General features: G+C 65.4%; 46 protein-coding genes, 3 tRNA genes and 2 pseudogenes (2 of these 51 cut by a window edge). 24 read left to right on the forward strand and 27 right to left on the reverse strand.

All coding sequences use genetic code 11. The features are described 5' to 3' along the window. Together A5686_RS22695 and A5686_RS22700 are read left to right on the forward strand one after the other, a co-directional pair. Nucleotides 1–355: the end of a glycoside hydrolase family 13 protein gene (locus A5686_RS22695; protein WP_067938899.1), read on the forward strand. 1,211 nt of this gene lie to the left of the window's left edge; 355 of the gene's 1,566 nt are visible here — the last part of the coding sequence; its start codon lies off the left edge, out of view; it ends in the stop codon at nt 353–355. A gap of 84 nt (nt 356–439) precedes the next feature. After that, nucleotides 440–1,456, forward strand: a complete 1,017-nt coding sequence (locus A5686_RS22700) for a pyridine nucleotide-disulfide oxidoreductase (RefSeq protein WP_082947760.1) — start codon at nt 440–442, stop codon at nt 1,454–1,456. 78 nt (nt 1,457–1,534) lie between these two features. On the opposite strand, the gene A5686_RS22705 is transcribed toward A5686_RS22700, so the two are convergent. From A5686_RS22705 to A5686_RS22750, 10 genes are all read right to left on the reverse strand, one after another. After that, nucleotides 1,535–2,206 (reverse strand): hypothetical protein, encoded by a 672-nt coding sequence (locus A5686_RS22705; RefSeq protein ID WP_067938901.1) that lies wholly within the window; start codon nt 2,204–2,206, stop codon nt 1,535–1,537. Next, nucleotides 2,194–2,607: a thioesterase family protein gene (locus tag A5686_RS22710; protein WP_067938904.1), complete on the reverse strand. Its 414-nt coding sequence runs from the start codon at nt 2,605–2,607 to the stop codon at nt 2,194–2,196. Before A5686_RS22710 ends, A5686_RS22705 begins: the two co-directional genes overlap by 13 nt. Then, nucleotides 2,604–7,454, reverse strand: a complete 4,851-nt coding sequence (locus A5686_RS22715; RefSeq protein WP_067938906.1) for an NAD-glutamate dehydrogenase — start codon at nt 7,452–7,454, stop codon at nt 2,604–2,606. The genes A5686_RS22710 and A5686_RS22715 overlap by 4 nt, the downstream gene beginning before the upstream one ends. 78 nt (nt 7,455–7,532) lie before the next feature. After that, complete coding sequence (ettA, locus tag A5686_RS22720) at nt 7,533–9,209, reverse strand: energy-dependent translational throttle protein EttA (RefSeq protein WP_067939056.1); 1,677 nt, start codon at nt 9,207–9,209, stop codon at nt 7,533–7,535. Nucleotides 9,210–9,299: 90 nt separating this feature from the next. After that, complete coding sequence (locus tag A5686_RS22725) at nt 9,300–9,803, reverse strand: single-stranded DNA-binding protein (RefSeq protein ID WP_067938909.1); 504 nt, start codon at nt 9,801–9,803, stop codon at nt 9,300–9,302. 131 nt (nt 9,804–9,934) lie between these two features. Further along, nucleotides 9,935–12,001: a cytochrome c oxidase assembly protein gene (locus A5686_RS22730; protein WP_067938911.1), complete on the reverse strand. Its 2,067-nt coding sequence runs from the start codon at nt 11,999–12,001 to the stop codon at nt 9,935–9,937. Nucleotides 12,002–12,029: 28 nt separating this feature from the next. Then, entirely contained in the window at nt 12,030–14,384 is a 2,355-nt protein-coding gene (locus tag A5686_RS22735) for a glycerol-3-phosphate 1-O-acyltransferase (protein WP_067938913.1), read from the reverse strand. Further along, nucleotides 14,381–16,186, reverse strand: a complete 1,806-nt coding sequence (locus tag A5686_RS22740; protein WP_067938915.1) for an HAD-IB family hydrolase — start codon at nt 16,184–16,186, stop codon at nt 14,381–14,383. The genes A5686_RS22735 and A5686_RS22740 overlap by 4 nt, the downstream gene beginning before the upstream one ends. Further along, entirely contained in the window at nt 16,183–17,652 is a 1,470-nt protein-coding gene (locus tag A5686_RS22745; RefSeq protein ID WP_156750203.1) for a wax ester/triacylglycerol synthase family O-acyltransferase, read from the reverse strand. The genes A5686_RS22740 and A5686_RS22745 overlap by 4 nt, the downstream gene beginning before the upstream one ends. 136 nt (nt 17,653–17,788) lie before the next feature. Continuing rightward, nucleotides 17,789–19,036, reverse strand: coding sequence for an alpha/beta hydrolase (locus tag A5686_RS22750; protein ID WP_067938919.1), 1,248 nt, complete (start codon nt 19,034–19,036; stop codon nt 17,789–17,791). Between the two features lie 185 nt (nt 19,037–19,221). On the opposite strand from A5686_RS22750, the gene A5686_RS22755 reads away from it, so the two are divergent. The 4 genes from A5686_RS22755 to A5686_RS22770 all read left to right on the forward strand — a co-directional run bounded on the left by A5686_RS22755 (nt 19,222) and on the right by A5686_RS22770 (nt 22,275). Next, a tRNA-Arg gene (locus A5686_RS22755) sits at nt 19,222–19,295 on the forward strand. 77 nt (nt 19,296–19,372) lie between these two features. Next, nucleotides 19,373–20,056 (forward strand): cutinase family protein, encoded by a 684-nt coding sequence (locus tag A5686_RS22760; RefSeq protein WP_197520671.1) that lies wholly within the window; start codon nt 19,373–19,375, stop codon nt 20,054–20,056. Between the two features lie 593 nt (nt 20,057–20,649). After that, nucleotides 20,650–21,060 carry a hypothetical protein gene (locus A5686_RS22765; RefSeq protein ID WP_067938922.1) on the forward strand — a complete coding sequence of 137 codons (411 nt, stop codon included), beginning with the start codon at nt 20,650–20,652 and terminating at the stop codon, nt 21,058–21,060. Between the two features lie 444 nt (nt 21,061–21,504). After that, on the forward strand, nt 21,505–22,275 hold the full coding sequence (locus tag A5686_RS22770; RefSeq protein WP_067938924.1) for an enoyl-CoA hydratase: 771 nt from the start codon (nt 21,505–21,507) through the stop codon (nt 22,273–22,275). Between the two features lie 38 nt (nt 22,276–22,313). On the opposite strand, the gene A5686_RS22775 is transcribed toward A5686_RS22770, so the two are convergent. The 8 genes from A5686_RS22775 to A5686_RS22810 all read right to left on the reverse strand — a co-directional run bounded on the left by A5686_RS22775 (nt 22,314) and on the right by A5686_RS22810 (nt 32,016). Continuing rightward, a complete protein-coding gene (locus tag A5686_RS22775) occupies nt 22,314–23,480 on the reverse strand; it encodes a dihydrolipoamide acetyltransferase family protein (RefSeq protein ID WP_067938927.1) in 1,167 nt (388 codons plus the stop codon). Beyond that, nucleotides 23,477–24,532, reverse strand: coding sequence for a 3-methyl-2-oxobutanoate dehydrogenase subunit beta (gene bkdB, locus A5686_RS22780; protein WP_067938929.1), 1,056 nt, complete (start codon nt 24,530–24,532; stop codon nt 23,477–23,479). The genes A5686_RS22775 and bkdB overlap by 4 nt, the downstream gene beginning before the upstream one ends. Nucleotides 24,533–24,541: 9 nt before the next feature. Beyond that, on the reverse strand, nt 24,542–25,624 hold the full coding sequence (gene pdhA / locus A5686_RS22785) for a pyruvate dehydrogenase (acetyl-transferring) E1 component subunit alpha (protein WP_231986462.1): 1,083 nt from the start codon (nt 25,622–25,624) through the stop codon (nt 24,542–24,544). Nucleotides 25,625–25,871: 247 nt separating this feature from the next. Next, nucleotides 25,872–26,693, reverse strand: a complete 822-nt coding sequence (locus A5686_RS22790; protein WP_067938932.1) for a CoA ester lyase — start codon at nt 26,691–26,693, stop codon at nt 25,872–25,874. Then, the gene (locus tag A5686_RS22795) at nt 26,690–27,187 is read right to left on the reverse strand and encodes a MaoC family dehydratase (protein ID WP_067938935.1); all 498 of its coding nucleotides are present in this window, start codon (nt 27,185–27,187) and stop codon (nt 26,690–26,692) included. Before A5686_RS22795 ends, A5686_RS22790 begins: the two co-directional genes overlap by 4 nt. Nucleotides 27,188–27,233: 46 nt before the next feature. Continuing rightward, the gene (locus A5686_RS22800) at nt 27,234–28,400 is read right to left on the reverse strand and encodes an acyl-CoA dehydrogenase family protein (RefSeq protein ID WP_067938938.1); all 1,167 of its coding nucleotides are present in this window, start codon (nt 28,398–28,400) and stop codon (nt 27,234–27,236) included. Beyond that, a complete protein-coding gene (locus A5686_RS22805) occupies nt 28,397–30,412 on the reverse strand; it encodes an acetyl/propionyl/methylcrotonyl-CoA carboxylase subunit alpha (RefSeq protein WP_067939060.1) in 2,016 nt (671 codons plus the stop codon). The genes A5686_RS22800 and A5686_RS22805 overlap by 4 nt, the downstream gene beginning before the upstream one ends. Nucleotides 30,413–30,417: 5 nt before the next feature. After that, the gene (locus A5686_RS22810) at nt 30,418–32,016 is read right to left on the reverse strand and encodes a carboxyl transferase domain-containing protein (protein ID WP_067938941.1); all 1,599 of its coding nucleotides are present in this window, start codon (nt 32,014–32,016) and stop codon (nt 30,418–30,420) included. A gap of 181 nt (nt 32,017–32,197) precedes the next feature. On the opposite strand from A5686_RS22810, the gene A5686_RS22815 reads away from it, so the two are divergent. Then, complete coding sequence (locus tag A5686_RS22815) at nt 32,198–32,854, forward strand: TetR/AcrR family transcriptional regulator (protein WP_067938944.1); 657 nt, start codon at nt 32,198–32,200, stop codon at nt 32,852–32,854. A 63-nt stretch (nt 32,855–32,917) separates the two neighbouring features. Beyond that, complete coding sequence (locus tag A5686_RS22820) at nt 32,918–33,694, forward strand: MmpS family transport accessory protein (protein WP_082947757.1); 777 nt, start codon at nt 32,918–32,920, stop codon at nt 33,692–33,694. A 16-nt stretch (nt 33,695–33,710) separates the two neighbouring features. On the opposite strand, the gene A5686_RS22825 is transcribed toward A5686_RS22820, so the two are convergent. Beyond that, nucleotides 33,711–35,063, reverse strand: a complete 1,353-nt coding sequence (locus A5686_RS22825) for an MFS transporter (protein WP_067938950.1) — start codon at nt 35,061–35,063, stop codon at nt 33,711–33,713. 68 nt (nt 35,064–35,131) lie between these two features. Here A5686_RS22825 and cmrA point away from each other — a divergent pair, with 68 nt between their 5' ends. Continuing rightward, on the forward strand, nt 35,132–35,938 hold the full coding sequence (gene cmrA, locus A5686_RS22830) for a mycolate reductase (RefSeq protein WP_067938955.1): 807 nt from the start codon (nt 35,132–35,134) through the stop codon (nt 35,936–35,938). Between the two features lie 3 nt (nt 35,939–35,941). Here cmrA and A5686_RS22835 read toward each other — a convergent pair whose 3' ends face one another. After that, nucleotides 35,942–37,522: a helicase HerA-like domain-containing protein gene (locus A5686_RS22835; protein WP_067938957.1), complete on the reverse strand. Its 1,581-nt coding sequence runs from the start codon at nt 37,520–37,522 to the stop codon at nt 35,942–35,944. Between the two features lie 120 nt (nt 37,523–37,642). Here A5686_RS22835 and orn point away from each other — a divergent pair, with 120 nt between their 5' ends. From orn to A5686_RS22850, 3 genes are all read left to right on the forward strand, one after another. Beyond that, nucleotides 37,643–38,290, forward strand: coding sequence for an oligoribonuclease (gene orn, locus A5686_RS22840; RefSeq protein WP_067938960.1), 648 nt, complete (start codon nt 37,643–37,645; stop codon nt 38,288–38,290). A 55-nt stretch (nt 38,291–38,345) separates the two neighbouring features. After that, nucleotides 38,346–38,421: transfer RNA gene (locus A5686_RS22845), tRNA-His, on the forward strand. Nucleotides 38,422–38,867: 446 nt separating this feature from the next. Beyond that, entirely contained in the window at nt 38,868–39,167 is a 300-nt protein-coding gene (locus A5686_RS22850; protein WP_067938962.1) for a hypothetical protein, read from the forward strand. Between the two features lie 202 nt (nt 39,168–39,369). Here the strand turns inward: A5686_RS22850 and A5686_RS22855 are convergent, their stop codons facing one another. The 3 genes from A5686_RS22855 to A5686_RS22865 all read right to left on the reverse strand — a co-directional run bounded on the left by A5686_RS22855 (nt 39,370) and on the right by A5686_RS22865 (nt 44,078). After that, the gene (locus A5686_RS22855) at nt 39,370–40,566 is read right to left on the reverse strand and encodes an Ig-like domain-containing protein (RefSeq protein WP_067938965.1); all 1,197 of its coding nucleotides are present in this window, start codon (nt 40,564–40,566) and stop codon (nt 39,370–39,372) included. A gap of 176 nt (nt 40,567–40,742) precedes the next feature. After that, nucleotides 40,743–41,645 carry a DMT family transporter gene (locus A5686_RS22860; protein ID WP_067939061.1) on the reverse strand — a complete coding sequence of 301 codons (903 nt, stop codon included), beginning with the start codon at nt 41,643–41,645 and terminating at the stop codon, nt 40,743–40,745. A 75-nt stretch (nt 41,646–41,720) separates the two neighbouring features. After that, nucleotides 41,721–44,078 (reverse strand): MMPL family transporter, encoded by a 2,358-nt coding sequence (locus A5686_RS22865; protein WP_067939062.1) that lies wholly within the window; start codon nt 44,076–44,078, stop codon nt 41,721–41,723. A 208-nt stretch (nt 44,079–44,286) separates the two neighbouring features. On the opposite strand from A5686_RS22865, the gene A5686_RS22870 reads away from it, so the two are divergent. Then, nucleotides 44,287–45,534 carry a GNAT family N-acetyltransferase gene (locus A5686_RS22870; protein WP_067938967.1) on the forward strand — a complete coding sequence of 416 codons (1,248 nt, stop codon included), beginning with the start codon at nt 44,287–44,289 and terminating at the stop codon, nt 45,532–45,534. Between the two features lie 211 nt (nt 45,535–45,745). Beyond that, nucleotides 45,746–45,818: transfer RNA gene (locus tag A5686_RS22875), tRNA-Lys, on the forward strand. 109 nt (nt 45,819–45,927) lie between these two features. Here the strand turns inward: A5686_RS22875 and A5686_RS22880 are convergent. Together A5686_RS22880 and A5686_RS22885 are read right to left on the reverse strand one after the other, a co-directional pair. Next, nucleotides 45,928–46,465: pseudogene (locus A5686_RS22880) on the reverse strand (hypothetical protein); the annotation flags it as partial. 604 nt (nt 46,466–47,069) lie between these two features. Then, nucleotides 47,070–47,459 (reverse strand): heme-binding protein, encoded by a 390-nt coding sequence (locus tag A5686_RS22885; RefSeq protein WP_067939065.1) that lies wholly within the window; start codon nt 47,457–47,459, stop codon nt 47,070–47,072. A 200-nt stretch (nt 47,460–47,659) separates the two neighbouring features. Here A5686_RS22885 and A5686_RS22890 point away from each other — a divergent pair, with 200 nt between their 5' ends. The 7 genes from A5686_RS22890 to A5686_RS22920 all read left to right on the forward strand — a co-directional run bounded on the left by A5686_RS22890 (nt 47,660) and on the right by A5686_RS22920 (nt 55,104). After that, the gene (locus tag A5686_RS22890) at nt 47,660–48,220 is read left to right on the forward strand and encodes a hypothetical protein (protein WP_067938976.1); all 561 of its coding nucleotides are present in this window, start codon (nt 47,660–47,662) and stop codon (nt 48,218–48,220) included. A gap of 20 nt (nt 48,221–48,240) precedes the next feature. Beyond that, on the forward strand, nt 48,241–49,557 hold the full coding sequence (locus A5686_RS22895) for a peroxidase (protein WP_067938984.1): 1,317 nt from the start codon (nt 48,241–48,243) through the stop codon (nt 49,555–49,557). A gap of 16 nt (nt 49,558–49,573) precedes the next feature. Then, nucleotides 49,574–50,587: a hypothetical protein gene (locus A5686_RS22900; protein ID WP_067938987.1), complete on the forward strand. Its 1,014-nt coding sequence runs from the start codon at nt 49,574–49,576 to the stop codon at nt 50,585–50,587. 225 nt (nt 50,588–50,812) lie between these two features. After that, nucleotides 50,813–51,640: a cation:proton antiporter gene (locus tag A5686_RS22905; protein WP_067938990.1), complete on the forward strand. Its 828-nt coding sequence runs from the start codon at nt 50,813–50,815 to the stop codon at nt 51,638–51,640. Then, a complete protein-coding gene (locus A5686_RS28515; RefSeq protein ID WP_197520672.1) occupies nt 51,577–52,038 on the forward strand; it encodes a hypothetical protein in 462 nt (153 codons plus the stop codon). Before A5686_RS22905 ends, A5686_RS28515 begins: the two co-directional genes overlap by 64 nt. Nucleotides 52,039–52,942: 904 nt before the next feature. Further along, nucleotides 52,943–53,209 (forward strand): hypothetical protein, encoded by a 267-nt coding sequence (locus A5686_RS22915; RefSeq protein WP_067939007.1) that lies wholly within the window; start codon nt 52,943–52,945, stop codon nt 53,207–53,209. A gap of 155 nt (nt 53,210–53,364) precedes the next feature. Further along, nucleotides 53,365–55,104 (forward strand): DUF3556 domain-containing protein, encoded by a 1,740-nt coding sequence (locus A5686_RS22920; protein WP_067939015.1) that lies wholly within the window; start codon nt 53,365–53,367, stop codon nt 55,102–55,104. Here the strand turns inward: A5686_RS22920 and A5686_RS22925 are convergent. After that, complete coding sequence (locus A5686_RS22925; RefSeq protein ID WP_067939067.1) at nt 55,091–55,318, reverse strand: DUF3618 domain-containing protein; 228 nt, start codon at nt 55,316–55,318, stop codon at nt 55,091–55,093. The genes A5686_RS22920 and A5686_RS22925 overlap by 14 nt on opposite strands. A 104-nt stretch (nt 55,319–55,422) precedes the next feature. On the opposite strand from A5686_RS22925, the gene bcp reads away from it, so the two are divergent. From bcp to A5686_RS27460, 3 genes and pseudogenes are all read left to right on the forward strand, one after another. Next, nucleotides 55,423–55,899 (forward strand): thioredoxin-dependent thiol peroxidase, encoded by a 477-nt coding sequence (gene bcp, locus A5686_RS22930; RefSeq protein WP_067939017.1) that lies wholly within the window; start codon nt 55,423–55,425, stop codon nt 55,897–55,899. Between the two features lie 149 nt (nt 55,900–56,048). Next, complete coding sequence (locus tag A5686_RS22935) at nt 56,049–56,561, forward strand: cupin domain-containing protein (protein WP_067939069.1); 513 nt, start codon at nt 56,049–56,051, stop codon at nt 56,559–56,561. 96 nt (nt 56,562–56,657) lie between these two features. Next, nucleotides 56,658–56,729 (forward strand): annotated as a pseudogene (locus A5686_RS27460) (peroxiredoxin); the annotation flags it as partial. 112 nt (nt 56,730–56,841) lie between these two features. Here the strand turns inward: A5686_RS27460 and A5686_RS22940 are convergent. Further along, nucleotides 56,842–57,671: the 3' portion of a cytochrome P450 gene (locus A5686_RS22940; RefSeq protein WP_067939023.1), read on the reverse strand. Its footprint extends 547 nt past the window's final position; 830 of the gene's 1,377 nt are visible here — the last part of the coding sequence; its start codon lies beyond the right edge, outside the window; it ends in the stop codon at nt 56,842–56,844.

The raw sequence follows: 57,671 nt of genomic DNA on the forward strand, positions 1-57,671 counted from the left end.
GTCCGGCGAGCAGCCCCCGTTCGGGTTCTCGTCGTCGTCGCAGACGTGGCTGCCGATGCCGGAAAGCTGGGCGGCGTTGACCGTCGAGAAGCAGAGCGGCGATCCCGACTCCACCTTGTCGTTCTTCCAGCGGGCGCTCGAATTGCGAAAGCGCCGCGTGGAATTCGATGGCGAGCGCATCGAGTGGCTGGATGCGTCCGGCGATACGGTGATCTTCCGGCGCCCCGGTGGGCTGATCTGCGCGCTGAACAGCGGTGAATCGCCGACGACCCTGCCCCCCGGCGAGTTGATCCTGGCCAGCGCGCCGCTGCTGGAAGGCAAACTGCCACCGGACTCCGCGGCCTGGCTGGCGTAGCCGGCTGGGTCGGGCCGCGAAGCCCGGTGAGCATTTCGCGACGGACTGCTCTATATGTTGTGGATGGCTTGCTACGAATGGACAGTGATCGGTGCCGGGGCGGCGGGCATCGCCGCGGTGGGAAGGCTGCTGGATCACGGAATCGCGGGCGAACGGATCGCCTGGATTGATCCGGCCTTCGCCGGCGGCGACATCGGCCAACGGTGGCGGTCTGTTTCCAGCAACACCCATGTGGCGCTCTTTCTCGAATACTTCAACGGCTCCAAGGCATTTCGGTTCTCCGATGCACCGCCAATGCCGCTCAAGGAGATCGATCCGCAGGAGACCTGTGCGCTCGGTCTCGTCGCCGAACCCCTGGTGTGGATCACCGAGCAGCTACGCGGGCAGGTCGACAGCATCGCGACGACCGCCACCGCGCTGTTCTTGGAGAACAGGCAATGGCGGATCGAGACGCAACAAAGCGACGTCTCCGCCAAGAATGTGATCCTGGCCGTCGGCGCGGATCCGAAAAAACTTTGCCACCCCGACCTCCAGGAGATCCCCGTCCAGGTCGCACTGGATCCCGGCAAGCTGGCCGAAGAACAACTCGAGGGCGCGACGGTCGCCGTGTTCGGCTCGTCGCACTCGTCGATGATCGTGCTGCCGAACCTCCTGCGCCATCCCGTCAAGCGCATCGTTAATTTCTATCGGAGCCCACTGAAATACGCTGTCTATTTTGAGGATTGGATCCTGTTCGACGACACCGGGCTGAAGGGCCAGGCCGCCGTCTGGGCTCGTGAGAACATTGACGGGGCGCTTCCCGACCGGCTCGAGCGGTGCTGGGTATCGAGCCCGGAATTCGACGAGAAACTGGCGCAGTGCGATCGCGTCGTCTACACCGTCGGTTTCCAGCGCAGGAAGCTACCCGAGACCCCGCAGTGGGGGCAGCTGGACCACAACCGCACCAACGGAATACTGGCCCCCGGCCTGTTCGGGGTGGGCATCGCCTTCCCGCAGTACGCCGAAGACCCGTACGGATACGGGCAGTTTCGGGTGGGCCTGAAGAAATTCATGGACCATCTCGACGCCGTCCTGCCGCTGTGGCTGCTCTACGGCCCCTGAGCATCGCGAGCGATCCCGGTCCGCAATCGCTTTAAACTCAGCGTGATCCGTTTGCAAAATCGACCAGGGCCGGTCGCGTCAGCCGAGCAACAGCGCGGGATCGCCGCGGCGGCGATACACCGAACCGAACCGGGCGTCCAGACGCAACCACGTCGGCAGTATCCGGACCCGGATGAACTCGTCGGCGGCGACCGCATCGGGCACCTGCGGCAGAAACCCCATCGCGGTCAACGCGAACACGCAGCGCATGGGCAGTCCCACCTGCACGTCGGCCGAGCTGACCTGAATGACCACCTGATCGAGCAGCGAGGAAGGCGGGCCATGAGAACTGCCGTGCTGCTTGGCAAGTTCGGCGCCGCGTTGCGCCAAGTCCAGCACCACCCGGGCCGGTATGTCTTCGAGATGGGTGAAGCCGGATTCCGGCGGCAACGCACCCCGCCACGCGGAATCCATCGCGAAGCCGGGATCGACGTAACCCGAGGCACCCATCGCGGAAAGGCCGCGCGCCAGCGCATCCGCGGCCACCGAGAGATCGCCCGGCCGCACCTCGCCGACCACTACCCGGCTGGCCAGCACATCGAAACCCGTTGCGACCCAGGCGGTCAGCAACCCCGGGGATCGGGTTCGAAATCGGATGATCGCGGCTTCATCGAGTCGCAGCGCGCGGTCGACGAAGGCGGCGAGATCCGTGCGGTGGGCGTCCCTGGCGTCGGCACCCAGCCATAGACCCCGGTCGGCTACCTGATCCACCGCTGCAGATACTCCCGGTGTTGTGGCGAGAGGCGCACCAGTCGCTGCTCCTCGATGTGCACGGCGGCCAATTGCGACTCGGCGATGACGGCGGGCTTCGACTCGGTAGCCGCGGCGACCGAGCGCACCTCGTAGCCCAGCGTAAAGTCGACCGCCCGCAACCGCTTGGTCCACATGGTGACCTGCAGCGGCGAATCCACCAGGCGCAGCTGGTCTTTGTATGTCACCTTGACTTCGGCGATGAGCAACCCGATGGTTCTGATGTCGACCTCGAACGCTTCGCGCAGGAATTGGACACGCGCCTCCTCCAGGATCGTGACCATGGTGGCGTGGTTGATGTGCTGATACATGTCGATGTCCGACCAGCGCACTGGCACGGGCGCGACAAAGCCGACGCTCAACTCGATGATCCTCTTCCACTGGTGCGGGTCATGCGACGGATTTGTCGCGCGGCGACTGACAGCGTGGCGAGATCCTTGTTCCCGCTTTCCTGGATCTCGATGAGCGTGCGGCGGGCCCGCTCGACCCTGGAGGCACTCAGGTGTTCCCACTCGGCGATCTTCTCTTCACCACTTTCGTCCGGCTCCCCTACGGCGAGCACATCGAAGCACAGCGATCGCAACGACGCATAAATGTCGTCGCGAATCGCCAAGCGCGCCAACGAGTGCCACCGGTCCTGGCGGGGCAGTTCGGATACCGCGGTCAAGAGGCCATCGGTGCCGAGCCGGTCCATGAGCGCGAAATAGGTGTCGGCGACCTCGGCGGCATCGATGTCACTGATGTCGCCGATGTCGATGATGTCGAGCAGGCTGAAGCGGTAGAGCCCGGCGGCCACCGAATAGGCGAGGTCCTCGGGCGCACCCTGGGAGGTGAATTCCGCGGCTTCCTTTTCGACGATGGCCTTGTCGTCGCCGCGCAGCCACTCCGACATGCGGGGCGTCAGCGCCTGGACCTTGGCGGCGAACCGGTTGATCTCGGCGCCGACCGCCAGCGGCTGCGGGCGGTAGTTGAGCAGCCAGCGTCCGGCACGGTCGATCAGCCGCCGGGTGTCCAGCGTGAGCCGATCCGACAGTGCGACGGGTAGATTCGCAGCGCGGATGTGCCGCCATGTCGCTCCTACCCCGAAGATCGCGTCGGTGGCGACGTAGGTGCGCACCGCGTCGACCGATCCGACGCCGACGTCTTCGACGATCCGGAAGGCGTAGCTGATGCCGGCGGAGTCCACCAGGTCGTTGATCAGCATGGTGGTGACGATCTCGCGCCGCAGCTGATGCGCGCGGATCTCCGGAGTGAACCGCTCCCGCAAGGGTTTCGGGAAGTACAGGGGCAGTCGCGAGGCGAACACATCCTGCTCGGTCAGCTCGGTCTCGAGCATCTCCTCCTTGAGCCCCAGCTTGACGTGCGCCATCAAGGTGCACATCTCCGGTGAGGTGAGCCCGATGCCTGCCTCGGCCCGCCGGGCGATCTCTTTCTCCGACGGCAGAGCTTCCAGGTCGCGGTGGATGCCGCGCTGGTCCACCAGATACTGAATCATCCTGGCGTGCACCGGCAGCAGGCTCGCAGCGTTCGCCCGGCTGGTGCCGATCAAATCGTTCTGGTCGGCATTGTCGGCGAGCACCAGCTGAGCGACCTCGTCGGTCATCGATTCCAGCAGCGGTTTGCGCTCTTCGGGCTTGACCTTGCCGGCGGTCACCAGGGAGTCGATCAAGATCTTGATGTTGACCTCGTGGTCCGAACAGTCCACACCGGCCGAGTTGTCCACGGCGTCGGTATTGATCCGGCCACCCGCCAAATCGAACTCGACGCGACCCAGCGCGGTCACGCCGAGGTTGCCGCCTTCGCCGATCACCTTGGCGCGCACTAGACTTCCGTTGACCCGCACCGGATCGTTGGCGCGGTCGCCGACATCGGAGTCGGATTCGGATTCCGCCTTGATGTAGGTGCCGATGCCGCCGTTGAACAGCAGATCCACCGGCGCCTGCAAAATCGCCTTGATCAGATTCGGCGGGGTCATCTCGATAACCCCCTCGTCCGACCCCTCGATGCCTAACGCGTCGCGGACCTGCGGGCTGACCGGGATCGCCTTGTGCTCACGGCTGTACACGCCGCCGCCGTCGCTGATCAGCGACGTGTCGTAATCTTCCCAGCTGGACCGCGGCAGGTCGAACATCCGCTTGCGTTCTTCCCACGAACCCGCGGGGTCGGGGTCGGGGTCTAGGAAGATGTGCCGGTGGTCGAAGGCGGCGAGCAGTTTGATGTGCTTGCTCAGCAGCATGCCGTTGCCGAAGACGTCGCCGCTCATATCGCCGATCCCGACCACGGTGAAGTCCTCGGTCTGCGTGTCGACATCCATCTCCCGGAAGTGCCGTTTGACGGCCTCCCAGGCCCCCCGGGCGGTGATACCCATGGCCTTGTGGTCGTAGCCGACCGACCCGCCGGACGCGAACGCGTCGCCGAGCCAGAAGCCGTAGGACTTCGCGACATCATTGGCGATGTCGGAGAAGGTGGCGGTGCCTTTGTCCGCCGCCACCACCAGGTAGGCGTCGTCGCCATCGCGCCGGACGACGTCCCTTGGCGGGCTGACCTTTCCGGTCGCATGGTCGACGTTGTCGGTGACGTCGAGCAGTCCGGAGATGAACAGCTGATAGCAGGCGACGCCCTCGGCGCGGCTGGCGTCGCGATCGGCGGCGGCGTCGCCGGTGGGCAGCGGCGGCCGCTTGAGGACGAATCCCCCCTTGGCGCCTACCGGCACGATGACGGCGTTCTTGACCGCTTGCGCCTTGACCAGGCCCAGGATCTCGGTGCGGAAGTCGTCTCGACGGTCCGACCAGCGCAGGCCACCGCGGGCCACCGGTCCGAACCGCAGGTGCACGCCTTCGACGCGCGGTGAGTAGACGAAGATCTCGTATTTGGGGCGCGGCAGTGGTAGTTCGTCGACCAGCTGGGCGTCCAGCTTGATCGCCAGCACATTGCGCGCCCTTGCCGAATCCTCGCTCCTGACAAAGTAATTGGTGCGCAAGGTAGCCTGTACAAGCGATGCGAAGGCACGCAGAATGCGGTCGGTGTCCAGCCCCACCAGTGCGTCGACGTCGGCGGCGACCGCCGCGGCGGCGGCCTGCGCATCGCGGTTCGCCGAGGAATCGGGGCTGGGGTCGAACAGCGCCTCGAAGAGCGCGACCAGCGACCGTGCGGTCGAGGGGTGTTCGTTGAGCACCGACTCTATGTGGGACTGGCTGTAGGGAAAGTTCGCCTGTCGCAGATACTTTGCGTAGGCCCGCAGCAGCACGACCTGTTGCCATCGAAGGCCCGCGCGCATCACCAGCTCGTTGAACCGGTCGATCTCGAGGCGGCCCTGCCAGATCGCGGTGACCGCGTCCGCGAACAACTCGGCCATCGCGTCGCGCTCGGCTTGCGTCGAGGCCAGCTGGATGGTCGGGTGCGGTGAGATCTTGAACTGATAGATCCACACCGGCAGCCCGTCGGGTCGGTTGACCGTAAAGGGGCGCTCCTCGAGCACTACCACACCCATGCTCTGCAGCATCGGCAGCAGCTCGCTCAGCGAGGCGGTGCGTCCGCCCAGGAACCAGGTCAGCTGCGCGGTCCCGTCATCGCTTTCGACGAACACCAGCTTGACCGAGTTGTCCTGCAGCTCATTGATGATGGCGATGTGGTCGATCGCATCGGCCGGGGTGACCGCCTGCTTGTAGACCTCGGGGAAGGCGGCCGCGTAGTACTCGGCGTCAGCGTGCCCCGCCGAGCCTTCCGAGGCCGCCGCGACCAGTCGGTCGGTCCAGGTACGGGCGGCTTCACTGAGCAACGCCTGAATGCGGATCCGGTTGTCTTCGGAAACGTCGACCGGTGCGGCGCTGGGCCCATCGGAAGGCAGGCGAACCATGAAATGCATTAGCGCCCAGGGTGATTCACTGACCCGAGCAGTGAATTCCAGTCGGGTGCCGCCGAATTCGCGCACCAGGATGTCCTCGATCTGCAGCCGCACCGCGGTGGTGTAGCGGTCCCGGGGCAGATACACCAGGCAGGAAACGAAATACTGCAGGCGGTCGGCGCGCAGAAACAGCAACGCGTTTCGTTGCGGTCCCAGATCCACTACCGCCTTGGCCATCGCCAGCAGTCGTTCGGCACCGAGGGTGAACAGCTCCGAGCGGGGAACGGTCTGAATGACGTCGAGCAGCAGCTGCCCCGGATGAATCGGGTCACTGTCGGCCATCGCCAGCGCATCACGCACGCGGCGCGAAATCATCGGAATCTCAAGGACATCGGCGTTCATCGCGGCCACCGTGAACAGGCCGACGAAACGGTGCTCGATCACGGCACCGTCTACGTATTCACGAACCGCGATCGCATACGGGTAGGCGCCGTAGCGCAGATAGCTGCCCACCACGGACTGCGCCAACACCAGCAGTCTGCCGTCGTCGGTCAGCCGGGGGCGCGAGCCGGTGCGGGTGCGCAGGACGCCGAGGCCGGGTGTCCCGTCGCCGGAGACCTGTCCGTCGTGCACGTGGCAGCGCTGATAGCCGAGCAGTAGGAAGTTGCCGTTGCCCAGCCAGCGCAGCAGCGCCGCGACGTCGTCGCGGTCCGGTGCCGAGAAGTGGTCCTCGGCGTTGGCCTCGACTTGCGCGGCCAGATCGTTGAGCGCGGCGATCAGGCTCGCCGCGTCGCTGGCGACCTGTTGAACGTCGGCCAGCACCCTGGGTAACAGCCGTTCGACCTCGGTGAGGCCCTTGCTGTCGACCGACGGCAGCAGCTGCACATGTATCCACGCCTCGCCGGCGTATTGCGATGCGCCTTCCGCTTTGGCTTCGACCCGCAGCAGGTCGCCCTCGGGGCTGCGCTTCACCTCGAACACCGGCGTCATGATCGCCGTGTATGGGACGCCGAGCCGGTGCAACAGCACGGTGACGGAGTCCATCAGCATGCCGCCGTGATCGGTGACGACTTGCAGGGCAGGCCCGAAGCCAGCTGGGTCTTCCGCCGAGTACACCGCGACGCGACTCTCTCCGTCGGGGCGGTGCAGGCCAAGGCGATAGTGCGCGCTCAGCATGGCCGGGGTCACGATCGCCGCCGGCACAGTCAGGTCGATGGGTCTGGTTTCCGCGCCCCCCGACTCGTCGCTATGCGGACCCCGATAGCTCTCGACGTAGGCTTTCGAGATCCACTCAGGAATGTCCTGCTGCCGGGTGAAGCTGGTCCACGGCTCGAGACCTTGTCTGGCTCCGGGATCGATCGTCATGCCGATAGCTCCCAACTGGCGACGGTTGTCAGGGCGCTCCGTCGCCCCGTTCCGTGGCAATGCGGGGCAGAGCCGACACTAGTCGCGCGTCAGCTTGCGGTGGGTCACTCTGTGCGGCCGCGCCGCTTCGGCACCGAGCCGCTCGACCTTGTTCTCCTCGTATGCACCGAAGTTGCCCTCGAACCAGAACCATTTGGCCTCGTTGTCGTCGTCACCCTCCCAGGCCAAGATGTGCGTGCAGGTGCGGTCCAGGAACCATCGGTCGTGCGAAATCACCACCGCGCAACCGGGAAATTGCTCCAGGGCGTTCTCCAGCGAACTCAGCGTTTCGACGTCGAGGTCGTTGGTGGGCTCGTCGAGCAGGATGAGGTTTCCGCCTTGCTTGAGCGTCAGCGCGAGGTTGAGCCTGTTGCGCTCGCCACCGGAGAGCACGCCGGCCGGCTTCTGCTGATCTGGTCCCTTGAACCCGAACGCCGACACGTAGGCCCGCGACGGCACCTCGGTCTGCCCGACGACGATGTGATCCAGCCCGTCCGAGACGACTTCCCACACGTTCTTGTTGGGATCGATGCCGGCGCGGGTCTGGTCGACGTAGCTGAGCTTGACGGTCTCGCCGACCTTAACCGTGCCGCTGTCCGGCTGCTCGAGACCGACGATGGTTTTGAACAAGGTGGTCTTGCCGACCCCGTTGGGGCCGATGACACCGACGATGCCGTTGCGCGGCAGGGTGAAGGACAGGTCCTTGATGAGGGTGCGGCCGTCGTAGCCCTTGTCGAGGTGCTCCACCTCGACCACCACGTTGCCCAGTCGCGGACCGACGGGGATCTGGATCTCCTCGAAGTCGAGCTTGCGCGTCTTCTCGGCCTCGGCGGCCATCTCCTCGTAGCGCTGCAGCCGCGCCTTGCTCTTGGCCTGACGCGCCTTGGCCCCGGAGCGCACCCACGCCAACTCCTCGGTCAGCCGCTTCTGCAGCTTGGCGTCCTTGCGTCCCTGCACCGCCAGCCGCTCGGCCTTCTTCTCCAGATACGTGGAGTAGTTGCCCTCGTACGGGTACGCGCGGCCACGGTCCAGTTCCAGAATCCATTCGGCGACGTTGTCCAGGAAGTACCGGTCGTGGGTGACCGCCAAGATCGCGCCGGCATAGGAGGCGAGATGCTGCTCTAGCCACTGCACGCTCTCGGCGTCCAGGTGGTTGGTGGGCTCGTCGAGGAGCAGCAGGTCGGGTTTGGACAGCAGCAGCTTGCACAGCGCAACGCGGCGACGCTCACCACCGGACAGATTGGTCACCGGCTCGTCGGGCGGGGGGCAGCGCAGCGCGTCCATGGCCTGCTCCAGCTGCGAATCGAGGTCCCACGCGTCGGCGTGGTCGAGCTCCTCCTGCAGCCGGCCCATCTCCTCCATCAGCTCATCGGAGTAGTCGGTGGCCATCAGCTCGGCGACCTCGTTGAAGCGGTCGAGCTTGACCTTGATCTCGCCCAGGCCTTCTTCGACGTTGCCGCGAACGGTCTTCTCCTCGTTCAGCGGGGGTTCCTGCAGCAGGATGCCGACGGTCGCGTCGTTGGCCAAGAAGGCATCACCGTTGTTCGGCTTGTCCAGGCCCGCCATGATCCGCAAGACGCTCGACTTGCCGGCGCCGTTGGGGCCAACGACACCGATCTTGGCGCCTGGATAGAAGCTCAACGTGACGTCGTCCAGGATCACCTTGTCGCCGTGCGCCTTGCGGACCTTTTTCATCGTGTAGATGAACTCAGCCATGCCGCGGTTATGCCTTTCTGATTTGCGAGTGATCTCGCGGACCATCCTAGGCATCGCCCGGTAGCCCCAGCCCCGCGCCCGAGCCGAGGCTCAGGCGGGAACGGAAAGCGGGGCCTCCTCGGTGGCGTCACTTGTGCCGGCCGGATCGTCACCGGCCAGCTCGTCCTCGCCGCTAACGTCCACGGCATCGGCGGGAGTTCCCGGCGCCTTGCTTTCCTGCCCGGAAGACGGACCGGTATAGCCGGGCTTTTCGATGCGCACGATGACGCGGGACAGGTCCGGCCCGACCGCGGTTGCCCGCATCTCCACCGACGAGCGGCGGTTGCCGTCGCGGTCCTCGTATTCGCTGGTGTACACGTGACCCACCACGATCACCGGTGCCCCCTTGCCCAACGCGGCACCCACCCCGGTGACCAGCTTTCCCCAGCAATTGACCGTGACGAACAGCGAGTGCCCGTGCTCCCAGCCGCCGTCACCGGTGCGCCGGCGCGAGTTGCTGGCCACCCGGAATTTGAGGACCTCTTGGTCGCCGACCTTGCGGCGGGCGGGGTCGTTGACGATGTGACCGACGACCGTAAGCGGGGTTTCAAACATGAGCTGATCCCTTCTCGATTGCAGTTGGCTATGGCTGCCAGTAAGCACCGCGCTACCGACGACGCCGCGGGCAACGGGGGCCGAAAACCCGACGGGCCGGGCGTCGCTGGGGAAGAAATCGGGACTGTGGATCAGTCCGGATCAGCGGGGGTCTGGCCGGATCGGTTGGGCTTGTCGCCCCGCGCCAACTGCGCCAGCATCGCGTTGTAGGCCACCAGGTCAGCGTCATCGTCGCGTTCGGCGGCCCGGTCCAACCGCGTGGCGGTGCGCCGATCGCTGCGCGCCCACTGGATGAGGAGCGCGAGCATGACGATCACCAGCGGGAATTCCCCCGCCGCCCATGCGATCCCCCCGCCCAGGCGCTGGTCACCCAGCAGATCGGTGTGCCAACCCAGGCCGAGCGAGCGGTAATAGTCTGCGGCGAGCACCTTCTTGGTGCCCATCAGCACCACCCCGAAGAAGGCGTGCAGGGGCAGTGATGCGAACACCACGGCCACCTTCGCCAGCGGCGGGAGCGGCCTCGGCGTCGGATCCACCCCGATCACCACCCAATAGAACAGGTAGCCGCTCAGCAAAAAGTGGGCGTTCATGGCTAGATGCCCGGCGTGGCTGCTCGCGGTGATGTCGAAGAGGTTCGACAGGTACAGCCCGTAGAACCCGGCGACGAACAGCACGGTGGCCACCACTGGGTTGGTGAGAAATCGGGACAAGCGGCTGTGCAGCGCGGCCAACAGCCACTCCCGCATGCCCGGCGGATCGTCACGGCCGGCCGCGGGCAGCGCCCGCAAGGCCAGCGTGACCGGGGCGCCGAGCACCAGCAGGATCGGGATCAGCATCGACAGGCACATGTGGACCACCATGTGCATGCTGAACATCGCCGGCATGTAGCGCCCCACGCCCGACGACGTGGCGAACAGCAACACCAAGCAGCCGAGCAACCAGGAAAAGGTCCGCCCCGGCGGCCACTTGTCACCGCGGCGGACCAGCCGCACCAGCGCCGCCACATACAGGGCGGCGAAAACGAGGGCGGCGGAACCGAAGATCAGGTCGAACCGCCAGTCGAACAGGATGCGCGCCACGGTGGGCGGCCCGTCGAAGTCGTAACCGATCTCGGCTTCGGGAATCGACGGCAGCCGAGACGGCGGTGGCGGCGGCGGGGTGCGGCCCAGCCCGACGGCGATGCCGAACGTCAGGCCGAAGACGGCGGCCTCGATCAGCGTCAGTCGAAGCAACGCACCACGTGCTCGCGCCGGGCTCGGATCCGCTTGCAGCGCAGCCACACTGACACGCCGCTGGCGCCAGCCGAGCGCGCCCAAAAGGCACAGCGCGACGAATTTGGCGGTCACCAGCCGCCCATAGTCGGTGCTGAACAGGTCGGACGGCGGCACCCGGACCAGGGCGTTGACCAGTCCACTGAATGCCATCGCGACCCAACACCACAGCGCGATCATCGAGAAACGCCGGGCGGCCAGCCCGAGGTGACCACCGCGGCGCAGGGCGTTGGCAAGCACGGCGAGCAGACCACCGGCCCACAGGCTGGCGGCGACCAAGTGGATCAGCAGGGCGTTGGTGGCCAGGTCGTGTGAACCGCCGGCCGACGAGTGACCGGTCAGCCCCAGCGGAATCAACGTCATCACCGACGCGGCGAGCAGCACCGGCGCCCACGACCAGCGCAGCACCGACAGGCTCGCCAGCGTGATCACCGCGGCGAGGATCGCGGTCCAGCGCCAGGCCGAGGCGTTGGTGATCAGACCCGCCAACGACCACATCCGCATCGCACTGATGTCGGCGACGGGATGACCGGACACGTCAGAGATGGTCAGCGGGACAAGGAGTGCGGCACACACCGCCCACACCCCCGATGCCACCGTCCCGAGCCGAAGGGCCCGATAGCCGCCGGCGTCGAGCACACCGCTGCGCTGCGGCGGCACCAGAAACGCGGCGAACAGAAACGACCCGACCGCCAGCACCGCGGCGATCTCGCCCACCGCCCGGACGAACGGTAGGCCTAGCGTGGTCACCTGGCCCGGATCGGGTAGGCCCGTCACGGTCAGCGCGCTGGCCAGCGAGAGCGTCCCGATGCCGGCGGCAGTGCAGCCCGCCAGCATGGCCACCCCGACCAGGACCGGCCACACCAGCGCGCGGCGCTGGGTTGAGCGCTCGGTCGAGGCCTTGCCGGCTGGCGGGGCGACGGTCATAGGTCCAGGGTATGGGCGGGCCCGCCGGCTAGTGGGCCTGGCTGTCCAGAAGGTCCCGACGGGCCCTGTCCTCCCGGGCCACGAACTGATCGCGCGCGATCTGCCCCACATAGTTGAAGTCGTGCAGGATGTCGCGCAGCTCTTGCAGGAAGGCGCCTCGCCTTTCCGCCAGGTCCGGCGCGGCCGCGATCAAGTTCTGGTCCTCGACAACCTGCCGTGCGGTGGCGAACAACAACGTCGACACCGATTCGCTGCTGCGGATCCTGGTCTGCGCCACATACTGCCGGCCCACGCCCAACGCCAAGGCGGTCAGTTCCTTGTGTCCGATGTCGGCCGGTGCGTCGCGCAGGACGTCGGCGACGATCTCATAAGCCTCGAAGAACACCCGCAACATCGCTTCCGCCATCAGCGGACGCTTGGCGAACAACAGCGAGCGGATTTCGTCGCCTCCGGCGGCGACATGGGCTTCCCAATTGGCGTGCCACGCCATCTCTTCGGCGATGTTGTCCCGGAACGTCGCCGAGTCCGCGAAGTAGAAGTCGAACTTCAGCAGATCGCGCAGTCGCATCGTCTGGGTCCAGAAGGCCTCCATGCGGTCGCCGTCGGCGTGGCGGGCGTGTGCCAGTGCGAGTTCGACGATCGACGTCTCCAAAAAGGCGTGGATCACCGAGTTGCGGTAGAACGCTGCGGCGTGCTGTTCGTCGGGCGCGATGCGCCACACCGGTTCCCGGCCGCCGTCGACCCTGGTGATGGGGTGTCCGTGGGACAACGCATCGACCGCCGCGCGCACCCCGTCGTGGGTGCGCAGCCGCAAGGCGCTGGTGGACATCGGGTCTTGTTTGCGTTCCAGGTAATCCAACGAGTCCTGCAGGGTGTGGTGCAGCTGACCGAGCGTCAACGCCGCGCCACGGGTGGTCAACAACAACGCGCAGACCAGTCCCGTCGCCGTCACCGGGGTCGCCTGCAGGATCCGCCAGGCGACCTCGAACGACATCTTCTGCAGCGCAAGCCGTTTGGCGTCCGGATCGTGGGTCAGCGGGCCGTGCGGTGCGCCCAGGTACTGCCGCATCGACACGGCTTCGGGGAATCGGACGTAGATCTTGCCGTAGTTGCGTTCACCCTGCGCGCGGATGAAGTTGTACAACCAGCCCACGCCTTCGGGCGTCTTCTCGCCGCCGCGGGCGTAGGCGGCGTATTCGGCGGTTTCGTGCAGCTGGTCAAAGCTGATCGAGACCGGTTGCAGCAGAATATCTTCGCTGCGGCCATCCAGATATGCGTCGGCGACGTAGGCCAGCAGGCCGAGCTTGGGTGGCAGCATTTTTCCGGTGCGCGAGCGGGTGCCCTCGATGGACCAGCTCAGATTGAACCGCTTCTCGACGATGTAACCGACGTATTCGCGCAGCACGTACTTGTAGAGCTGGTCGTTGCCGATGTTGCGACGGATGAAGATGACACCGGATCGCCGTAGCAACGGCCCCATCACGCCGAACGACAAGTTGATGCCGGCGAACACGTGCACCGGCGGTAACCGGTTCTCCTGCATGGCGACCGGCACCACGGCGCCGTCGATGTAGGACCGGTGGGAGAACAACAGCACCGCCGGGTGAGCTTCCAGGCCGGCCCGCATTGCCGCAACCTGATACTCGTCGTAGTCGATCTCCGGATCGAACCCGCGGCTGAGCATCCTGCCGAGGACCCCGACGAGGTCGACCGACGCCCTGCTCCAGCCGGTGGCGAGTTCGTCGAGCATCTTCCCGGCTTCGTCGACGGTGGCGCCGGGAATCTTGGCCAGGCCGACGCGAAACCGGTTGGAGGCCAGAATCTCCGGCTTCACCAGCCGAGGCGACTTGTACTGCGGTCCGAGGATCCGATATTCAACCCGTTCCATCGCCAATATGGCGCGGCGGATCACGAATTGGGCGAAGTCGTTCTTGTCTTCTCCGACGGTGGTGTCGCGCCATTGCCGGCGAAGTTCGGACACCGTGGCCGCCTCGCCGGCTACCACCCGGGCACGCTGGGGAGCGGTCCGCACGATCTGTTCTTGCTGACGGTGGTTGGGGTGGTAGGGATCACGGCCGGGGAGCAGCCCGACCAGCTTGGCAAATCGGCCACGATCCGGTTCCGGCAGCCAGAACACTCGCACCGGCACGATCGAACGGTCTTCCCCGGATTCGAGCTGCTCGGCCAGGGCCGTCATCGCGTCCGGCGGCGCATCGAGCGCCGGCAGTTTCACCAAGCCGAAATTCGCTCCCGGATGGTCGCCGCGCTGGCGATCCAGCCACGCCGTCACCAGTTCCATCTCGACCGGTGAGGCCATCGACGCCAATACCAGCGAGTCTCGTGCGGTAAGGACCGCGCTGCTATCTGCAGCCGGTTCGGTCACGGACGCCCTCGGGGCGGCGATTCCGGCGCCTCGGCGCTCACGGTCGCCCCCTCGGGCGCGGGTCGTTGCGCCTCGCCGTCTTTCAGGGCGGCCTGGGATTCATGGGGGTTTACCTTGGGCGCCTTCGCTTTCGGCGCGGCCTTCTTGGCCGGCGTCTTCTTCGGCGCGGCCTTCTTACCCGGCGTCTTCTTCGCCGGCGTCTTCTTGGCGGGCGTCTTCTTGGCCGGCGTCTTCTTGGCGGGTGCCTTGGCGGTCCGGCTCTGGGCGTTGTCTGCCGCCTTCTTCTCGGCGTACAGGTCGACCTCAGGAAGCTCGTCGACGGGCCAGTTGGCGAGCGTGTCCAGGTACAGCTGGCGAACCTCGGCGATCCGCTCCGGCAGCGTCTCAAGCGTCCAGTCCTGCACCGAGATCGGCGGAAAGACCGCGACATCGACGGTGCCCGGGTTGATCACCGTCGAGTTGCGGGCGGCGACCAGCTCGGCGTTGCGGATCACGATCGGGACGATCGGGATGCCGGCGGCCATCGCAATCCGGAACGGCCCCTTCTTGAATGGACCTACCTCGGTCGTGTCGACTCGGGTGCCCTCCGGGGCGATCACGATCGAAAGCCCCCTGCGGGCACGGTCTTCGACTTCGTGCAGCATCTCCACCGCGGCAGTCTGGTCATCGCGGTCGATGAACACGCCGTCCACCAGCCTGCCGACGGTGCCCATGATCGGGTCTTTCTGCAGTTCCTTCTTGCCCACACCCACCCAGTTGTCGCGCACCAGCGCACCGGTGATGACCGGGTCAACCTGGTTGCGGTGGTTGAAGATAAAGACCGCCGGGCGTTGCGCGGTGAGATTCTCTCTGCCGATGACGTTGAGATGCACGCCGGCAATCGCCAGCGACAGCTGGGAGAAGTTGGAGGTAAAGAAGTTGACGCCGCGGCGCCGGTTGCGGGTCAGCACACCGATGCCGACCGCGCCTGCGGCGACAGGGAACATCGAGCCGAAGCCGGCGAGAGTCCGCAACTGCCGGCGCAGGCCCACCGGGCCGCGGCTGCTGAATCGCAGGATCGGCCATCCGCGGCGCTTGGCCACCGCGGCCATCTTGCCTTCGGGATTCGTCGGCCGCGGGTTGCCGACAAGATACATCAGGGCGACGTCTTCGTCACCGTCGGCGTAGAAGTAGCTGTCTTTGAGATCGATGTCGTGCTCGGCCGCAAAACGTTGTACCGCAGCGGCTTTGCCAGGTCCCCACAGGATCGGCTTCTGGACGCCACCGGTGAGCATGCCGTCGTCGGTGGTCTCGAACTTGTTGGTGAGCATGTTCGGAATTCCGAGGAACCGCGCGACCGGGTTTACCTGAATGGTCAGCGCCGACGAGCTGAGCACGACGGTGTGGCCACGAGCCATGTGCGCCCGCACCAGCTCGCGCATCTCCGGGTAGATCCGCGACTCGATCCGCTGGACGAACATGCGCTCCCCGATCTCTTCCAGGTCGTCGAGCAGTCGACCGGTCAGCGCGGCGGCGGCCTTACCGATGAGGTCCTCGAATTCGATACGGCCGAGGGTGTGACTCAGGCCGGCCTGCACCATGCCGAGCAGCTCCCCCACGCCCATGTCGCGGCGCAGCAGCCGCTCCTGGGTCAGGATGAGCGCGGTGAACCCGGCGACCAGTGTGCCGTCCAGGTCGAAGAAGGCGCCGATCTTGGGGCCCGTGGGGCTGGCCATGATCTCGGCCACCGAGCCGGGCAACCGCATTTCCTGCCCGGTGTTTTGGGTTCCGCGGTCGTCGGGCTGCTCGGTCGACGCGCTCATGAGCCGGCCACCGATCGCGAGGACACGGCCGGCTCGGTGAACGAGGCGGGCACCGCCCGCGGTGGTGGGTCACCGGCCAGCGCCAGGATCTCGTCGAAGCCTTCGAGCAGGCATTGGGCGAACAGCGCCTCGTTTCGCACCGAGGCCCTGTCGTAGCGCACGGTGATGGTGCACCATCCGCCGCGCGAAATCAGCACCACCATCATCGCTACTCCAGGCAGCGGCCCAATACCGTACTGCCGCAGCACTTTAGCACCGGCGATGTAAGTGTCGCCCGGAAAGACCGGTACGTTGCTGGCCTGCACATCGGATCCGATCACCGAGCCGGTGATCCCTTCGAGCACCGCGGTCGGCAAGACGCTGAGCACCGGAGCGATCGAACCGATGATGTTCATCGCGGGCTCGTCGCGCCGCTGCGTCATCTGAGCGCGGATCTTTTTCATCCGGGAGACGGGGTCGGCCGTACCTATCGGCGCCGCTAGATTGACGCCGGTGAATCTGTTGCCGCCGGCCGTATCCGCTTCGGCCCGCAGGTTGACCGGCACCGCCATCGGCAGCGTGCTGATCGGCACGCCGAACGCCTGGTGGTAACGGCGCAAGGCGCCGCACACCCCCGCAAGGTAGGCGTCGTTGATTGAGCCGCCACCGGCCTTTGCGGCTTTGTGCAGGTCGGAAAGCGAGATGTCGATGGCCTCGCTACGGGTTGCGAGGCTGCGCCGTCGTAGCAGGGGCGACGGCTCTGCAGCCCGGTTGAGCACCCGCATGCCCGACACGGCGTACCTGACGATCCCCGAAACCGTCGCCGTCGGCTCCAAGACCGCCCGCCCTGCCGCCGCTACCGCGCCGGACAGTGCGCTCATGGCGCCGCCGACAACGGCGAACGGCAGGTGGTTAATGCCCTGGCGCATCAGGTCATTGGACGTCAGATCCTGCGGTACGGGCAGCGGCAGCGTCGGCTTGGCCGGCGGATTGCGCTCGAGGTCATAGATTTCGGCGAACATTTGGACCCCGCCGACTCCGTCGGTGACAGCATGGCTGACGTGCAGCAGCGCCGCGGCCTTGCCGTCGGCCAGACCGTCGACCAGGGTGGCCGTCCACAGCGGCCGCGAAATGTCCATCGGCGACTGCAGGATGAGCTCGGCGAGGTCGAATACTTCACGCAGCGTGCCGGGCTCGGACACCCGCACCCGGCGCACGTGGAAGTCCAGGTTGAAATCGGGATCGACCACCCAGCGCGGCGCCGCGGTCGGCAGAGAGGGCACGACCACCTTTTGCCGTAGCCGCAGCACCCGTCGCGATGCGTTCTCGAATCGGGTTCGAAACTGTCCCCAGTCCGGTGTGGTGTCCAGTAGCTCGAGAGCCATGATCCCCGACCGGGTGCGGGGGTTCGCCTCTCCCCTGTGCAGTAGGTAGTCGACCGGCCCGAGCTCGTCGGACAGCTTCATCGCCTCGACGGACTCAGTCATTGTCATCAGTTCGACGCGCCAACCTTGTCACCGTCGATCAAGCCTCCTGCCTTGGACCCACCAACTCCACTGGTCTACCCAACGCTAGTCGGGTTACCGCGCTGGTGAAAGGAGCGGCGAGTGCCGGGACGCGAGCTCAGCTGGCCGAAGTGGCCGTCAGGGGCAGCAAATCCAGGAGCGCGCTGACGCGCCGCGCATAGACGACGCCGAGGAAATCCGCGACCGCGTCAGCTGCCAGCCGAGATCGGACCGTCGGCGTGATGTCGAAAGCGTGATGGGCATTGGCGAGTTCGGCGTGGGCCACGGTGGCCGCGCCGGCCGCGCGTAGCGCCGCGCAGAACACGCGAGCCTGTCCGCTGGGCACCACTTCGTCCTTCTCACCGTGCAGCACGAAGAACGGCGGGGCGTCGCCGTGCACGTAGGAAATCGGCGACGCCGCCGCAAAGCGCTCCGGCTCGTCGGCGTAGCGGGCCTTCAGCACGAATTGCTCCAGGAACGGGAGCATCAGTTCGTGCATGTTCTCGAAGTCGGTGAAGTCGTAGACACCGTAATACGGCGCCACCGCCTGCACGGTGGTGTTGGCGTCTTCGAATCCGGGCTGGAAGGCGGGGTTGTTCGGGGTGAGCGCCGCCAGGGAGGCAAGGTGACCGCCCGCCGAACCGCCGGTGATGGCGATGAAGTCGGGGTCACCGCCGTAATCGGCGATGTTCTCCCGCACCCATGCGATTGCCCTTTTGACGTCGATGAGGTGCGCGGGGAACGTCGCTCGCGGGCTCTTGCTGTAGTCGATCGAGACGCAGATCCAGCCGAGTTGGACCAGTCGGCTCATCAACGTGTAGGCCTGCGGACGGCGGCCGTTGATCGCCCAAGCTCCGCCCGGCACCTGAATCAGCACCGGCGCCCGGCAACCGGGCGCCAAATCGTCGCGCCGCCAGACGTCGAGCAGGTTGTCGCGGGGACTCGGCCCGTAGGAGATGTCGGAAGTCTGCGCCGCATAACGGTGGTGGGGTCCGGGCCTGCTTATCAGTCGACCGCGCGGGGCGCACACGGCCCCGACGGCGGCGGGGTGGCATATCTGCTCACGAAATTCGGGGCCGAAGGACTCCTCGAGCGCGGCCGTGAGGGTTTGGTCCGCCCGCTGGGCGGCCAACGCCGTACCGACGCGGCCAACAGACGGATGAGAAACCCGCGACAGCGCGTGTCCGGTTACCACGTGCGGAGGAAACTCGGTGAAAAGCCACCCGGCGAAACAGCCCAGCGCGAACGGCCCGCCGCGCAGCACCAGATTGCCCAGCTGATAGATAGCGCGGGCCTCTGCCGCCAGGCGTGCCGCCCGGGCGTGCGCCCACGAGCAGTGCGAAGTCAAATTGCCGGCCACGCTCATTGCAACGCCACCCCTCGACGCTATGCACACGCCTCGTTGCGTTAACGGCCGATGGCCGGCCGATGTAATACGTGTGTCGAGGGTGCCTACCCTAACCGATAAATGGGGCGCCGTAACGGTTTTCGTGCGCGTGGCGCCGCGAAATCGGGTCCGTGGCTGCGGTTGGATAGACTGACCTGCACATTGCCTCCGTAGCTCAGGTGGATAGAGCAAGGGCCTTCTAATCCCTAGGTCGCACGTTCGAGTCGTGCCGGGGGCACCCACCGAGCCCCCAAGTGCGCCTGCGTGTCCAGGGTGCGCTCCTTATTCGACAATTTGTCAACTAGCATCTGGAGCGTGGACGCACGCCGGCTAGGGCGTTTGCTGGGTGTCGCAGTGGTGACAACTTGGGCGACGCTGCTGTGCCCACCGATTTCCACGTCCGCGGCGTCCTGCCCGGACGTCGAGGTGACGTTCGCCCGCGGCACCGCTGAGCCCCCCGGCGTCGGCGGGGTCGGAAGGGCTTTCATTGACTCCTTGCGCTCTCAGATCGGGAGCCGCTCCCTCGGGGTGTATGCGGTCAACTACCCCGCCGACGAGGATTTCGCCCCGTCCGCGTCCGCGGGCGCCAACGACGCTCATGCTCACGTCCAATCCATGGTGGCAACCTGCCCGAATACCAAGCTGGTGCTCGGCGGATACGCCCAGGGCGCGATGGTGATCGATCTGATCACCATCGCCCAGGCACCGATCGGGGGCCTGATCCCGCAGATACTGACTGCGGACGAGGCCGACCATGTTGCCGCGCTCGCTCTGTTCGGGAATCCGTCGGACCGGTATCTGGGTGCACCGGTGAGCGAGGTCAGCCCGTGGTATGGCGCGAAGGCCATTGACTTGTGTGCACCTGGCGATTCGGTGTGCACTCCGGGCGGCCCCTTGGCGCCGCCGTCGCACGACGAGATGTTCTCGGCGGCGCATCTGTCTTACCAGGGGTCCGGAATGCCCGGTCAGGCCGCCGCTTTCGTGGCCGGCCGTCTCTGAGTCGACTAATTGAGTTCTTTCGCCGATTCGCCGGGTGGTGGCGCCATGCGTTGTTGCCGAACCGCATGTCCCGGCCTTCGGCACGACCGAAACACGATTCGATCGAGGCTGGACCCTTGGTTACGAGCTCACCGCCAAAGCCGATGGCGCGGCGGGCCTCGTCGCTTGTCGAGCTCCGACGGCTAACCCACCGCAACGCGGCAATGACCACCCTCACACTGAATGCGCTATCGAATTCGAAAAGTCACCTCCTGGTGACCGCGAGGCCCCGATCGGCGGATGTGCGGCGAATCGACGGTGGTGATCGCCCGCGGTCAGGCCGGCGGGGCCCTGACGGGGGCGCCGGCGTCGGCACAGTGCCGCAGGTCACAGCCATTTCTGCGGGCATGATTAGCGCCGCTAAGCGCTCATACGGGACCGCCGGTAATGGCATTTGGGTCGGTTTTATTACTGGTCAGTAAACCCGAAATTAGTCGGAGCCAATGCTTAAAGAATGCGGTTTAATCATTACGGACAGCGTGTCAAGCGAGCAGATGGCGCCGATGGCGGGATGATTGGCAAGAGCGTCTTCTCTTCGAGGGGGTTGGCGATATATGGCCGCGGATGAATGGCAGCCGGTGGTGCGCGTCGGGCAGCCGAAGTTCATAGCTGGCGTGGGTAATCGAATCAAAGTCGAAGTCAAGACGAGAGGTTGGTTGAGCCGCGACTGGCGTTGTTACTTCGGCACGCACGTCTCTCAACAGCAGCTTGACGCGCGATACTCTTCCTATCCGTGCTGGGACGAAGTCCAGCGTATCGAGGGTTCCTGCGGAGAGCATGAAGCGGAGCTCTACATCGAAATGATCGATGCCGCAATCCATTATGCGAACAATAAGCTGCGTAGCAATGCGCTGCCGAGGGCGATTCCGCATGGAGCGCGCATCGAGCGGCGGGGCTGCGCGGTGCGCGAGCGCCAGGCCGAACTCGATGAGCTGGCGAAGAGGCTAGCGAAACCCGAGCTGTAACGTCTCGCGCAAAATTCGACGCCACAACCGGGCCGGCAAGCGGCGTTGAGACCCGTCCAGTGGGCTCGCGTCTCCCCGCACGTTTTGCCAGGTCGACTCAGGGATTGAGGCGAATACGTCAAATGCGGCAGATAACGTTTTGATAAATCCATCATTACTTATAGATACCGATATCCGCCGCCCCCTCCCGCAAAGATGTCACGTTTTGCGCGGCAGGGTCAAAGGCGCTTCAGCCGCTGGCTAATATCGTTCGGCCATTGGAGCGAGCCAATAGGGTGGCTTGCCGGTGATGAATGCCGTACTTATCCCGCTGGTTCTCGCTAACCACGTTCACACCGTCTCACCCCCCGCGGACGGCGCGAAGTAGTCTTACCTCGCCCGTGACGCTGCCGCCGATGAAGGCCGAGCGGATTCACAAGCCATACGCGAAGCCGGAGGTGCCCGATGGCCCAGTCCGAAGCGATCCTTTTCAACGTCACCGACCGGGTCGCGCTCATCACCGTCAACGATCCCGATCGACGCAACGCGATAACCGCCGAGTCGTCGGGGCAGCTGCGCGAGGCCGTCGAGCGGGCCGAAGCCGACCCCGATGTGCATGCCGTGGTGGTCACCGGGGCGGGCAAGGCGTTCTGCGCGGGCGCCGATCTCAGCGCCCTCGGGGCTGCCGGAGGTGGAGCGGCCGAGGCGGGCCTGCAGCAGCTTTATGACGGTTTCATGGCCGTTGGTAGTTGCCGGCTGCCCACCATTGCCGCCGTCAATGGCGCGGCGGTGGGCGCGGGCCTGAACCTGGCCCTGGCCGCCGATGTCCGCATCGCCGGACCTGACGCCGTGTTCGACGCACGATTCCAGAAGTTGGGGCTGCACCCCGGCGGAGGTGCGACGTGGATGCTGCAGCGGGCGGTGGGCCCACAGGTCGCGCGGGCGGCCCTGTTGTTCGGTATGCGGTTCGACGCCGACGCCGCCGTGCGGTACGGCCTGGCGCTGACGGTAGCCGAGGATCCGGTCGCTGCGGCGACGGAGCTCGCCGCGGGTACGGCGGCGGCCCCGCGGGAAGTGGTGCTGGCGACCAAGGCCACGATGCGCGCCACCGTAAGTCCCGGATCGCTGGACAACGAGCAACATCAGCTCGCCATGCGCGCCGAGCTCGGGCCGCAGTCACACTCCATCCAATCGCCGGAATTTGCACAGCGTTTGGCCGCGGCGCAGCGCAGGTAGCCAATGGGTCCCGTCCTGCCACGCTGCTGACGAGAGACCTACAGATCCAGCAGTGCGGTTTCGGGTGACTCGATCAGGTCCCTTAGCTCGCAGACGAATTGGGCCGCTTGCGCACCGTCGACGATGCGGTGGTCGAACACACACGTCAACGACATCGTGGGGCGAGCCACGATCTGCGTTTTCGCGACGATGGGCCGCGGCCTGATCGCGCCCATGCCGAGGATGGCGGCTTCGGGATGGTTGATCACCGGCACACCGTCGTCCACGCCCAAGGCCCCGAAATTCGTCACGGTGAACGTCGAGCCCCGTAACTCCCCCGGCCCCAGGCTGCCGGCACGCGCACCGGCGATCAACTCGGCTGCCCGGCAAGCCAGTTCGCGGGTCGTCTTACTGTGGGCATCGATAACGACCGGGACAAGCAGGCCACGTTCGGTGGCCACGGCGATGCCCAAGTGCACACGATGCTCAACGCGCACCTGCGGTCCCTGCGGCGAGTCGACCCACGTCGAATTCATTATCTCGTTGTTGCGCAGCGCGACGATCAGCAATCGCAACATGAGCGCGAAGGGCGTTATGGTCTCCCCCGCCGTACTGAACCGTTCCGACAGTCGGACCAACTCGGTGCACTCGACCTCGACACCGACCTTCGCCGCCGGAATCTCCCTGTGCGACACCGCCATTTTCTCCGCCATCCAGGCCTGGACGCCCCGGACCGGCCGGAGATCGGCGCCATTGCCGTTCCCGCGGGCCGCCGACATCACGTCCTCCCGCGTGATGATGGCGCCGGTGTGCGGCACCGAGTTGAGGTCGACCATCAACTCTTTGGCCAACTTGCGTACCGGAGGGGCGGCAAGCGGGCGGGAGGGACGTCTGCTGGTATCCATGCCGGAGTCGGCGCCATAACCGACCAGCGTGGGCGTGGCCGTGTCGACGGCCAGCGGTTGCCCGCTGACTGGCGCGGTATCTATCCGCAGCAGCACCGCTCCCACCCTGACCACATCGCCTTCGGCGCCGTTCGTTTCGACGATCCGGCCCGCGTACGGACTCGGAATTTCCACCTCGGCCTTGGCGGTCTCCACCGTGCACAGCACCTGATTGAGCTCGACGTCGTCACCCATCGCCACATGCCACTGCGTCACCGTGACTTCTTCGAGTCCCTCGCCGAGGTCGGGGACGCGAAAGGACTTGATCCGCTCCTCGCTCATGGCTGCGCCAACACGCGTTCGACGCTGTCCAACAGCCGGTCGGGACCGGGCAGCCACCACCTCTCCAGCCGCGCCGGCGGGTACGGGGTGTCGAACCCGCACGCCCGCAACACCGGCGCCTCCAACTCGTAGAACAACTCCTCTTGGATGCGGGCAGCCAAGCCCGCTCCATAGCCCAGGCTTCGCGGTCCCTCGTGCATCACCACGCAGCGTCCGGTCCGGCGGATCGATGAGGCGACGGTATCGAAGTCCAGCGGCACCAGCGACCGCAGGTCGATGACCTCCAGGCTCCAACCGTATTGCCGCTGCGTCTCTTCGGCGGTGCCGACGGCGGTGCTGACCAAGCTGCCGTAGGTCACGACGGTCACGTCGGTGCCGGGTCGGCGCACCATCGCCTGTCCGATCGGCGGTTCGGGCCGGATGACGTCGACCAGCCCGCGCCCCTGATACCGGCGCTTGGGCTCCAGATACATGACCGGGTCCGGGCAGGTGATCGCGTGGCGCAGCAGCCAATACGCGTCGGCCGGGCTGGACGGCACCACCACCTTCAAGCCGGCGGTGTGTGCCCAGTACGACTCGGTCGAATCCGAATGATGCTCGGCGGCACCGATTCCCCCGAAGGAAGGGATGCGCACCGTCACCGGCATGTTGATTTCGCCGCGGGTGCGGGTGCGATACTTCGCCAGGTGGCTGACCACCTGATCGAAAGCGGGGTAAGAAAACCCGTCGAACTGGATCTCGGGCACCGGTACGAAACCGCGCAGCGCCAGGCCCACCGCGATCCCGATGATGGCGGACTCCGCGAGTGGCGTATCAAAGCAACGGTTCTCGCCGAACGCCGCGGCCAGCCCCTCGGTTACCCGAAACACTCCTCCCTCGACCGAGACATCCTCGCCGAACACCAGCACCCGATCGTCGGCTGCCATCGCGTCGTGTAGCGCGCGGTTGAGGGCCTGCACCATGGTCAACGACTGAGCGCCGAGCGCGACGTCCTGCACCGCCGCGATCGGTGTTTCCTCGTGGCCGGCCGGACGATCAGCGAGCTGAGTCATAAATGTCTCTCAATCACTTCGTTCGAGCTCGGCGCGCAACTGCTGTCGCTGCGCCTGCAATCCCGGCGTGATTTCGGCGTACACCGACGTGAACACCTCGTCGATGTCGATATCGGGCGCGTCGAACACCGCATCGCGCAACTCGGCCCGCATCCGCTTCGCACGGCCAATAACCCGTTCTGCCAACCGTTGTGACCACAGGCCCTGGCCTTGCAGGTAGCTGCGGTACCGCGCGATCGGTTCCAGCGCCGACCAGTGGTCGACCTCGTCCTGCGTCCGGTATCGGCTCGGATCATCAGACGTGGTGTGCGGGGCCAAGCGGTAGGTGACCGCCTCGATCAATGTAGGGCCGCCACCGGCGCGGCCCCGGGCGGCGGCCTCGGCCGTCACCGCAAAGCAGGCCAGCACGTCATTGCCGTCCACCCGGATTCCGGGCATTCCGTAACCAATCGCTTTGTGCGCCAGCGACGGCGCGGCGGTCTGCTTGGATATCGGCATCGAGATCGCCCATTGGTTGTTCTGCACGAAGAATATGCAGGGGGCGTTGAACACGGCCGCGAAGTTCAGCGCCTCGTGCACGTCTCCCACGCTGGTGGCGCCGTCGCCGAGGAAGGCCACCGTCACCGAATCCTCGCCCAGGCGTTGGGTAGCCATCGCCGCGCCCACGGCGTGCAGGGTCTGAGTGCCGATCGGAATCGACAGCGGCGCGCAACACTTTTTGGTGAAGTCCAGGCCGCCGTGCCAGGTGCCCCGCCACGCGGCCCCTACGTGTCCGGGCGGAATACCGCGCACCAAAAATGCTCCGAGTTCCCGGTATTGGGGAAACAACCAGTCCGTCTTACGCAGGCAAGCCGCGGCACCAACCTGTGCCGCTTCCTGACCGTGGCAGGAGGCGTACAGGCCCAGCTCCCCTTGCCGCTTGAGGTTGACGAATTCGGCGTCCAGCTCGCGGGTGATCACCATCATCTCGTAGAGCCAGCTCAGCGTCTCTGCGGGAAGCTCACGGCTGTAACGGTTTTGGGACGCCGGTGAACCATCCGGCGCGACGAGTTGCACCGGCTCGAGATCGACAGTCATCGACGTCGAAGGCATCTGCGCCACACCGCCTCTCCCGTCGGGTGCCGCGTGGCTGGGTCAACCACAGCGGGTCCCGGCAAACGGTCAGCCGGGGCCGACCGCGAGCGGAGATCGATCGCCAGTTACACGAAAGGCTTCGCTCGCCGCGACACTGACGTACTCACCATTATGCGCTCAAACCGGAAGAGACCGGGTTGATTGTGGTGTCGGCGCAGCGTGTCGCGCTTCAGTGCCCGGGCCCCGTTCGGTGCTTTGGCAGCCGTCACTCAGGGACGGTCTCACCCGCCCTGCGCAACGTCATTTGCGCGTGCTTGAGCACCGGCGAATCGACCATTTGCCCCTCGAAGGCGAAGACTCCGCGTTCGGACCGCGCGGCCGTCAGCACCCGGCGTGCCCAGTCCAGTCGCTCCTCACTAGGGCGATACGCCTCGCGGACTACCGGGATCTGGCTCGGGTGAATGCACACCGTTCCGCCGAAGCCCAGCGCGACGGCGTCCTCGGCCTCCGCCCGCAAGCCATCGAGATCCCGGATGTCCAGATGCACCGCGTCGAGCGCGACCCGCCCGAAGGTGGACGCCGCGAGCAAGGCCGTCGACCGCACGTGATGAGCGACGTCGCGGTAGGTGCCGTCGGCCTTGCGGCTGGAGCTACCTCCGAGAGTGGCCACCAGGTCCTCAGCGCCCCACATCAGCGCCACGGTGCCCGGTGCCGCCGCGATTTCGGTGGCGAACACCGCACCCCGCGGCGTCTCCAGCAGCGCGATCACCTCAAGTGGCGCGAGCGCTGTCACCTGCGCGGCGGATTCGGCCTTGGACAGCATCACCGTCGTGTACGCGGTGCCGGCCAGGGCTTCGAGATCGAGAGCGTATTCCGCCGTGGCGGCCGCGTTGAGCCGTACTGCGGTGCGCTCGGGGTCAAGCGGCGTATCCCGCAGCGCGTTGCGCGCCGCTGGCTTGTCCGCCTCGGCCACGCCGTCCTCGAGGTCGAGGATCACAACATCGGCGGCGGCGGCGGCCTTGGCGAAACGCTCGGGGCGGTCGGCCGGGCAGAACAGCCATCCGGGACCGGCGGTTTGCAGGTTCACGTGGTCTCCTGGTCGCTTGGGCGCTTCTGCACCAGCGTGGTGCGCACCGCGCGCGCGACGACGTCGCCGTGCTGGTTGCGTCCCGTGTGCTCGAGGGTGACGATGCCTTCGCCGGGCCGACTCTTCGATTCGCGCCTGCCCGTGCACACCGTCTCCGCGTACAGGGTGTCGCCATGAAAGACGGGCTTGGGGAAGGACACCTCGGAGAAGCCGAGGTTGGCCACGATCGTGCCGAGCGTTAACTGCGACACCGAGAGCCCGACCAGGGTGGAGAGGGTGAACATGGAGTTCACCAGTCGCTCACCCCGAAAGCCGGGCTGTTCGGCGGCCCAGGCCGCGTCGAGGTGCAGCGACTGGGTGTTCATGGTGAGCGTGGTGAACAACACGTTGTCGGCCTCGGTGATCGTTCTGCCGGGCCGGTGCAGATACGTGGTGCCGATCTCGAATTCCTCGAACCACAAGCCGCGCTGAACAATTGACTTGGCATCCGTCATGAGCGACGCTCCCCATCGCTGCGCTCTGCATCGTCGCCGGCGCGCGTCACGACAGCCCCAGCGATCGCGCGATGAGCATCAACTGCACTTCGGTGGTTCCTTCACCGATCTCGAGGATCTTGCTGTCGCGGTAATGCCGCGCCACCGGATATTCGTTCATGAAGCCGTAGCCACCGTGGATCTGCGTCGCATCGCGGGCATTGTCCATCGCCGCTTCTGAGGCGATCATCTTCGCGATTGCCGCCTCCTTCTTGAAGGGCTTGCCCGCCAACATCTTTGCCGCCGCATCATAGTATGCGGTGCGCGCCACATGGGCACGCGCCTCCATCCGTGCGATCTTGAAGCTAATCGACTGGTAGGCGCCGATCGGCTGGCCGAAAGCCTGGCGTTCCTTGGCGTACTTGACGCTTTCGTCGACGCAGCCCTGCGCCGCCCCGGTCGCCAGCGCGGCAATCGCGATGCGGCCCTCGTCCAGTATCGACAGGAAACCCGCGTAGCCGCTGCCTCGGGCACCCAACAGGTTCTCCTCCGGGACGCGGACGTCGTCGAAGCTCAACGGGTGGGTATCCGACGCGTTCCAGCCGACCTTGCTGTACACCGGTTCCACGGTGAATCCCGGTGTGCCATTCGGCACGATGATCGAGGAGATCTCTTTTTTGCCGTTCGCGTTGGTTCCAGTGACGGCGGTGACGGTGACCAGGGAGGTGATTTCGGTGCCGGAGTTGGTGATGAATTGCTTGCTGCCGTTGATCACCCAGTCGCCGTTGTCGAGCCGTGCCGTGGTGCGGGTGCCTCCGGCGTCCGAGCCGGCCCCGGATTCGGTGAGTCCGAAGCCGGCGAGGGCGCGGCCGGCGGTCAAGTCGGGCAGCCACTTCTGCTTTTGCTCTTCGGTGCCGAACCGGTAGATGGGCATCGCGCCGAGGCTGGCTCCGGCCTCCAGAGTGATCGCCACCGATTGGTCGACCTTGCCCAGTTCCTCCAGTGCGAGCGAAAGGGCGAAGTAGTCACCGCCCATGCCGCCGTACTCCTCGGGGAACGGCAAGCCGAACAGGCCCATCTCGCCCATCTTGGCGACAACTTCGTACGGGAAGCTGTGCTCCTCATCGTGTTTGGCCGACACCGGCGCAACCACGGTGCGCGCGAACTCGGCGACAGTGTCACGGAGATCTTCGTATTCCTTGGGCAATGTCCCCGCGGTGATGGATGTGGTCATGATGCGTCCTTACTCGAATCAGCTGCCGCGCTGGACTCTTCGGGCACCAGTCGGGCCAGCACCTGGTCCACCGTCACCTGGTCACCCACGGAGACCAGTACTTGCACCTGTCCGGAGACCGGCGCGGCAAGCGAATGTTCCATTTTCATCGCCTCGACGACGACTACCACGTCGCCCTCGGAAACGTCGGTGCCCGAGGTCGCCTGAACCGCGATCACGCTGCCGGGCATCGGACTGACGATCTCGGCCCGCTGCGCGCCCGCGGCGCGGTGGATTTTGTTTTCCTCGGCTTCCCGCAGGTGCCAGGTTCCTCGCTCGTCGGCGATCCACAGATGGCGGTCGGCTTCGGCCCAGCTATAGGTCCGCCGCACACCGTCCAGCGTCATGCTCAGCCGCGCCGGTTCGAGTTGCCCTGCGGCGAAACGGGGTTCACCCTCGCCGACCTGCACCGTGGCCGCCTCGGGCATCCCCCACACCGACACCGTCTCACTGCGCAGCGGGGTACGCATGTCGGTGCGGACCGGTGCCGGGCTACCGCCGACGCGCCATCCGGTCGGCTCCGCCCAGGGGTTGCCCCCGAAGCGGCGAGCGCGGGAAGCCAGGGCCGATTGCCGATAGAGGCCGGCGGCCGCGAGCACGTCGTCGGGAGCCGGCAGCGGAGCGAAGTCCGCCACGCGTTCGTCCAGCAGAGCGGTGTCCAGATCGCCGGCCTGCACCCGCCCGTCGGCGAGCAGAAATCGGAGGAATTCGATGTTTGTCTGAACGCCCAGGATCACGGTGCGGCTCAACGCCCGGTCGAGTTTCGCCAGCGCCTCGCCGCGGTCGGCCCCGTAAGCGATCACCTTGCTCAGCATCGGGTCGTAGTCGCTGCCCACCAGCGTGCCCGCCAACAACGAGGAGTCGACCCGCACACCGTCACCGGACGGCTCGGAAACATGCAGCACCGGTCCACCGGTCGGTAGGAATCCCCGCGCCGGATCCTCGGCGTAAACCCGGGCCTCGACGGCGTGTCCGCGCAATTCGATGTCGTCCTGGGCGAACGCCAGCTTCTCGCCGGCGGCCACTCGCAGCTGCCACTCGACCAGGTCCAGCCCGGTGACCGCCTCGGTGACCGGATGCTCAACCTGCAGGCGGGTATTCATCTCCATGAAGAAGAACTCGTCGGGCCGGGCCGCGGAGACGATGAACTCGACCGTGCCCGCGCCGACGTAATCAACGCTGCGCGCGGTGTCGCAGGCGGCCGCCCCGATGCGCGCCCGCGTCGCCTCGTCAAGCAACGGCGAAGGCGCCTCCTCGATCACCTTTTGATGGCGGCGCTGCAGGCTGCACTCACGCTCGCCGAGGTGCACGATGTTGCCGTGCGTGTCGGCGATCACCTGCACCTCGATGTGCCTGGGCCGCAGCACGAATCGTTCCAGAAACAATGTGTCGTCGCCGAACGACGAAGCGGCCTCGCGCCGCGCCCCCACCAGCGCCTCGCCCAACCTGCCCGGTTCTTCCACCAACCGCATGCCCTTGCCGCCGCCGCCCGCCGAAGGCTTGATCAGCACCGGGTAGCCGACCTCGTCTGCGGCCGCGACCAGTTCGTCGTCGCTCAGCCCCGGCCTTGCGACACCGGGTACCACCGGCACATCGAAGGCGGCGACCGCGTTCTTGGCGGTGATCTTGTCGCCCATCACCTCGATCGCACGAGCCGGCGGCCCGAGGAACGCGACTCCGGCTCGCTCACAGGCGGCGGCGAAATCGGCGTTCTCGGAAAGGAATCCGTACCCAGGATGGATCGCTTGGGATCCGGTGCGCACGGCCGCCTCGACGACCTTGTCGATGTTGAGATAACTCTCGCGTGCCGCGGCGGGTCCCAGCCGCACCGCTTCGTCGGCTTCGAGCACGTGCCGCGCACCGTCGTCGGGATCGCTGTAGACGGCGACCGAGCGGATGCCCAGCCGGCGCAGGGTTCGGATCACCCGCACCGCGATCTCGCCGCGGTTGGCCACTAGAACGGTCTCGAACACTGCACTCACATCCGGAAGACGCCGTAGGAGACCGGCTCCAGCGGTGCTTGAGCGCACACCGAGAGAGCCAGCCCGACAAAGGTTCTGGTGTCAGCGGGGTCGATGATCCCGTCGTCCCACAGCCGCGCCGTGGAGTAATAAGGATTGCCCTGATTTTCGTATTGTTCGCGAATGGGAGCCTTGAACGCCTCTTCCTCGTCGGCCGACCATGGTTTGCCGGCGCCGGCAAGTTGCTCGGCGCGCACGGTGGCCAGCACCGACGCGGCCTGTTCGCCGCCCATCACCGAGATGCGGGCGTTCGGCCACATCCACAGGAATCGTGGCGAATACGCCCGGCCGCACATCGAATAGTTTCCCGCCCCATAGGAGCCGCCGATCACGACGGTCAGTTTGGGCACCCGCGCGCAGGCGACGGCGGTGACCATCTTGGCGCCATGTTTGGCGATGCCGCCGGCCTCGTAGTCGCGGCCCACCATGAAGCCGGCGATGTTCTGTAAGAACAGCAACGGTATTTTGCGCTTGTCGCACAACTCGATGAAATGTGCTCCCTTCAAGGCGGATTCGCTGAAGAGAACGCCGTTGTTGGCGACGATTCCCACTGGGTGGCCGTGAATATGCGCGAACGCGGTCACCAGCGTCTTGCCGTAATTGGCCTTGAATTCGCTGAATTCGCCGCCGTCGACCAGTCGCACGATGACCTCGTGCACGTCGTAGGGCACCCGCGGGTCCGGCGGCACCACGTCGTAGAGCTGCGTCTGAGCGCACGTGGGCGGGAGCGGGGACCGCACGTCCCAAGGGCTGGGCTCGCGCGGGCCGAAGGTTTCCGCGATCGCGCGGACGATCCGCAGGGCGTGCTCGTCGTCTTCGGCAAGGTGGTCGGTGACGCCGGAAACCCGGGAGTGCAGGTCGCCGCCGCCGAGTTCCTCGGCCGACACGACCTCTCCGGTCGCGGCCTTGACCAAGGGCGGACCACCCAAGAAGATCGTGCCCTGCTCGCGAACTATGACGGCCTCATCGCTCATCGCCGGCACGTAGGCGCCGCCGGCCGTGCACGAACCGAGCACCGCCGCAACTTGCGGAATCTCCTTGGCGCTCATGGTCGCCTGGTTGTAGAAGATGCGGCCGAAATGTTCGCGGTCGGGGAAGACCTCGTCCTGCCGCGGCAGAAACGCGCCCCCGGAGTCCACCAGGTAGATGCAGGGCAGCCGATTCTGCAGCGCCACCTCTTGGGCGCGCAGATGTTTTTTGACCGTCATGGGGTAGTAGGTACCGCCCTTGACCGTCGCGTCGTTGGCGACGATCACGCACTCGCGGTCCGACACGCGGCCGATGCCGGTGATGATCCCTGCTCCCGGAGACTCATCGTCGTACATACCGTCCGCGGCCAGCGGTGAGAGTTCCAGAAACGGGCTACCGGGGTCGAGTAGGCGGTCCACGCGTTCGCGGGGCAGCAACTTGCCCCGGCTGACGTGACGTTCCCGTGCACGCTCGTTTCCGCCCAACGCGGCCGCCGCCAGCTTGGCGTTCAGCTCAGCCACCAGCCGACGGTGCTCATCGGCGAACGACGCCCCGGTTGAGACGGGCGAGGTCACCACGTTGTCCATGGCCGCAGCAGCCTCCTTGCCGTCGTGCGGTCGGATTTTGAGTTAATGTCCATTAACTCAAGGGCTGAGAATACCATCGCCGCCGTTGCCGGTCCAGGCAGGACCGCCCTCGTGACGAGCGCGAGTTAATCGCGAATAACTCATGCTAGGTTAGGGCCAATTGACCAAACGGAGGTCCGTCATGACAGCGTCCGCCTCCGAGGGCCGGGCCAGTCCCGCTGACGCTCCAAATCGCCGGCGCCAGTTGAAGTCCGACCGTCGTTTACAACTGCTGTCCGCCGCCGAGCGGCTGTTTGCTGAACGCGGTTTCCTGGCGGTGCGGCTGGAAGACATCGGTGCCGCCGCCGGGGTGAGCGGTCCGGCCATCTATCGCCATTTCCCGAACAAGGAGTCGCTGCTGGTCGAGTTGCTGGTGGGCATCAGCACCCGCCTGCTCGCCGGTGCCCGGCAGGTACGGACCCACAGCACCGATGCGGCCGCCGCACTGGACGGGCTGATCGATTTTCATCTGGACTTCGTGTTCAACGAACCCGACCTCATTCGCATCCAGGATCGTGACCTCGCGTACTTACCCCAGGCCGCCGAACGGCAGGTGCGCAAATCCCAGCGTCAATATGTCGAGGTCTGGGTGGGAGTGCTGCGGGAACTCAACCCCGACCTGGCCGAGGCCGACGCCCGGCTGACCGCGCACGCCGTATTCGGCCTGCTGAATTCGACGCCGCACAGCATGAAGCCCCTCGACACTTCGCGGAGCAAATCCGTCGGCGCGGCGAGGGCGCGCACCGTGATGCGGGCCATGACCGTGGCCGCGCTCGCGGCCGGAAATCAACGCCCCTGAGCTCCCCGTCCTAGCTGACGCAGGCCTGTAACACCGAGTCCAGGTACCCTTGCAAGCCATGAGGTGGACATGAACGATTCACGTCCTACCGAGCGCTTTCCTACATCGCCGGGGCCACAGCAGCCGAGGTATTCGCCCTCCGCTGATCCCGCGTACGCCGACCAGACGCCCTACGCGCAGAGCTACGGCGGGACGACGTCGCCGTGGGCGCCCACCCCGAACGAGACGAACACGACCAAGCCGCTGCCGGCGTACTGGCAGCAAGACCTACCTCCGTCGGGCGACGCACCGAGGGGCATGGTTCCCCCGCCACCCGTCGCCCCGAGACCGTCGTCGCGATGGGTGTGGATCGGCGCAGGCGCGGCGGTGTTGCTGGTCGTCGCCTTGGTGATAGCGCTGGTGCTGGCGAACGACGCGATCAAGACCCAGACCGCCGTCCCCCCGTTGCCGGCGATGCCGGAGCCGAGCACGGAGGCCCCGACGACGTCGACGCACAGGTCACCGTCGTTCATTCCGGCCCCGATACCGCCGACCAGCGGGCCCAATTTGCCGCCCGAGACCACCGGGCAGGTCGTGATGCAAGACGTCGTCTACACCGTCTCGGGTGAGGGTCGCGCGATCAGCATCATGTACATCGATACCGGCGGGCTCATCCAGACCGAATTCAACGTCGCGCTGCCGTGGAGCAAGGAGGTCAGCCTGTCGAAATCGGCTGCCCACCCGGCCAACGTCACGATTGTCAACATCGGCCACAGCGTCACCTGCACGCTCACCATCGACGGGGTTCAGATCAGCAAACGCGTCGGCGGTGGTTTGACGGTCTGCGACGCCCGCGGCTAGGCGTTGTTCGGGCCGCCTATGACGGCTCGGCCGCGGGTTCGGCCACCGTGGTGGCGCGCAGCGGAACCCGGACGGCCAGCATCGCCAGCAGTCCGGCAATCAGCACCAGCAAAATGCCGCCCAGGCCGGCGCGCACGGCGCCGAAGACGTCGACGAATACCGAGAACAGCCACGGTGCCACGAACGCCACCGCCCGCCCGGTCATGGTGTAGAGACCGAACGCGACCCCTTCCCTGCCGTGCTTGGCCATCTGCAGCAGCAAAGCGCGCGACGACGATTGCGACGGCCCGATGAACATGCACAACACCAGCCCACACACCCAGAAGGCCACCGATCCGGACAGCGCCATCAGGGTCAGCCCCAGGACGACGATCGCGAACAGTGACGCCACGATGACGGGCTTTGACCCGACGCGGTGATCGACGAACCCACCCAGCACCGCGCCCACCGCCGCGATCACACTGGCCGCCACCCCGAAGATCAGCACGTTGGCCTGCGAGATGCCGTACACGTTCACGCCGAGCACGGCACCAAACGCGAAGATCGCCGAAAGCCCGTCCCGGAAGAGCGCGCTGGCGAACAGGAAGTAGACCAGGTTGCGATCGCGCCGCCACTCCGCGGCGACTTCCGTCCACAACTTGCGATAGCCACCCAGCATGCTGGTCGGCCGGCGGCCCTCCGACGACTCGGTAAGCCGGTGCGCGACGAACAACAAGGGCAACGCCAGCACCGCGAACCAGAGCGCGGCCACCACCATCGCCTCGCGGACATATAGCCCGTCCCGCAACGGAACTCGCAGCAGGCCGCGTGTCGCCGTGGGCCCGGTGCCGGATCCGGAGATGAAGCCCGTGTAGATCACCAGCAGCAGCAGGACGCTCCCGACATAACCCGCTGCCCAGCCGAATCCGGATATTCGCCCCGCCGTCTGCGGCGTCGAGAGCTGCCGCAGCATGGCGTTGTACGGGACGCTGGCCAGATCGCCGCAGGCCGCGGTCGCTCCAAGCAGCACCAGACCCGCCCACAGGTAGCCGGGATGCTCGCGGATAAAGAACATCAAGCTGGTCAGCGTCACCGCCGCAGCCGTCAGCACACTCAACGCCACCCGCCTACGGTGGGGCGACTCCACCCACACGCCGACGGCGGGCGCGAGCACGGCGACGGTCAGGCCGGCGATGGCCGCCGCGCGGCCCAGCCAGCTCGCCGGCGTCGTGGCACCCGATATGCCGGCCCCTACGCTGCTGGTCAGGTAGACGGAGAAGACGAAGGTCGCCACGATCGCGTTCAGGCCGGTCGAGCCGCAGTCCCACAGGGCCCACGCCACCACACGCGATCGCGCGGGGGTGGCGGAACGCGACTCCTGCCGGCTCATGTCCGGCACTCTATCGGCGCTCGCGATCGCCTGCGGGTCCCGTTTGGACCGCTGTCTACCATTGGCCCATGCCGCTACCCGCTCCAAGCCCCGAGGCGCGCGCCGTCGTCAGCGGAGCTTCGCAGAACATCGGTGAAGCGCTCGCCACCGAACTCGCCGCTCGCGGACACAACCTGATCGTCACGGCGCGCCGCGAAGACCTGCTCAAGGACCTGGCCGCTCGCCTGACCGACAAGTACGGCGTCACCGTCGACGTGCGCCCCGCCGACCTGGCCGATCCGGGCGAACGCGCGAAACTGTGCGACGAGCTGGCGGCCCGACCCATCTCGATCCTGTGCGCCAATGCGGGCACCGCGACCTTCGGTCCGGTCGCCACGCTCAATCCGGCTGGCGAAAAGGCCCAGCTGCAGCTGAATGTCCTTGGGGTGCACGATCTCACATTGGCCGTGCTGCCGGGAATGGTGGAGCGTGGGTCTGGCGGGATACTGATTTCCGGTTCGGCGGCGGGCAATTCGCCGATCCCGTACAACGCGACGTACGCGGCCACCAAGGCCTTCGCGAACACCTTCAGCGAATCCCTGCGCGGCGAGCTGCGCAAATCCGGAGTCAATGTGACGCTGCTGGCGCCGGGCCCGGTACGCACCGACCTGCCCGACGACACCGAGGCCTCGATCGTCGAGCGACTGGTGCCGGATTTTTTATGGATCTCGACCGAGCACACCGCCCGGGTGTCGCTGGATGCGTTGGCACACAACAAGATGCGAGTCGTTCCGGGCCTGACGTCCAAGGCGATGTCGGTGGCCAGCGGGTACGGTCCGCGCGCCATCGTGGCGCCCATCGTGGGCGCGTTCTACAAGAAGCTCGGCGGCGGGTAGGCGCTATTTCCGGCGGCGGCCGGAACCGAAGATGCCCTTCACTGCTTCGCGTATCGCGGTGTTGATCCCGCTTTTCACGGTCGGGTTCTGCAAGACTTCCTCCCACATGGACGGCCCCTTCGAGCCCTTGGGCTCCGCCGGCTCCGGCATCGGCGGGACTGGCTCGTTCGGCGGCACCGGGGGGTATTCGGACCGGGTTTGCGGTGGCTGCGGTGCGGATTGGGTCTGCGAATCCTGCGGGACGGATTGAGGCTGCGCGGGCTGGGACAGCGTCTGACCGTACTTCGCCTGCAGCGGACTGTTTTTCGCCGCGCCGCCGATCGCATCGTTGCCGATCGACGCCATCAGCGAGCGGGGTACCCGCATGCGCGTCCACGCGACCGGCGTCGGCGCGCCTTTCTCGGACAACACGGTGACCACCGCCTCACCGATTCCCAGCGACGTCAACGCCGACTCCAGGTCGTAGACATCGGTTTTCGGGTAGGTGCGGACGGTCTTGCTGAGCGCCTTTTGGTCGTCGGGCGTGAACGCCCGCAACGCGTGCTGAATCCGCGCACCCAGCTGGGAGAGGATGTCGTTGGGAATGTCGGTGGGCAGCTGGGTGCAGAAGAACACCCCGACGCCCTTCGAGCGGATCAGCTTCACGGTCTGCTCGACCTGCTCGAGGAACGCCTTGGACGCGTCGGCGAACAACAGGTGCGCCTCGTCGAAGAAGAAGACCAGTTTCGGCTTGTCCACATCGCCGACCTCGTCCAGTTGGGTGTACAGGTCGGCGAGCAGCCACATCAGGAAGGTGGAGAAGATGACGGGACGCACCGACTGGCCGCTGAACTCCAGCAGCGAGATGATGCCCTGGCCCTGGTCGTTGAGGCGCAGCAGATCGTTCGGGTCGAGCTTGGGTTCGCCGAAGAAGGTGTCGCCGCCCTCGGCATCGAGATTCACCAGTGCGCGCAGGATGACGCCCGCCGTGGTGGCCGACACGCCGCCCAGGGATTTCAGGTCTTCCTTGCCCGCGTCGCTGGTCAGGTAGCCGATGGCGCCGCGTAGATCGTCCGTGGTGACCAGGCGACGGTTTTGATCCTTTGCCCAATGGAAGATCAGCCCCAGCGTCGACTCTTGAGTAGCGTTAAGCCCCAGCACTTTTGACAGCAGGACCGGCCCGAAACTGTCGACGGTCGCTCGGATCGGCACACCGATTCCCTTGGTGCCCAACGACAAGAACTCGACCGGAAACCCAGTCGGCTCCCAGTTGTCGCCGGTGTCCTTGGCGCGTGCGGCGGTCTTGTCGTTACCTTCGCCCGGCCTGGCCAACCCGGACAGGTCGCCCTTCACGTCGGCCATCAGGACGGGGACACCCGCGGCGCTGAGCTGTTCGGCGATCAGTTGCAGCGTCTTGGTCTTGCCGGTTCCGGTAGCCCCGGCCACCAGGCCGTGCCTGTTGATGGTGGCCAGCGGAATGCGGATCTGCGCCGCCGGATCGGCGTCGCCGTCGATCACGACCGTGCCCAATTCCAGAGCCTGGCCGTCGACCGCGTAGCCGTCGGCGATCCGCGTCGCGGCCGTGGCCGCAGAATCGGTGCTCATCGTGCTGCGCCTCTCTTCTCCGATGATTCGGCATGCAGTTCGACAACGCTCACCCTACGTCTCCACCTCATCCGGGGGCGAGGTCCGGCACGGGCGTCACCGGCGCCTAGTCTGAGCGCTGTGCGAGACGAATTGGTGTGGATCGACTGCGAGATGACCGGACTCGACCTGGGTTCGGACAAGCTGATTGAGATCGCGGCGCTGGTGACCGACGCCGATCTGAACGTTCTCGGCGACGGAGTCGACGTGGTGATCCACGCCGACGACGCCGCGCTGGCGGCGATGGGCGACGTGGTCAGCGAAATGCATGCGCGCTCTGGGCTGACCGACGAGGTGCGGGCATCCACCGTCGACCTGGCGACCGCCGAGGCGATGGTGCTGGATTACATCGGCGAACACGTCAAACAACCCAAGACGGCGCCGCTGGCCGGCAACTCCATTGCCACCGACCGCGCCTTCATCACGCGCGACATGCCCGCGCTGGATTCGTTCTTGCACTACCGCATGATCGATGTGAGCTCGATCAAAGAACTGTGCCGGCGCTGGTATCCGCGGATCTACTTCGGGCAGCCGGTCAAGGGGCTTTCCCACCGCGCACTGGCCGACATCCACGAGTCCATTCGCGAGTTGCAGTTCTATCGGCGGACCGCGTTCGTTGCGCCGCCGGGGCCGTCTACCAGCGAAATCGAGGCGGTGGTCGCCGCCCTTGACGGCGGAAAAGACGCACCGGGGACAAACGATTCGGCCAGCGCGCCACCGACCGGCTAGTATCGACGTCGCCGCTCGTTGACCATCGTCGTGCGAAGGTCGGCTTGCGGCCGTGGTGGGTGTAGTTCAGTTGGTAGAGCGTCAGGTTGTGATCCTGAATGTCGCGGGTTCGAGTCCCGTCACTCACCCCACTGGGTCAGGGAGCGTCGCCGCTTCCTGACCTCTTGTTTTCCGACCACTTGCGACGCTACTGCGACACTGAGCGCCAAGGGAGCTCCGGTGAAGAGTGCCGCAATGAGGCGCTTGGGCGTATGACCGCCGGTTCTTGTGTGCCGCCGTTAGCGGCGTGATCTATCAGAACCCGGCAGAGCTATAGTCGCAGCCCACGATTGAGCGACCGCGGAATTCTTTACCATCGACATTTGAGCCGATTCGGCGTTGGATCGTTCAGGGTCGGCTCGTCGCGTATCGCGTTAAGCCACGCTCATTCCGGTTGGATCACGATTCGATCGTGAAGCTCGCAGGCCCAAGCGGCAGTGCGGCGTAGCGAACGACCGCGAAACGATCGCGCACCACGACGGGCCCGCGGAACACAATGGAACCATCAGTGACGGGTCCTACCTGGCGGGAGCAATCCATGAGCGGTGAAGAGGAACAGCTAGCACTCGCGGTGTGGGACGCAATCGCGGACATACTCAACCGGGTCGTCCACGAGCTACCCGAACCGGGCCGCGACGAAATACAGCGCACTGCCAGTGCACTTCGAGACGATGCCGTTAAGTTGCTGTGGTCGCGCGGATCAAAATCGCCGCTGTATCCGTTCGCCCGAGAGATGGCGTTTGCCGTTCTCGACTGGTGGAATGACCCGTCGCACGAAAACTTCGTCAACTTGGAGCGCGCAAGCAAGGCGTACGAAACGGCCCGGCTCGGGCGTTAGGACGACAGCCTGTTTGTTATGGCGCTGGCGCGCTGACTCCTGCTGCTGAGCGCGGGACTCGCACGTGAACCGTTGTGGTGCTAGTCCAGTAGCAGGCCTGTAAGCGTTTCTGCCATGCGCTGGCTGACCCGCCCCTTAAAGAGGCCCACAGGCGGGCGCCCCACTGCCCGAGGACGGCCCAGAAGCTGCACTGACCGGTCCGTCAGGTGTTGGCGTTGCCCGCTTTCCACTGCGCCCAGGGGATGTTCCAGTCGCCCAGGCCCTCGATGCCCGGCAAGGTCGACCCGACCGTATGCACCACCTCGACGACGTCGCCACTCTTGCTGTGTTCGTAGAACCACTCGGCGTTGCTCGGGCTCACGTTGAGGCATCCGTGGCTGGTATTGGTGTGGCCCTGGGCGCCCACCGACCACGGCGCCGAGTGCACGAAGACGCCGCTGTAGGACATCTGTGTGGCCCAGTCGACTTCGGTGCGATATCCGTTGGGCGAGTTGACCGGAACACCATAGGTCGATGAGTCCATGATGATGTGCTTGAACCGCGCGCCAATGATGTAGATCCCGTTGGCCGTCGGGGTGCTGTCTTTGCCCATCGACGTCGGCATGGTCCTGACGACGTCACCGTTGACCCGCACGGTCACCGTCTTGGTGGTGTCGTCGGCCGTCGAGATCACCTCGTCGCCGATGGTGAAGTGCGTCTTTACGTTGTCCTCGCCGAACATCCCATCGCCCAGATCCACCCCGTAGGTGTTAACCGCCACATCGACGGTGGTCCCCGACTTCCAGAAACGCTCTGGGCGCCAACGAACTTCACGGTTGTTCAGCCAATAGAACGCGCCCTCCACCGGAGGGTTGGTGGTGATGGTGATGGCTTTTTGGGCCGCCGCCCGGTTCGCGATGTTCTCGTCGAAGCGGATCGCCACCGGCTGACCGATGCCTACTACGTCGCCGTCGGACGGATTTACGTAGGGCATGGTCAGGTGCGCGGGTGAACTGGTCTCGAACGTCATTTGTTTGTTGGCCGCCCCGCCCAGGCCGGTCGCCTTGACGTTCAGCGTGTAGCGCCGGTTGTAGCCCAGCTGCTCGGTGGTCGACCAACGCAGGCCGTCGGGGCTCAACTGCCCACTGATCGACTTGCCGTTCTCGTTGACCATGGTGACCGATGCGAGCACGCCATCGGCGACGGTCACCGTCACCGGCGCGTCCACCGTCACACCGACGGCGCCGTCGGTCACCGAGGCGGTGAGTTTTGGGACCAGCAAGTCGGCCAGGGGCGTGCCCTTGTCGAAGATGACCTTCGGCGGCGCCGCCGCGTGGTCGCCGTTGCAGGCGCCAGCGAACACAGCAATCGGAACGATCGCGGCCACCAGCCACGATCGTGATCTCCGCAAACGCGCCATCAGTGACCTTCCGCCCGATTCTCTAGTTGGTCACCGCTGACCAGCGAGGTAGCTGCAGGCATTCTAATGGCTTTTGCCGACACTCCCGTGCGCAAGCGAGCCGGGGCAGCCGATCGGTGTCGCCACCGCAATGAATTCGTCATTCTGGCGAGGTCCAGAGCCCGCCAGGCACCCTATTACACCGGCGAGCCGGCCCCGTCGTGCAGCTGCGCCTCGACCCGGTCGCGGGTGCTGACGGCCTCGAGGCGAGCCAGTTTGACGATGGCCGCGGTCATCACCAGCGCCGCCACCACCAGGGCGATCGTTCCGGCGCGACCCGTGTTCAGCGTCTCGCCGAGAACGACGACGCCGAGCACGGCGGCCACCACCGGCTGTGACATCTGCAGGGTCGGCATCGACGCGGTCAACGGACCCGCCCGAAACGCCGACTGACTCCACGCCACGCCACCCAGCGCCACCAGAATGCAGGCGTACAGCTCCGGGGTCCGGGTCACCGCGCCCGCTCCGTCGCCGAGCCGGGCGACGACCTCTTTGGCGAGCACCGCGAAGACGCCCCACAATGCCCCCGACGCGAAGGCGAACAGCGCCGCGGCGGCGGCGCCGCCCCATATCCGGCCGACGATCACGCAGCCGACCAACAGCGGCCCGAGCACAGCGGCCACCGCGGCCCAGGTTCGCAGCGAGGCACCCGTATGCCCGGCCTGAGGGTTGCCGACGGTTACGAATACGATCACCGCCGCGGTCAACAAAGCGGCCCATACCCATTCGCCCCCGGTCACGGTGCGGTGCAAGAACCTGGCGTTGATCGGCAGCGCGAACAGCACCGAAGACATCAGCAGTGCCTGCACCAATAGCACCGAGCCCTCACCAAGCGCCGCGGCCTGTAGCGCGATGCTTGCCACGAGCAGCAGTGCGCCCCACCACCACCGTTGATTGCGAAGCAGGCCGGCGAACAATTCGACGGAGCCGACCGCTCGGTCCGCGACGCAGTGCGCCGCGCGCTGCTGCAGGACGTCGCCGAGCGCGATGCACAGCGCAGAACTCAGAGCCAGCAATGCGGCGATATTCACTTGGGCCATAAGGGTTTCTCCGTCGATGTCCGGCAGCGCGGGCGTCATTTCTGCGAAAGTCCTTGCCCTACCAGGCTCCTCGTATCAGCTACGACCGGACGCGGCTCTGGTTGGCCACCTTCTGATCATTGACTGCGGCACCTCGGGGGCATCGCGGGCCCAGCGGCCGCGCCCGACCGCGACCTCGCCGCCCTCGCCGGTCATGGGCCGGTTCCGCAACGACACCAACCACCGGGGAGCCCACCATGTCCAGTGGCCGAGGAAGTGGATGAAGGACGGCACCAGAACCATCCGCACCAAGGTGGCGTCGACGAGCACACCGAGCGTCAGACCCAAGCCCAGCATTCGCATGAAGGACACATGCGCGGGGATCAGCGCGGCAAAGGAAATCGACATCACCAGCGCGGCGGTGGTGACGACCCGGCCGATGCCGGCGATGCCCAGCGCGGTGCTCTCGTCGGTGGCGTGGCGTGCCTCGGCCGGCGTCGGCGGGGTCTCACGAATGGCTTGCGAGGCCAGCCAGTACTCGTGAATGCGCGAGACCAGGAACACCTCATAATCCATAGCCAGCCCAAAAGCGATGCAGAACAACAACACTGGAATGTTCGCGTTCAACGTCCCATTGGGAGTGGTGCCCAGGGCGCCCAGATGCCCATCCTGGAATATCCACACCATCGCGCCGAATGCGGCCGTCAATGACAGGACGTTGCACACCAGTGCCTGCAGCGGCAGCACCGCGCTGCCGGTGAGCAAGAACAGCAGCGCGAACGTGATGATCGCGATCAGCCCGAACACCAGTGGCAGTCGATTGGTGATCGCGTCGACGCTGTCGCGGTTGATCTGTGCCAGTCCGGTCATCTCCACCGACCGCCCCGCCGGCCCGCCGACCTGATGCAGCCGGTCTAGCTGTGTGTTCGAGGCCCGCGAATACAGTGGCGCCGTGCTGCCCACGGTGAGAAATGCGCTGCCGTTGGCCATGCCGGTGGCGGCGGCGGGCGCCCCGACCCGATTCCCCGCCACGAATGTCCCAATCGGTGCGCTGACCGCGGACACGTCGGGCACCCGGGACAGCTCAGCGGCGTAGCGCTGCAGCTCGCCGGCGCTCAACCCGCGGGCGTCGGGAACCACCACGGACACCGAGGTCCCCAACCCGTTAGCGAAGTCGTTGTCCAGCATGTCAGCGACCTGGCGCGCCGACGCCGAGCGCGGTAGCACCCGCTCGTCGGGAAAACCCCACTTCACGCCCAGAAAAGGCGCCCCAAGTAACAACAGCAGCGCGACGACGCTCAAGCCGACCGGCATCGCCCGGCGCAGGACGAACTTGGTCGACCGGTACCAGAACTGCGACACCAGTGGCTGGTGAGCCGGATCGCGGAATGACCGCTGCCCGTGCAGGATGCGATGCATCGCGCGACGGGCGTCCATCGTGTTCAGTCGGGGCCCCAGCAGCACGATGGCGGCCGGGGTCACCACCACGGCCGCGATCGCGACGATGACCGCGGTGGCCACGATGGTGTAGGCCGACGATTTCAGGAAGTACATCGGGAACAGCGCCATCACCGCCATCGACAAGCCAACGGTGGTGGCGGAAAACAGCACGGTCCGCCCGGCGGTGGCCATGGTGCGATACAACGCCCGGTCGCGATCCTCGGTGCGCGCCAACTCCTCGCGATAGCGAGTGATGATCAGCAGGTTGTAGTCAATGGCCAGGGCAAGGCCCATCGCGATGCTGAGGTCCAGCGCGTACGTCGACACATCGGTGGCCAAGCTGATCAGCCGTAACACCGACATGGTGCACGCTATAGCCAATGCGCCCAGGACAATCGGCAGCGTCGCCGCCACCACTCCGCCGAGCACCCACACCAACACCGCGAAACTCAGTGGAATCGCGATGGACTCCATGAGCAGCAGGTCACGCTGGTTCTGGTCGTTGATCTGCGCATACGCAACCGCCATCCCGCCGGCGCGCACGGTGACGCCGTCCCGGTCATGCACCAGGTCCTTCGTCAGCGTGCTGGCGTATTTCTGCGCGTCGTTTTCCCCGCCTTTGAGGCCGGCCACGATCATTGCGGACTTCTCGTCCTTGCTCACCAGTGGGGCCGCAGCCGCAGGCGGCGACGTCCACGCCGACGAAACGTTGAGCACCCACGGCGAACGTTTGAGCTGGTCGACGATGTCAATGCCGACCCGACGTGCCTGATCACCGCGGGCGCCGGTGGGCGCGGTCACCACGATCAACATCTGCTGATCGGTCTGGTTGAACTTGTCCCGAAGGGTGTCGCTCGCCCGCGAAGACTCGGCGGTGGGGTCCTGGAACCCACCGCCGGAAAGCTTGTTGACCACGGGCAGCCCGAAGATCGCGCTCCCCAGCAGCACCAGCACGCCAACCGCGATGATGCGGCGCGGCGCGGCGATGGCAAGCCGGGTGATTACTCGCAGCATGCCGTATCGCCTACCCGAAACCGCGCGCGTTGACCCGCCCAGCTGCGAATTGCTCACATCAGCCCGGGGTGGCGGCGGCGTCCTGTCGATCTGCCGATGGAGGTTTGACGCTCGGGCACCGGGGTATCGAATGTAAAAGCACACTCGGTACCTGGATTTGGTGTGCGCAGTGCCGGTTTGCCTGGGTTACATGCAGATTGGATGTGCGATGGACGACACGGACGACACGGACGACGGCACCAATATTCGGCATCCCACCGAAGCGGACTGGCAGGCGGTCTTCGAGAATCAGGCCCGGACTTTCGGCGATCCGGTGGGCCCGGAAGATCTTGAAGCGTGGAAACGCCGAGTCAGCCTCGATGACATCCTGATCGCCGAGGATCTCTCCGATCCGGAGCATTCGAATTTGGTGGGCACGTCCATCATCTATCCCTCGCAGCTCACCGTGCCGGGCGGTGCCCACTTGCGGGTCGCGTGGCTGACGATGATCGCCGTTGCGTCAACGCATCAGGGCAAGGGGCTGTGGGCCCAGCTCAGCGCCCAGGGACTCGGAATCCTGTTGGACCGTGGTTATCCCGTCGTTTGCGGCGTTCCGACACAGACGGCGATGTACGACGGCTTCGGCGCCGGTGTGTCGAGTTACAGCCGCACCTACTCCATTGACCGCCGCTTCGCGAAGTTGCGCGGCGCGCCGAGTCACCTTCGGGCGCGTGAGGTCAACGCCGCCGAGGCGCGACGAAACGTTCCCGAGATCTACGAACGATGGTGTGCCGCAACCAATGGCGCGATATCCCGCAATGGTGCGTGGTGGGCCGACTACATGGACGACCGAGCGACCCAGCGCGGCAACGGATCTGCGCTACATTACACCATCCATCCCGACGGCTTTTTGACTTACCGGGTGGTCGGCTCACACCAGCATGCGTTCCGTCCACCGCTTGGCACGGTGGTCGTCGAGGACTTCTGCCCCATCACCGACGAGGCGCACACCGAGCTACTGCAGACGTTGCTGGTATTGGAGATGTTCTATCGCATAGAGATCGACGTGCCACCGGATGACCCGCTGCCCCTCAAACTCGTCGACCAACGCGCGGCTGAAACGACGGGCGTGAGCGACTTCCTGTGGGTGCGTATCAACGACGTGCCCGAAACGCTCGGAGCACGTACCTACGCCGCCGATGCCGACATCGTGCTGGAAGTCACCGACCCGCTCAACCTGGCGGGAGGGCGCTTTCAGTTGCAGACCCGCGACGGCGTCGGAAAATGCACGCCCCATGACGGGTCGGCAGACATCAAGATCGGTCTGGCCGACCTGGCCAGCATCTACATGGGGGCGCATCGGGCTTCCCAGCTCGCCCGCGCCAACCGCATCACCGAAGTGCGCCAGGGAGCGCTGGGCGAGCTGGACGCCGCCTTCATGGCCGAGCGGGCACCGTACACCGGCACCGTGTTGTGAGGCCACAAAACACCCTGTGCCGCAGCGCCTTTCGCCGCCCCCGGTATCGCGGCATGAGAAGTCGACGGCAGCCGGTCGATGGTTGGCCGCGGCACGCGGGGACGTCTACGGGCCTGTTCAGCTTCGGGCGGCTATCCTGGAAGAAGGTCTGGATTTCACTCCGTGGCGCAACGCCTGTTATTGTCGCCTACGCGGTCTCGGCCGACCACAAGCGCCGTTAGCTCAGTTGGTAGAGCAGCTGACTCTTAATCAGCGGGTCCGGGGTTCGAAACCCTGACGGCGCACTTCAAAGCCTATTTCCCGGGGGGGTCACCCTCCCGGTGGGGCGTTGATGCGTTGCTCATTGCAGCGTCGCCCACCCCTGGGCCGGCCTTGGCGACGGCGTGGAACCGTTCAGTGCTGCCTGTTCCGCAGTTCCTCGAACGGTCCCGATCGGGCCAGGATCAGCCGCTGACTACCAGCACCCACGCGGGGAAGGCCATCGCGATCCACATGCTCGGTCGCCGGCGATCAGCAGCCCCACCCCCACCAGGTAGCTGATCGCGACCAGCCAGCGGGGCATCAGGCCAGTCCTCAGCCAGATGGTGGCCAGCGACAGCATGAACACCGCCGCCATCCGGATCGCGTAGGTCTTGGTCGCCGCCAATACGACAAATCTGCCGAGGTCGATCACGCCGGCTCGCGCAGGCGAGTCGATCGCGCCCGTATTTGTGGCCACCAGTCCGGCGACCACTGGGGCCGCAACGAATGTCATCGCGAGAAATAGCGGTCCGCTGCCCAAGAACACCGAGGCCAAAAATCGGTCCTCGAAGCGTCCAAGCCCGTCGCGCACGACACCGATGAACCAAAGGAAGCTGATCCCCGCGGACGGCATCAGTGCCGTCGCGGTTACGAGGCTGCTGTGCTGGGTGCTGAGCCATCTAGTCGAATCCTGGGCGGCCCTGTTGTCATATCTGGTCGGGGTGGTGATCGTAGCGATGACAATCAACTTGGTCATCGAGATGAGCCAGCGCACCGGCTGAGAGTCGCATCGATGTCAGCGGACGCCATGCGCACCCGCACTTCTAAAAGCAGGTGCTGACGTGGATTCGCCGGCCGCCTCCGACGCAAACGCCTGCTCGTGGCGGTGGTGGCGGGGGCGGGGGTGGAAAGTCTTGCGGTAGCGGCGCATAGGCGTCCGGCGGCGGGGCAAACGTGTTGACAGTATCGGCTAGGTTGGCGCACCCGCTAACGGAAACACGCCTGCCGACACCCGCGCAGACGTCGGCTTCCGCCACCCCGGAAGGCTCCACGGCGGCCCATATCTCTGGAATAGCAGTCAGGGCCAATATCGCTATCCCTGCGGTCGTCCAAGACCGCTTCCACAAGTTCATAGTGATCTCCTTTCCATCACGGCTGGGTTCTTCGGGCTGGCACGCGCACCGAGGGCCCTAGCGGATTCCACTGCGACACAGGACTATTGGGCCGATTGGTGCAGCATTTGCGCTCGGTAGCCGATTTAAATTCGAACATGACCAGGTTTCGCGCTACATCGTTCAGGGAGTGGTGGCCTGCCCAATCAACGGAGTCCACTGGCAACGCTGCCGAATATCAGTTATCGGTTGACGGATTCCCTCCAGGTCGGCCTCTTCTTGTGGGTTGGCCTTGAAGTAGCTCTGCACCTGGTCCTGGATTTGATCTTTCGGCTGGTCTTGAAGGCCGGTGTAGAACCCGTTTACGTCCGGGTGAGTGAGTAGGTAGGTCGAGAGGGCTGCGGCAACACCAGCCGCGACACTGGCCACGTTCGCAGCTGTGCAGTCCGGCGGGCGAGGCGGCGCGTCGGCCGCGGCGCTCGCCGCGTTAGCAAACAACAGGGTGCCGGTAACCGCGCCAGCGCCGATCGCGCCGACCACCATCCGATGCGGAATGATTCCTGGGACCAACATGGCTGACTCCTCCGTTCTGCTACTGAACCTGGCCGGAGCCCGGTGGCGGTCGTTGCGCACGTTCAGCTAACCACAGCTGATACCGCGCCACTGCGATATCGCGAATGGATTAAGAAAATTTCGTCGCATTGGAAACGGGTACGTCGGCCAAGATCACGGCGTAGCGTCGCGTCCACCGGAATAGCGAATGGAGAAGGACGATGCCGGCGACCGACCAAGACTGGAGCAAACCGGCCGCGATGGCCATCCCCAGGGAGGGCTATTTCGAGCTTGAGCGCGGTCGCTACGGGCCGGTATATCCCCGCACGCCGGCGTGTTACGGCTTTTCGATCATCGCCAAAGTCAAGGAGGGACGGGAGGAGGCCGTCCGTGCGTATGGCAAGCAAATCGAAGAGGCGATCAAGGGCAGCCCCGACGTGCTCGCGCCGCTGCGGCTGCATTACCTGCGCTGGGTGCTCTTCGACGTCGGCTCGGGACTGCACTTCCAATATCAGGGCATCTTCGACACCGACTTCGACAAGTACACCGAGGATGCGGTGCAACTGTTCAGCCAGACCGGAATCACGACGGTGTTCACGAACTTGGAGGGCTTCCCGGAGGACTGGAAGGAAAACCCTGAGGCATTCATCAAGTTCGTCCGGGACCACCAGTTCCCGAGCTTCTTGGAGTACGGGGAGTACCCCTACGTCACCGCCGACGAGATCAAGAAGGCACTACGGCTCAAGGCCGCCTTCCAGGACATGCTGGACCAAATGCAGTAATACAACAGGGAATAGGGCTGATGCTTGAACTTGACGACATCCAGCACATCCTGTTGACCCGCACCCCGGCAATGACCGGGCGCTACGAGTTCCTGTCGTTTGACGAACCCGCCGGTGGCCGGGCATGGCTTTCCGAGCTGGTCGATGTTGTCGAGTCGGCCGCGTCGGTACGAGAAACCATGGATAGCACCAAGCGGTGGGTCACATTGGGCTTCACCTGGAACGGGCTTCGCGCGCTGGGTGTGCCCGAGGATTCGCTCGCAAGCTTCCCCGATGAGTTTCGTCAGGGGATGGCCGCCAGGGCCGACATTCTCGGCGACACCGGGCGCAACCACCCCGAGAACTGGGGCGGCGGACTGGCCAGTGACGATCTTCACGCGATTGCCATCCTGTTCGCGCGAGATGACGACGAACATGTCCGCGCCACCGCAGCGCACGACGACTTGGTAAGCCGTTGCCAGGGCGTGCGCCGGTTGTCGTATCTGGACCTGAACGCGACACCTCCGTTCAACTACGCCCATGACCACTTTGGTTTTCGAGATCGCCTGTCCCAGCCGGTGATTGAGGGATCCGGTGAGGTGCCGACGCCCGGCTCCGGCGCGCCGCTAAAAGCCGGCGAGTTCATCCTCGGCTATCCGGACGAGGTCGGCCCGATGGCCAACTTGCCGCAGCCCGAAGTGCTTTCGCGCAATGGAACCTATGCAGCGTATCGGCGGCTGCAGGAGCACGTGGCGTTATTCCGTGACTATATCCGTTCCAACTCGGCTACACCGGATGAAGAGGAGTTGCTGGCCGCTAAGTTCATGGGCCGTTGGCGTAGCGGCGCTCCCTTGGTCCTCGCACCTGAGCGGGACGATCCTGAGTTGGGTGCGGACCCCATGCGTAACAACGACTTCAACTACAAAGATATGGACCCTCACGGTTATGCCTGTCCTCTGGGCGCTCACGCCAGGCGACTCAACCCACGAGACACCGCGCATAACATGAACCGGCACCGAATCATTCGCCGAGGCGCAACTTATGGGCCGGCATTGCCCGAGGGTGAACCCGACGACGGGGTGGACCGCGGCATAGCAGCGTTCATCATCGGCGCCAGTTTGATCCGGCAGTTCGAGTTCGCGCAGAACGTGTGGATCAATGACCGCACGTTCCACGAACTCGGCAACGAACATGATCCGATCTGCGGAACGCAAGACGGCACAATGGATTTCAAAATTCCCAAGCGGCCAATCCGCCGAACTCTCAAGGGACTGCCCGCGTTCACCACTTTGACCGGTGGGGCTTACTTCTTCCTTCCAGGCATCAATGCCATGCGCTATCTGGCGAATCTCGAATGACCGCAGAGGAACGATCGTGAGCACACTGCCCGCCGCTCGCACCTACAACCAGACGCACATCCGGCGTCCACGCAGCGGCGGGCGGCGCATCAGCATCTACTGGACCTGGAGCTACCCATGGGAGTCCCAACGCGACGTTGAGGCATTGGACAACCGCTTCTCCACGATGACGGAAGTCCGCAGGACGGCATGGCCGGCGTATGAGGGACCGGAGTGGAACGAGGCTAACTTTCTGCAAGGCATCGCCGGGACCTTGGAGCTTTTTCACCGCTCCACGTTGGCCTTCCAGGACTTGGCGGGTGAAGCGACGGGGCATCCGGTCTCAGTGTTCCAACGCATCGACCAGGCTGGTTACAAGCTCCTGATCGACGAACGGATATTGGCCGACACCGACACCCTGATGGTCTTCGGGCTTGACCACCTGGTCGGTGAAGAACAAGCAGAGGCCGAAGAAGTCTCAGCCATTCGTGAATGGCTGAGACGAGAAGGCACCTGCCTGCTGTTGGCTCCCCACCACGACGTCGGGTTCACCGACGACATGGCGCAGCGGCAGATGGAGTACCTGCACCACGGCGATCCCCTGGTGCCACGGCAACAACGCTTCACCGCATACACCCGCTCACTGATGGCTGCCCTCGACGTTCCGGTTCGCAACATTTGGGGACTCCGGCCGGCCGTTGTGGAGGACACGAACGAAATCGCTGCTTTGACGAAATTTCAGGACCTGGACGCGGCCGGGCTGCTCGACAATGTCACAACGTTGAACTTCCATCCGCATCTGCCGCACTATGAATTGACCGCGCCCGAGAGCGACTCGTTGAGGGTCCTGGGTAAGCAGCGCGTTGACCCGAACCGGCAGCATCCGTTCACCATGGCCGGAAACACCGAATTCAATGCGCTGATATGGATGCCGCCCACGGACGAGCGAGCAGGTGACATCGTCCTGGTCGACTCGACCAACTTCACTACCTTGTTCGGCGGCACGGAGAGTCTGAAGATTTTCTGGCACAACCTCGCCACAATGAAGTGACTGCGGCTATAGCCGAACCACACGACGGCGGTGCGATAAGACCGGTCAATGCGGATCTCAGAGGGCCAATGCCAGCGACGAGCACTGGCCCGAAGCATATCCGCGTGGACCCGAATCGGTGAGAGGTAGGGGCATTGCATAGCGAGACTGCGTTTGTCCTGACCATTTTGGCGCTCTGCTATGCGATGTTTTCCGGGCTCTTCCGAAGGTGGTGCCTCGCCGCCAGTGCCCATATTCGTCGCGTTCGGGGCCCTTCTTGGTCGATTCGGAATCGGATCAGTCAACGCGGGCGAGCACACCGCAGCCTTTACGGTTCTTGCCCAACTCGCGCTAACAGTCATTCTGTTCAACCAGGCGTCCGTGCTCGACCTGCGGGCCTTGCTGCGAGGAAGGTGTGTGGCACTTCGCCTGCTCACGGTCGGCATACCGGTGACTGTCGCCTTGGGCACCGTTACCGCCGTCATTTTGCTTCCGCTGCTGCCGTTTTGGGAGACCGTGTGCCTTGCGGTGATCGTGGCGCCCACCGGGGTTGCAATGATCCATGCCCTCGTCGAAGACCGCCGCATTCCCGAGCGGGTAAGGGACGCCCTTTCAGTCGAAAGCGGGTTCTATGACGGATTCGCGTTAGCGGCCCTGCTCGCCGCGCTCGCGTTTGCTTCCGAGCGGACTGATCATGCCCCGGGGTACTGGGCGTGGTTTGCGATCCGCGCCGAGCTCCTCTCGGTGGGCGTCGGTGCCATCATTGGCCTGATTGGCGCGACGGTGATTTCGCGATCGACGGTGCGCGGTTGGATGAGCGACACCTGGGCGCAATTGGCCACCGTGGCACTGGCGTTGATCTGTTTTGGGATCGGCGAACGGATGCACGCCAGCGGGTTCGTGACCGCCTTTGCCGGCGGGCTGGTCTACGCGACCGTCTTACCCAGAAGCGAACTTAAACCGGCGACGACGCAGGTTCCGACGCGGCCGGCGAGCTTCTCGAGCTGCTCGTGTTCGCCTTGTTCGGCAGTTTCGCGCTCATACCCGGATGGAGGGAGGTTCGTTGGCCGGTAGTGGTGTTCGCGGTCGTGGCGTTATTCGTGGTACGTGTAGCAGCAGTGAGCGTTGCTTTGGTGGCGGGCAGTGGCGTGCTGGTCCGCAGCAGAATTTTCATGGGGTGGTTTGGACCCCGCGGAATCGGAAGTCTCGTTTTGGGCTTGCTGGTGGTCGAACAGGGAAACATCCACCAGGCAGCCTTGATCAAGCAAGCCGTGGTGGTCGTCGTGACGATAAGCCTGCTCATCCATAGCCTCACCGCACCGGTGGGAATTCGACTGTGCCGGCCCCGCGACACGCGAGTCAATATGCCCTCCACCCAACCCCCCAAGCTCACCTCGGAGACCAGGAGACTTAGTCGGGTTGGCACTAAGACAGCCGACGTCCTGGAGCCCTGGCGTCTCACAGGTGCGTGAGAGCAGATTTTCCAACTGGCCCAACACGAGCCCCACGGCGTCAGCGATCTTTCGCACTCCCGGTCCCCCGAGTTTTGCACTCGCCGCAGAAGCTGGACCAAACAGACCACGTTGGGCGCTCGGGCGGAGCAGAATCTGAACGCGTATGCACCCCAACTTGGTGCGCGCTTAGCCGCCTCGGCGAGAAAGGAGCTCTGGCCGCCAAGATGAGGAAAATCCTAATTTGCGCTTCGATGGTGTCTTTCGGCTTCTGTGCGTCGATTTTTCTTCCCGCCGACTCGGCTCACGCCGACCTGTGCCCGTATCCGGGCGTTGGGTCCGGTGGCGGCGCATTGTTCGGGCAAGGTGGCTTTTGCGACTATCCGACCGAGATCAACGGGTCGCATATGCATTGCGAGGCAGGCGGTTTCGGTGTCAACGGCATCATCGGCCAAGCAACCAACAGCGGCAGTAGCTTCGCATTCGGCGGCGCCGGCGTCGGCGCTCTTAGTTGTAGCTGGCGCTGCCCAGACGGCGCGATGGCACCGGCACCTAACCCACCGGGGCTGTGGAGGGAATACATGGTGGTGATGAAGTCCACGAATTTCTGCAAAGACCACATGGAGCCCAACGGGTTTTGGAGTGAACCGGTTTTACCGACTGAGGGAATCCCGCCGGGTGGGCAACCAACGGAAGCACCGGAAATACCGGGACGACCGGTCCCCGCACCGGCACCCCCGTCACCACTGCCGACACCAGGGATACCGGGAGCATTAACACCAGGCATACCGAATCCTCCGGGTCCATAATGGCCGAGAACAGTTAGGGCTTGTCATCAAGCACAAGGCGGGTTCACCCGATGGGTGACGATCTGCCTGAAGTCCTTGTCCTACCATCGCTGCGATGACCTTTTCCGAGGGGACTTGTGAAGACTGAGCTCAAGTGGGTCGAACCCTTCGAGGGCCACTTGCACGCCAACATCGACGATCGCAGCGAATATCGGGTCCATGCGGTCTCGACGGGCGGCTTCCGTGCCGAGCGCGTCGACGACGGCTTGGTGCATCACGGCCTGGGCCGGGCCGCCAGCGCCGCCGAGGCGCAGGCGATTTGTCAGGACCTGCACACACGGGCCGTCCGGCACGCCGCGTGGGAGGCCTACATGGCCGAGAACGACCCGCCGGGCTGGGAGTAGCCGAAGCACCGTCGCGGGGTCGTCACGGATTTCAGCGCGCCATTTGCCGTCGTATCCGACGCAAAAGCCCCTCTTACAGGTAATTTCTTGCTTGCACCGTCGGCGCCGAAAGCGCCGATAGGCCCCTTGGGACACGCTGCGTCGAAGGAGCTGCAATGGGGTTCATCCGGCCCAACCTGCCCGTCGTCGACATGGCGGAGTGGACCACTCGCTCCCGCGCCGAACGGATCGTCCCGATGGCGCGCCACATCGCCCAGCACGGTTTCGGCACCCCACTGGTCATGCATGTGATGTACGGCGTGAAGATCGCGCTGTACATCCTCGGGGGCTGGCTTTTCGCGTGGTCGACCCGGGGTATTGGCGGCTTTACCCAGGTCGGCGGGTGGTGGTCGGAGCCGATCGTGTTCCAGAAGGCCGTGCTCTACACGATGCTGTTCGAAGTCATCGGCCTCGGCTGCTGCTTCGGGCCGTTGGCCGGGCGCTACTTCCCCCCGATGGGCTCGATCCTGTACTGGCTGCGGCCCGGCACCATCCGCTTGCCACCCTGGCCCACTCGGGTGCCGTTGACCAACGGCAGCAACCGAACTCCGTTCGACGCGTTGCTCTACGGCATCCTGCTGGTGCTGCTCGCGTCCGCGCTGCTGTCCGATGGCGGCGGGCCAATTCCGACGCTGAATACGACGATCGGCGTGCTGCCGTGGTGGCGGACGGCCGCGATTCTGGCGGTGCTGGCCGTGCTCAGCTTGCGCGACAAAATCATCTTTCTGGCCGCGCGCGGCGAGGTGTATGCGCCGCTGGCGCTGACGTTTCTGTTCGCCGGCGCCGACGTCATCGTCGGGGCCAAGGTCGTGTTCCTGGTGATCTGGCTCGGCGCGGCGACCTCCAAGCTCAACAAGCACTTCCCATTCGTGATCTCCACCATGCTGGCGAACAATCCGTTCATACCCTCGGGCGCACTCAAGCGATCGATGTTCAAGCATTATCCGGACGACCTGCGGCCCAGCGATTTAGCGGGTTTCATCGCCCATTTCTCAACCGCCGTCGAAGGATTGGTGCCGCTGGTGCTGTTCTTCTCCCCCGGCGGCTGGCCCACCGCCGTCGCCGCATTCGTGATGATCGTGTTCCACCTCAACATCCTGCTGGCCTTCCCCATGGGCGTGCCGCTGGAGTGGAACGTCTTCATGATCTTCGGGGTCTTGTGGCTGTTCGTCGCGCATGCACGCCTGGGCCTGTCTGACATCACCCACCCGGTGCCCGTCGCCATCCTGTTCCTGGTCATCGCCGGAACGGTCGTCGCCGGAAACCTCTACCCCCGCAAGGTGTCGTTCCTGCCCAGCATGCGCTACTACGCGGGCAACTGGGACACCACGGTGTGGTGCGTCAAACCGTCGGTCGACGAAAAGATCCGCACCGCCTCCCGCGCGCTGGGCCCGATGTATCACCTGCAGCTCGAACGCCTCTACAAGACCAAGGAAGAAACCCTGGTGCCCATCCACCTCGCCTACGCCTTCCGAGGGATGAACACCCACGGCCGCGCGCTCTACACGCTGGTACACCGCGCGCTGGCCGGCTACGACGAGGCCGACTACAACCTCTGCGAGGGCGAAAATATCTGCGCCATGGTGCTCGGCTGGAACTTCGGCGACGGGCACATGCACAACGAATGCCTCATCGAGGCGCTACAGCAGCGCTGCGGGTTCGAGCCCGGCGACGTCCGGGTGGTCATCCTCGACGCTCAGCCCATCCACCAACAGCGACAGGAATACCGGCTGGTCGATGCGGTGACGGGCGAATTCGAACGCGGCTACTGCGAGGTCGACGACATGGCCACCAGCCAGCCCTGGGCCGACGACATTCCGGTGTACGTCCAGACCGGACGCGTCACCGATCCCTGACGCGGCGCACCGCCACCACCACGACGAGGACCCCGACCCCGGCCAGCGACGCCAGCACCACGGGCTTCTGCACGAATCCGATCACCCGGATCTTCAGGTCGTCGGCGAGGCGCCGCGGGTTGGCCCGCTCGGCAAGTGAGTCGACGGTGGCCGCCAGCTGATCACGGGCGACGTCGATGTCCTGCTTGATGGCTTCGGGGTCCCGGTCCGCCACTATGTCCTCCAACTCGCCCACTATCCAGCTCCTACACCTGCCCGAACTACCCTAGATCAGTTAGCGCTAACCCCAACGCTCCGGTGAAAAGAAAGGTACTTACCTTGACCGAGACCACGCGGCTTGCGCCGGGCGACAAAGCGCCCTCCTTCAGCCTGCCCGACGCCGACGGCAACAAGGTGTCGCTGGCCGACTACAAGGGACGTCGCGTCGTCGTGTACTTCTATCCGGCCGCGGCGACGCCAGGGTGCACCAAACAGGCGTGCGACTTTCGGGACAACCTGGCCGAGCTCAACGGCGCCGGCATCGACGTCATCGGGATCTCCCCCGACAAGCCGGAGAAGCTCGCCAAGTTCCGTGACGCCGAGAAGCTGACCTTCCCGCTGCTGTCCGACCCCGACCGCAAGGTACTGACGGCCTATGGCGCCTACGGCGAGAAGCAGATGTATGGCAAGACGGTCACCGGTGTCATCCGCTCCACCTTCGTGGTCGACGCGAAGGGCAAGATCGCGGTCGCGCAGTACAACGTGAAGGCTGCACATACGACAACATTTATCGAGCGTGTTCTCAGCGCCTCGTAATCACGTAATCAACATGCTTGTACGGCGAGATCCGTTGAACCCCTTCGGTTCTCCGTCGATGGACTACCGCTTGCCTTGACACCCGTCCGGTGTCGGAGCACAATTCGCGACGCCCGAGTCGTATCACCGAAATTCGAGAGGCCGCCGCGATGAGTGCCGCCGAAACCCCCCAACCGCTGACTATTGTCCGCCCAGGCGAGGGCAGGGCGGGCAACCTGGGCTCGATCGGGGTGGTGTTCAAGCTGTGGGGCGAGGACACCGGCGGCGCGGTGGCCATCGTGGAGCACCCGTTCCCTGTGGGAGCCCTCGTGCCGCCACACCTGCACACCAGGGAAGATGAGTACTCGATCGTCACCGAGGGCGAAATCGGCTTCCGCTCAGGCGACCGCGAGGCCGTGCTCGGCGCGGGCGGCTACATCACAAAGCCGAGAGGCGAACTGCACACCATGTGGAACGCGGGCTCCACGCCTGCCCGCATGATCGAGGTGATCAGCCCAGCCGGTTTCGAAAAGTTCTTCCGCGACCTGGCCGACCTGACGACCGACGGCGCCCCACCCTTCGAGGCCATCGCGACACTCGCAGAGGCCTATGGACTCCAGTTCGGCGAACCCCCGTGGCTACCCGAGATCATCGCCCGCTACAACCTCATCCCGCCCGGCTGAAAGTGTAGCCGTGCCGTCTGTCTCGCTCGCCTAACCAACCGGAGCGCCACGTCAGCCTCGACCTAAACCACGTCGGCGGTGTTCAAGGCGCCGTGCGTGTTCTTCGCCCAGTACAACGTAAAGGCGACCGGCCACGTCGCCAAGCTTCGCCGCGACCTGTCGGTTTAGTGGCGATCGCGAACGCGGCGAAGCCGGGCGAAGCGGGTCGCCACCATCGGATCTAGTGGCGATCGCGAACGCGGCGAAGCCGGGCGAAGCGGGTCGCCACCATCGGATCTAGTCAGTCGCCGATGACGGCTTCCTCGGTGTACTCGGTGATGGGCCGCGCGATTCCTTGTTCGTCGCAGACCCGCTGCAGCTTCTCCAGCGTCTCGTCGATCCCCGGGCCGAGCCGCCTGCCGGGCGTGAAGGTCGCGGGAAGGTGCTGCATGCCCTGGATCACGCCGATCGTCCGATAGTGCACTGTGCCCTCGGGGTCGCAGCGATAGTCACCGATCCGCTCGAGCACCGCCGTAAGCATCGACTTGAACACCACGCGCGCGACATTGGAGCCGATGCAGCGGTGGATGCCGAGCCCGAAGCTGAAGTGCCGGTTGTTCTTTCGGCTTAGGTCTAGTCGATTCGGATCGGGGAACACCGCGGGGTCGCGGTTCGCCATGGCCCAGGACAGCCACAGGCGATCGCCCTCCTTGAAATGGGTCCCCGCGATCTCGAGGTCGGCGGCGATGGTGCGACCGTCGCCTGGAGCGGGCGTGAAGTAACGCAGAAATTCCTCGGTCGCCGAGTCGAGCAGCGTGGCCAGTTCCCGCTTCAACAGTTCGCGCTGCTCGGGATTTTCGCCCAGCCATTCGAGTGCGTGTGCGGTCAGCGCCGTCGTCGTGTCGAAACCTCCGCCGATGATCAAGCCGAGCATTCCGAGCAGTTCGGCGTCGGGGGCGGGTTCGCCGTCGATCTTCAGTCTTGCCAATGCGTCCACTATGCCGGGGCGTGGGTTTTCGCGAATCTCAAGGAGGTGGTTGAACAGGTCCGCTCCCATCGCCATTGTCTGCTCCAAAACCCTTGGGGCGTCTGGCGAATCGGCCGGGGTATAAACGCCGGCGTGGGCCGGCT

It is taken from the genome of Mycobacterium sp. E2479, assembly GCF_001667925.1.
Taxonomy (GTDB): Bacteria; Actinomycetota; Actinomycetes; order Mycobacteriales; family Mycobacteriaceae; genus Mycobacterium.

Coding starts and splice junctions, on each gene's coding strand:
- A5686_RS22800 (WP_067938938.1), bottom strand. CDS start 28,400: ATGACCACATCCATCACCGCGGGGACATTGCCCAAGGAATACGAAGAT.
- A5686_RS22860 (WP_067939061.1), bottom strand. CDS start 41,645: ATGGCCCAAGTGAATATCGCCGCATTGCTGGCTCTGAGTTCTGCGCTG.
- A5686_RS22730 (WP_067938911.1), bottom strand. CDS start 12,001: ATGACCGTCGCCCCGCCAGCCGGCAAGGCCTCGACCGAGCGCTCAACC.
- A5686_RS22810 (WP_067938941.1), bottom strand. CDS start 32,016: ATGGACAACGTGGTGACCTCGCCCGTCTCAACCGGGGCGTCGTTCGCC.
- A5686_RS22775 (WP_067938927.1), bottom strand. CDS start 23,480: ATGAGCGAGGAGCGGATCAAGTCCTTTCGCGTCCCCGACCTCGGCGAG.
- A5686_RS22835 (WP_067938957.1), bottom strand. CDS start 37,522: ATGAGCACCGATTCTGCGGCCACGGCCGCGACGCGGATCGCCGACGGC.
- A5686_RS22770 (WP_067938924.1), top strand. CDS start 21,505: ATGGCCCAGTCCGAAGCGATCCTTTTCAACGTCACCGACCGGGTCGCG.
- A5686_RS22865 (WP_067939062.1), bottom strand. CDS start 44,078: ATGCTGCGAGTAATCACCCGGCTTGCCATCGCCGCGCCGCGCCGCATC.
- A5686_RS22725 (WP_067938909.1), bottom strand. CDS start 9,803: ATGTTTGAAACCCCGCTTACGGTCGTCGGTCACATCGTCAACGACCCC.
- A5686_RS22935 (WP_067939069.1), top strand. CDS start 56,049: ATGAGTGCCGCCGAAACCCCCCAACCGCTGACTATTGTCCGCCCAGGC.
- A5686_RS22825 (WP_067938950.1), bottom strand. CDS start 35,063: ATGAGCCGGCAGGAGTCGCGTTCCGCCACCCCCGCGCGATCGCGTGTG.
- A5686_RS22815 (WP_067938944.1), top strand. CDS start 32,198: ATGACAGCGTCCGCCTCCGAGGGCCGGGCCAGTCCCGCTGACGCTCCA.
- A5686_RS22715 (WP_067938906.1), bottom strand. CDS start 7,454: ATGACGATCGATCCCGGAGCCAGACAAGGTCTCGAGCCGTGGACCAGC.
- A5686_RS22890 (WP_067938976.1), top strand. CDS start 47,660: ATGCCGGCGACCGACCAAGACTGGAGCAAACCGGCCGCGATGGCCATC.
- A5686_RS22795 (WP_067938935.1), bottom strand. CDS start 27,187: ATGACGGATGCCAAGTCAATTGTTCAGCGCGGCTTGTGGTTCGAGGAA.
- cmrA (WP_067938955.1), top strand. CDS start 35,132: ATGCCGCTACCCGCTCCAAGCCCCGAGGCGCGCGCCGTCGTCAGCGGA.
- ettA (WP_067939056.1), bottom strand. CDS start 9,209: ATGGCTGAGTTCATCTACACGATGAAAAAGGTCCGCAAGGCGCACGGC.
- bkdB (WP_067938929.1), bottom strand. CDS start 24,532: ATGACTCAGCTCGCTGATCGTCCGGCCGGCCACGAGGAAACACCGATC.
- A5686_RS22920 (WP_067939015.1), top strand. CDS start 53,365: ATGGGGTTCATCCGGCCCAACCTGCCCGTCGTCGACATGGCGGAGTGG.
- A5686_RS22750 (WP_067938919.1), bottom strand. CDS start 19,036: ATGAGCGTGGCCGGCAATTTGACTTCGCACTGCTCGTGGGCGCACGCC.
- A5686_RS22855 (WP_067938965.1), bottom strand. CDS start 40,566: ATGGCGCGTTTGCGGAGATCACGATCGTGGCTGGTGGCCGCGATCGTT.
- A5686_RS22765 (WP_067938922.1), top strand. CDS start 20,650: ATGGCCGCGGATGAATGGCAGCCGGTGGTGCGCGTCGGGCAGCCGAAG.
- A5686_RS22895 (WP_067938984.1), top strand. CDS start 48,241: ATGCTTGAACTTGACGACATCCAGCACATCCTGTTGACCCGCACCCCG.
- A5686_RS22870 (WP_067938967.1), top strand. CDS start 44,287: ATGGACGACACGGACGACACGGACGACGGCACCAATATTCGGCATCCC.
- A5686_RS22745 (WP_156750203.1), bottom strand. CDS start 17,652: ATGACTGAGTCCGTCGAGGCGATGAAGCTGTCCGACGAGCTCGGGCCG.
- A5686_RS22850 (WP_067938962.1), top strand. CDS start 38,868: ATGAGCGGTGAAGAGGAACAGCTAGCACTCGCGGTGTGGGACGCAATC.
- A5686_RS22885 (WP_067939065.1), bottom strand. CDS start 47,459: ATGTTGGTCCCAGGAATCATTCCGCATCGGATGGTGGTCGGCGCGATC.
- pdhA (WP_231986462.1), bottom strand. CDS start 25,624: ATGCCTTCGACGTCGATGACTGTCGATCTCGAGCCGGTGCAACTCGTC.
- A5686_RS22740 (WP_067938915.1), bottom strand. CDS start 16,186: ATGAGCGCGTCGACCGAGCAGCCCGACGACCGCGGAACCCAAAACACC.